General features: G+C 72.1%; 44 protein-coding genes and 1 pseudogene (1 of these 45 running past the window's edge). 31 read left to right on the top strand and 14 right to left on the bottom strand.

Features of this window, described 5'->3' with window-relative positions; translation table 11 throughout:
- The 6 genes from dxr to ABZ576_RS13805 form a co-directional block, all read left to right on the top strand.
- Positions 1 to 258, top strand: partial view of a 1-deoxy-D-xylulose-5-phosphate reductoisomerase gene (dxr, locus tag ABZ576_RS13830; RefSeq protein WP_360739657.1) — the 3' end only. It extends 1,014 nt beyond the left edge of the window; only the last 258 of its 1,272 coding nucleotides appear in the window; its start codon lies beyond the left edge, outside the window; the stop codon is at positions 256 to 258.
- A gap of 8 nt (positions 259 to 266) precedes the next feature.
- A complete protein-coding gene (locus ABZ576_RS13825; RefSeq protein WP_360740054.1) occupies positions 267 to 1,556 on the top strand; it encodes a M50 family metallopeptidase in 1,290 nt (429 codons plus the stop codon).
- A gap of 170 nt (positions 1,557 to 1,726) precedes the next feature.
- Positions 1,727 to 2,884 (top strand): flavodoxin-dependent (E)-4-hydroxy-3-methylbut-2-enyl-diphosphate synthase, encoded by a 1,158-nt coding sequence (ispG, locus tag ABZ576_RS13820; RefSeq protein WP_360739656.1) that lies wholly within the window; start codon positions 1,727 to 1,729, stop codon positions 2,882 to 2,884.
- Positions 2,885 to 3,131: 247 nt separating this feature from the next.
- On the top strand, positions 3,132 to 3,980 hold the full coding sequence (locus ABZ576_RS13815; protein WP_360739655.1) for a GNAT family N-acetyltransferase: 849 nt from the start codon (positions 3,132 to 3,134) through the stop codon (positions 3,978 to 3,980).
- A 23-nt stretch (positions 3,981 to 4,003) separates the two neighbouring features.
- Positions 4,004 to 4,534, top strand: coding sequence for a GNAT family N-acetyltransferase (locus tag ABZ576_RS13810; RefSeq protein WP_360739653.1), 531 nt, complete (start codon positions 4,004 to 4,006; stop codon positions 4,532 to 4,534).
- 107 nt (positions 4,535 to 4,641) lie between these two features.
- Positions 4,642 to 6,345, top strand: coding sequence for a proline--tRNA ligase (locus ABZ576_RS13805; RefSeq protein WP_360739652.1), 1,704 nt, complete (start codon positions 4,642 to 4,644; stop codon positions 6,343 to 6,345).
- Between the two features lie 385 nt (positions 6,346 to 6,730).
- Here ABZ576_RS13805 and ABZ576_RS13800 read toward each other — a convergent pair whose 3' ends face one another.
- The 3 genes from ABZ576_RS13800 to ABZ576_RS13790 all read right to left on the bottom strand — a co-directional run bounded on the left by ABZ576_RS13800 (position 6,731) and on the right by ABZ576_RS13790 (position 8,853).
- Positions 6,731 to 7,630, bottom strand: a complete 900-nt coding sequence (locus ABZ576_RS13800; RefSeq protein ID WP_360739650.1) for an aminoglycoside phosphotransferase family protein — start codon at positions 7,628 to 7,630, stop codon at positions 6,731 to 6,733.
- Positions 7,631 to 7,828: 198 nt separating this feature from the next.
- Entirely contained in the window at positions 7,829 to 8,326 is a 498-nt protein-coding gene (locus tag ABZ576_RS13795; protein WP_360739649.1) for a ferritin-like domain-containing protein, read from the bottom strand.
- Entirely contained in the window at positions 8,323 to 8,853 is a 531-nt protein-coding gene (locus tag ABZ576_RS13790; protein WP_360739648.1) for a hypothetical protein, read from the bottom strand. The genes ABZ576_RS13795 and ABZ576_RS13790 overlap by 4 nt, the downstream gene beginning before the upstream one ends.
- Positions 8,854 to 9,127: 274 nt before the next feature.
- On the opposite strand from ABZ576_RS13790, the gene rimP reads away from it, so the two are divergent.
- From rimP to ABZ576_RS13745, 9 genes are all read left to right on the top strand, one after another.
- A complete protein-coding gene (gene rimP / locus ABZ576_RS13785; RefSeq protein WP_360739646.1) occupies positions 9,128 to 9,640 on the top strand; it encodes a ribosome maturation factor RimP in 513 nt (170 codons plus the stop codon).
- 2 nt (positions 9,641 to 9,642) lie between these two features.
- Positions 9,643 to 10,629, top strand: a complete 987-nt coding sequence (nusA, locus tag ABZ576_RS13780; RefSeq protein WP_360739645.1) for a transcription termination factor NusA — start codon at positions 9,643 to 9,645, stop codon at positions 10,627 to 10,629.
- Between the two features lie 90 nt (positions 10,630 to 10,719).
- The gene (locus ABZ576_RS13775) at positions 10,720 to 11,016 is read left to right on the top strand and encodes a YlxR family protein (protein ID WP_360739643.1); all 297 of its coding nucleotides are present in this window, start codon (positions 10,720 to 10,722) and stop codon (positions 11,014 to 11,016) included.
- 145 nt (positions 11,017 to 11,161) lie between these two features.
- Positions 11,162 to 14,227: a translation initiation factor IF-2 gene (gene infB, locus ABZ576_RS13770; protein ID WP_360739641.1), complete on the top strand. Its 3,066-nt coding sequence runs from the start codon at positions 11,162 to 11,164 to the stop codon at positions 14,225 to 14,227.
- A 356-nt stretch (positions 14,228 to 14,583) separates the two neighbouring features.
- A complete protein-coding gene (locus tag ABZ576_RS13765; protein ID WP_360739639.1) occupies positions 14,584 to 14,877 on the top strand; it encodes a DUF503 domain-containing protein in 294 nt (97 codons plus the stop codon).
- A gap of 41 nt (positions 14,878 to 14,918) precedes the next feature.
- Positions 14,919 to 15,377: a 30S ribosome-binding factor RbfA gene (gene rbfA / locus ABZ576_RS13760; protein ID WP_360739637.1), complete on the top strand. Its 459-nt coding sequence runs from the start codon at positions 14,919 to 14,921 to the stop codon at positions 15,375 to 15,377.
- Positions 15,374 to 16,279 (top strand): tRNA pseudouridine(55) synthase TruB, encoded by a 906-nt coding sequence (gene truB, locus ABZ576_RS13755; RefSeq protein ID WP_360739635.1) that lies wholly within the window; start codon positions 15,374 to 15,376, stop codon positions 16,277 to 16,279. The genes rbfA and truB overlap by 4 nt, the downstream gene beginning before the upstream one ends.
- Positions 16,280 to 16,643: 364 nt before the next feature.
- Positions 16,644 to 20,609, top strand: coding sequence for a trypsin-like peptidase domain-containing protein (locus tag ABZ576_RS13750; protein ID WP_360739634.1), 3,966 nt, complete (start codon positions 16,644 to 16,646; stop codon positions 20,607 to 20,609).
- A 164-nt stretch (positions 20,610 to 20,773) separates the two neighbouring features.
- The gene (locus ABZ576_RS13745) at positions 20,774 to 21,721 is read left to right on the top strand and encodes a bifunctional riboflavin kinase/FAD synthetase (protein ID WP_360739632.1); all 948 of its coding nucleotides are present in this window, start codon (positions 20,774 to 20,776) and stop codon (positions 21,719 to 21,721) included.
- 202 nt (positions 21,722 to 21,923) lie between these two features.
- On the opposite strand, the gene ABZ576_RS13740 is transcribed toward ABZ576_RS13745, so the two are convergent.
- The 4 genes and pseudogenes from ABZ576_RS13740 to eccE form a co-directional block, all read right to left on the bottom strand.
- Positions 21,924 to 24,653 carry an AAA family ATPase gene (locus ABZ576_RS13740; RefSeq protein WP_360740051.1) on the bottom strand — a complete coding sequence of 910 codons (2,730 nt, stop codon included), beginning with the start codon at positions 24,651 to 24,653 and terminating at the stop codon, positions 21,924 to 21,926.
- Between the two features lie 1,347 nt (positions 24,654 to 26,000).
- Positions 26,001 to 26,057, bottom strand: a pseudogene (locus ABZ576_RS13735) (hypothetical protein); the annotation flags it as partial.
- A 379-nt stretch (positions 26,058 to 26,436) separates the two neighbouring features.
- Positions 26,437 to 27,147: a hypothetical protein gene (locus ABZ576_RS13730; protein WP_360740048.1), complete on the bottom strand. Its 711-nt coding sequence runs from the start codon at positions 27,145 to 27,147 to the stop codon at positions 26,437 to 26,439.
- Positions 27,148 to 27,221: 74 nt separating this feature from the next.
- Entirely contained in the window at positions 27,222 to 28,559 is a 1,338-nt protein-coding gene (eccE, locus tag ABZ576_RS13725) for a type VII secretion protein EccE (protein ID WP_360739631.1), read from the bottom strand.
- 197 nt (positions 28,560 to 28,756) lie between these two features.
- Here eccE and eccB point away from each other — a divergent pair, with 197 nt between their 5' ends.
- Both eccB and mycP read left to right on the top strand, forming a co-directional pair.
- On the top strand, positions 28,757 to 30,286 hold the full coding sequence (gene eccB / locus ABZ576_RS13720) for a type VII secretion protein EccB (RefSeq protein ID WP_360739630.1): 1,530 nt from the start codon (positions 28,757 to 28,759) through the stop codon (positions 30,284 to 30,286).
- A 143-nt stretch (positions 30,287 to 30,429) separates the two neighbouring features.
- Positions 30,430 to 31,650 carry a type VII secretion-associated serine protease mycosin gene (mycP, locus tag ABZ576_RS13715; RefSeq protein WP_360740045.1) on the top strand — a complete coding sequence of 407 codons (1,221 nt, stop codon included), beginning with the start codon at positions 30,430 to 30,432 and terminating at the stop codon, positions 31,648 to 31,650.
- A gap of 129 nt (positions 31,651 to 31,779) precedes the next feature.
- Here mycP and ABZ576_RS13710 read toward each other — a convergent pair whose 3' ends face one another.
- From ABZ576_RS13710 to ABZ576_RS13700, 3 genes are all read right to left on the bottom strand, one after another.
- The gene (locus ABZ576_RS13710; RefSeq protein ID WP_360739628.1) at positions 31,780 to 32,073 is read right to left on the bottom strand and encodes a hypothetical protein; all 294 of its coding nucleotides are present in this window, start codon (positions 32,071 to 32,073) and stop codon (positions 31,780 to 31,782) included.
- A 266-nt stretch (positions 32,074 to 32,339) separates the two neighbouring features.
- Positions 32,340 to 34,613, bottom strand: coding sequence for a hypothetical protein (locus ABZ576_RS13705; protein ID WP_360739627.1), 2,274 nt, complete (start codon positions 34,611 to 34,613; stop codon positions 32,340 to 32,342).
- 67 nt (positions 34,614 to 34,680) lie between these two features.
- Positions 34,681 to 35,208: a hypothetical protein gene (locus tag ABZ576_RS13700; protein ID WP_360739626.1), complete on the bottom strand. Its 528-nt coding sequence runs from the start codon at positions 35,206 to 35,208 to the stop codon at positions 34,681 to 34,683.
- Between the two features lie 532 nt (positions 35,209 to 35,740).
- Between ABZ576_RS13700 and ABZ576_RS13695 the strand changes: the two genes are divergently transcribed.
- From ABZ576_RS13695 to ABZ576_RS13675, 5 genes are all read left to right on the top strand, one after another.
- Positions 35,741 to 36,169 carry a hypothetical protein gene (locus ABZ576_RS13695; RefSeq protein WP_360739625.1) on the top strand — a complete coding sequence of 143 codons (429 nt, stop codon included), beginning with the start codon at positions 35,741 to 35,743 and terminating at the stop codon, positions 36,167 to 36,169.
- On the top strand, positions 36,166 to 38,013 hold the full coding sequence (locus ABZ576_RS13690; RefSeq protein ID WP_360739624.1) for a hypothetical protein: 1,848 nt from the start codon (positions 36,166 to 36,168) through the stop codon (positions 38,011 to 38,013). The genes ABZ576_RS13695 and ABZ576_RS13690 overlap by 4 nt, the downstream gene beginning before the upstream one ends.
- 198 nt (positions 38,014 to 38,211) lie before the next feature.
- Entirely contained in the window at positions 38,212 to 39,321 is a 1,110-nt protein-coding gene (locus ABZ576_RS13685) for a S8 family serine peptidase (protein ID WP_360740043.1), read from the top strand.
- 112 nt (positions 39,322 to 39,433) lie between these two features.
- Positions 39,434 to 39,775, top strand: coding sequence for a WXG100 family type VII secretion target (locus tag ABZ576_RS13680; protein ID WP_360739623.1), 342 nt, complete (start codon positions 39,434 to 39,436; stop codon positions 39,773 to 39,775).
- Positions 39,776 to 39,813: 38 nt separating this feature from the next.
- Positions 39,814 to 40,116 carry a WXG100 family type VII secretion target gene (locus ABZ576_RS13675; protein ID WP_360739622.1) on the top strand — a complete coding sequence of 101 codons (303 nt, stop codon included), beginning with the start codon at positions 39,814 to 39,816 and terminating at the stop codon, positions 40,114 to 40,116.
- A gap of 318 nt (positions 40,117 to 40,434) precedes the next feature.
- Here the strand turns inward: ABZ576_RS13675 and eccCa are convergent, their stop codons facing one another.
- Positions 40,435 to 44,400 (bottom strand): type VII secretion protein EccCa, encoded by a 3,966-nt coding sequence (gene eccCa / locus ABZ576_RS13670; RefSeq protein ID WP_360739620.1) that lies wholly within the window; start codon positions 44,398 to 44,400, stop codon positions 40,435 to 40,437.
- 300 nt (positions 44,401 to 44,700) lie between these two features.
- Between eccCa and eccD the strand changes: the two genes are divergently transcribed.
- Positions 44,701 to 46,200 carry a type VII secretion integral membrane protein EccD gene (gene eccD / locus ABZ576_RS13665; RefSeq protein WP_360740039.1) on the top strand — a complete coding sequence of 500 codons (1,500 nt, stop codon included), beginning with the start codon at positions 44,701 to 44,703 and terminating at the stop codon, positions 46,198 to 46,200.
- Between the two features lie 82 nt (positions 46,201 to 46,282).
- Here eccD and ABZ576_RS13660 read toward each other — a convergent pair whose 3' ends face one another.
- A complete protein-coding gene (locus ABZ576_RS13660) occupies positions 46,283 to 46,576 on the bottom strand; it encodes a DUF397 domain-containing protein (protein WP_360739619.1) in 294 nt (97 codons plus the stop codon).
- 266 nt (positions 46,577 to 46,842) lie between these two features.
- On the opposite strand from ABZ576_RS13660, the gene rpsO reads away from it, so the two are divergent.
- The 5 genes from rpsO (at position 46,843) to ABZ576_RS13635 (ending at position 52,362) form a co-directional block, all read left to right on the top strand.
- Entirely contained in the window at positions 46,843 to 47,130 is a 288-nt protein-coding gene (rpsO, locus tag ABZ576_RS13655) for a 30S ribosomal protein S15 (protein WP_030177470.1), read from the top strand.
- Positions 47,131 to 47,527: 397 nt separating this feature from the next.
- Positions 47,528 to 49,747, top strand: coding sequence for a polyribonucleotide nucleotidyltransferase (locus ABZ576_RS13650; protein ID WP_360739618.1), 2,220 nt, complete (start codon positions 47,528 to 47,530; stop codon positions 49,745 to 49,747).
- Entirely contained in the window at positions 49,744 to 51,123 is a 1,380-nt protein-coding gene (locus ABZ576_RS13645) for a pitrilysin family protein (protein WP_360739617.1), read from the top strand. The genes ABZ576_RS13650 and ABZ576_RS13645 overlap by 4 nt, the downstream gene beginning before the upstream one ends.
- A 26-nt stretch (positions 51,124 to 51,149) precedes the next feature.
- The gene (gene dapB, locus ABZ576_RS13640; RefSeq protein WP_360739615.1) at positions 51,150 to 51,902 is read left to right on the top strand and encodes a 4-hydroxy-tetrahydrodipicolinate reductase; all 753 of its coding nucleotides are present in this window, start codon (positions 51,150 to 51,152) and stop codon (positions 51,900 to 51,902) included.
- A gap of 7 nt (positions 51,903 to 51,909) precedes the next feature.
- Positions 51,910 to 52,362 (top strand): tetratricopeptide repeat protein, encoded by a 453-nt coding sequence (locus tag ABZ576_RS13635; protein ID WP_360739614.1) that lies wholly within the window; start codon positions 51,910 to 51,912, stop codon positions 52,360 to 52,362.
- A 187-nt stretch (positions 52,363 to 52,549) separates the two neighbouring features.
- On the opposite strand, the gene ABZ576_RS13630 is transcribed toward ABZ576_RS13635, so the two are convergent.
- Positions 52,550 to 53,140: a hypothetical protein gene (locus ABZ576_RS13630; protein ID WP_360739613.1), complete on the bottom strand. Its 591-nt coding sequence runs from the start codon at positions 53,138 to 53,140 to the stop codon at positions 52,550 to 52,552.
- A gap of 104 nt (positions 53,141 to 53,244) precedes the next feature.
- Positions 53,245 to 53,481 (bottom strand): hypothetical protein, encoded by a 237-nt coding sequence (locus ABZ576_RS13625; protein ID WP_360739612.1) that lies wholly within the window; start codon positions 53,479 to 53,481, stop codon positions 53,245 to 53,247.
- 176 nt (positions 53,482 to 53,657) lie between these two features.
- On the opposite strand from ABZ576_RS13625, the gene thyX reads away from it, so the two are divergent.
- The 3 genes from thyX to ABZ576_RS13610 all read left to right on the top strand — a co-directional run bounded on the left by thyX (position 53,658) and on the right by ABZ576_RS13610 (position 57,368).
- Complete coding sequence (gene thyX, locus ABZ576_RS13620) at positions 53,658 to 54,407, top strand: FAD-dependent thymidylate synthase (RefSeq protein ID WP_360739610.1); 750 nt, start codon at positions 53,658 to 53,660, stop codon at positions 54,405 to 54,407.
- A gap of 211 nt (positions 54,408 to 54,618) precedes the next feature.
- Positions 54,619 to 55,518 carry a 4-hydroxy-tetrahydrodipicolinate synthase gene (dapA, locus tag ABZ576_RS13615; RefSeq protein WP_360739609.1) on the top strand — a complete coding sequence of 300 codons (900 nt, stop codon included), beginning with the start codon at positions 54,619 to 54,621 and terminating at the stop codon, positions 55,516 to 55,518.
- A gap of 164 nt (positions 55,519 to 55,682) precedes the next feature.
- Positions 55,683 to 57,368: a ribonuclease J gene (locus ABZ576_RS13610; RefSeq protein WP_360739607.1), complete on the top strand. Its 1,686-nt coding sequence runs from the start codon at positions 55,683 to 55,685 to the stop codon at positions 57,366 to 57,368.
- The last annotated feature ends 303 nt before the right edge of the window (positions 57,369 to 57,671 follow it).

The following is a 57,671-nucleotide window of genomic DNA, read 5'->3' as shown; positions in this document are numbered from 1 at the left end:
CGGCACGTGGGGCGGCTCGCGGGCACGGCCCCGGCGGTGTTCAATGCCGCCAACGAGGAGTGCGTCGCGGCCTTCCTGAGCGGCGCGCTGCCCTTCAACGGGATCATGGAGACCGTCACCCGGGTGGTCGAGGAGCACGGCACCCCGGTCACGGGAACCTCGCTCACGGTGTCGGACGTCCTCGAAGCGGAGACCTGGGCCAGGGCCCGGGCCCGCGAACTCACAGCCACGACGGCGACCGCGGAGGCGCGTGCATGACGACCTTGATGTTCATCCTCGGCATAGTGGTCTTCGCGGTGGGCCTGCTCGTCTCGATCGCGTGGCACGAGCTGGGGCACCTGTCCACGGCCAAGCTCTTCGGCATCCGCGTCCCGCAGTACATGGTCGGCTTCGGCCCGACCATCTGGTCGCGGACGAAGGGCGAGACCGAGTACGGCATCAAGGCCATTCCGCTGGGCGGCTACATCCGCATGATCGGCATGTTCCCGCCCGACGACGCCGGCCGGGTCACCGCCCGCTCGACGTCACCGTGGCGCGGCATGATCGAGGACGCCCGCTCGGCCGCCTTCGAGGAGCTCAGGCCGGGCGACGAGACGCGCATGTTCTACACGCGCAGGCCGTGGAAGCGCGTCATCGTCATGTTCGCGGGCCCCTTCATGAACCTGGTGCTCGCGATCGGCCTGTTCCTCGTCTACCTGATGGGCTTCGGCGTCCAGCAGCAGACCACGTCCGTCGAGTCCGTCTCGCCCTGCGTCATCGCCCAGAGCGAGAAGCGCGACACGTGCGCGAAGTCCGACCCGGCGTCCCCGGCCGCGGAGGCCGGCATGAAGGCGGGCGACCGGATCGTCTCCTTCGACGGCAGGCCGACCGAGGACTGGAACACGCTCTCGGACCTCATCCGCGACAGCGCCGGCCGGAACGTGACGATCGTGGTCGACCGCGAGGGCCGGGAACTGACCCTGCACGCGCACATCGCGGAGAACCTGGTCGCCAAGAAGGACGCCAACGGCAACTACGAGAAGGGCTACGTCAAGGCCGGCTTCCTCGGCTTCAGCGCCGCCCACGGCGTCGAGCGGCTGGACCTCGACGACTCGGTCACCTGGATGGGCGACCGGGTCACCGACGCCGTCGACTCCCTCGTCGCGCTGCCCGGCAAGATCCCGGCCCTGTGGGACGCGGCCTTCGGCGACGGCCCGCGCGAGCCGGACTCCCCGGTGGGCATCGTCGGCGCCGCCCGGGTCACCGGCGAGATCGCCACCCTGGACATCCCCGCCTCGCAGCAGGTGGCCATGTTCGTGTTCGTCCTCGCCGGCTTCAACCTCTCCCTCTTCCTGTTCAACATGCTCCCGCTGCTCCCGCTCGACGGCGGGCACATCGCGGGCGCCCTGTGGGAGTCGCTGCGGCGGAACGTGGCCCGGGTGCTGCGCCGGCCCGACCCCGGCCCGTTCGACGTCGCCAAGCTGATGCCGGTGGCGTACGTGGTGGCCGGGATCTTCGTCTGCTTCACCCTCCTGGTGCTGATCGCGGACGTGGTCAACCCGGTGCGGATCTCCTAGCCGCCCGACCTCCCCGAGCGGCCCGGAACCCCGCGGTTCCGGGCCGCCTTCCATCGGGTGGGTTTCCGGGTGGGATGTGCTGAGGCCCGCGCCGGTGCCGTAATCTCGAAGCCTGGAGCCCGCCGCTGAACGGGACCGGCCTTGATCCACGACTTGGGGTTGCACAGCAGATGACTGCGATTTCTCTCGGCATGCCGTCCGTTCCGACCAAGCTCGCCGAGCGCCGCAAGAGCCGGCAGATCCAGGTCGGAACCGTGGCGGTCGGCGGAGACGCGCCCGTCTCGGTCCAGTCGATGACCACGACCCGCACCTCGGACATCGGCGCCACCCTGCAGCAGATCGCCGAGCTGACCGCGTCCGGCTGCCAGATCGTCCGCGTCGCCTGCCCCACCCAGGACGACGCCGACGCCCTCGCCACCATCGCGCGCAAGTCCCAGATCCCGGTGATCGCGGACATCCACTTCCAGCCCAAGTACGTCTTCGCCGCCATCGAGGCCGGCTGCGCCGCCGTCCGCGTCAACCCCGGCAACATCAAGCAGTTCGACGACAAGGTCAAGGAGATCGCGCGGGCCGCCAAGGACCACGGCACCCCGATCCGCATCGGCGTCAACGCCGGCTCCCTCGACCGGCGCCTGCTCCAGAAGTACGGCAAGGCCACCCCGGAGGCCCTGGTCGAGTCCGCCCTGTGGGAGGCCTCCCTCTTCGAGGAGCACGACTTCCGCGACATCAAGATCTCCGTCAAGCACAACGACCCGGTCGTGATGATCGAGGCCTACCGCCAGCTCGCCGAGCAGTGCGACTACCCCCTCCACCTCGGCGTCACCGAGGCCGGCCCGGCCTTCCAGGGCACGATCAAGTCGGCCGTCGCCTTCGGCGCCCTGCTCTCCCAGGGCATCGGCGACACCATCCGCGTCTCCCTGTCGGCCCCGCCCGCCGAGGAGGTCAAGGTCGGCATCCAGATCCTGGAGTCGCTGAACCTGCGCCAGCGCGGCCTGGAGATCGTCTCCTGCCCCTCCTGCGGCCGCGCCCAGGTCGACGTCTACAAGCTCGCCGAAGAGGTCACCGCCGGCCTGACCGGCATGGAGGTCCCGCTGCGCGTCGCCGTCATGGGCTGCGTCGTCAACGGCCCCGGCGAGGCCCGCGAGGCCGACCTCGGCGTCGCCTCCGGCAACGGCAAGGGCCAGATCTTCGTCAAGGGCGAGGTCATCAAGACCGTCCCCGAGTCCAAGATCGTGGAGACCCTCATCGAGGAGGCCATGAAGCTGGCCGAGCAGATGGAGAAGGACGGCGTGACCTCCGGCGAGCCGTCGGTGTCGGTGGCGGGCTGAGCCTTCCGGCCCCGGCGGGGCCGCACCCCGGCCCCGCGCCGGCCCGCGGCCGGGCCGCCGGCGGCCTCGCCCGACCGGCGGCCTCGCCCGACCGGCGGCCACGCACGACCGGCGGCCACGCACGACCGGCGGCCACGCACGACCGGCGGCCGCCCGAGGACCGGAGCCCCCGAACTGGAGGGCGCACGGCACAGGCGGCGCGGCTATAGTGCGGGGACCAGCAGAACCCCAGGGTGAGGCCCCGCACGTGTTGACCCAGACCACCTCACGGGTGCTCGAACCGAGTGACCTGGACGCGGCACTCGCCGTCCTCGACCGCGAGCCGGTCGCGAACGCCTTCGTGACCTCCCGCGTCCGGATCGCCGGCCTCGACCCCTGGCGGCTCGGCGGCGAGATGTGGGGCTGGTACGAGGACGGCATGCTCACGTCCCTGTGCTACGCGGGCGCCAACCTCGTCCCCATCTGCGCCACCCCGCGCGCCGTCCGGGCCTTCGCCGACCGCGCCCGCCGGGCCGGCCGCCGCTGCTCCTCCATCGTCGGCCCCGCCGGACCCACCGCCGAGCTGTGGCGGCTGCTGGAGCCGCACTGGGGCCCGGCCCGCGAGGTCCGCGCCCGTCAGCCGCTGATGGTCACCGACCGCATGCCCGCGGACATCGCGCCCGACCCGTACGTCCGCCGCGTCCGCAAGGACGAGATGGAGACGATCATGCCGGCGTGCGTGGCGATGTTCACCGAGGAGGTCGGCGTCTCCCCGATGGCCGGCGACGGCGGCCTGCTCTACCAGGCCCGGGTCGCCGAACTCGTCGGCTCCGGCCGCTCCTTCGCCCGCGTCGACGACCAGGGCAGGGTCGTGTTCAAGGCGGAGATCGGCGCGGCCACCTCCCATGCCTGCCAGATCCAGGGCGTCTGGGTGGCCCCCGAGTACCGCGGCCGCGGCCTGGCGGCCCCCGGTATGGCGGCGGTCCTGCGCTACGCCCTGGCCGATGTGGCCCCCGTGGTCAGCCTGTACGTCAACGACTTCAACACGGCGGCGCGCAGGACGTACCGCAGGGTGGGGTTCCAGGAGGTCGGAGCCTTCATGAGCGTTCTCTTCTGAGGGGGGCCCTGTACGCTCCCCGCATGGACCTCGTGATCGGCACCTTGGACCTCTCAGCCCACGTCGACGAGGCCCTCGCGGTCCAGGCCCTGGCGTTCGGCCTGGGCCAGGAGGAGGTCTCAGTACGCCGCCAGATCGTCCTGCGCCACATGCAGTACACCGGCGCCAGGGCCTTCGGGGCGACTGCGGGCGGACGCCTCGTCGGATTCGTCTACGGCATGCCCAACAGCCGCACCCACTGGTGGTCCACCGTCGTCGAGCCCTACCTGCGGGCGGGCGGCAACGACTTCTGGCTGGACGACTCCTTCGTCATCACCGAGCTGCACGTCCACCCCAACCACCAGAACCGCGGCATCGGCCGGCGCCTGATCACCACCATCACCGACACCGCCGACGAACCCCGCTCGATCCTCTCCGCGATCGACACCGACAGCCCCGCCCGCGGCCTCTACCACTCCCTCGGCTACGTCGACCTCGCCCGCCGGGTCCACTTCCCGAGCGCCCCGCGGCCGTACGCCGTGATGGGCGCCCCGCTGCCCCTGCGCAGGCGCTAACCGATTTCCACCGGCCCAGCCCGCCCGGCTAACCTCCTGCCAGCACCTCCCCCACTCCCGGCCTCGCCCGAGCGGGGGGACCACCACCCGGCAGGAGTACGAGAACGATGGTGAACGCACCGGTCCAGCGCATGTCCCAGTTGATGGCGAAGACGCTGCGCGACGACCCGGCGGACGCCGAGGTCCTCAGCCACAAGCTCCTCGTCCGCGCCGGCTACGTCCGCCGCACGGCCGCCGGCATCTGGAGCTGGCTGCCCCTCGGCAAGAAGGTCCTCGCCAACGTGGAGCGGATCGTCCGCGAGGAGATGGACGCCATCGGCGCCCAGGAGGTCTCGCTCCCCGCCCTGCTGCCGCGCGAGCCCTACGAGGCCACCGGCCGCTGGGAGGAGTACGGCCAGGAGCTGTTCCGGCTCAACGACCGCAAGGGCGGCGACTACCTCCTCGGCCCCACGCACGAGGAGATCTTCACCCTCCTCGTCAAGGACCAGTGCACGTCCTACAAGGACATGCCGGTGATCCTGTACCAGATCCAGACCAAGTTCCGCGACGAGGCCCGCCCCCGCGCCGGCATCCTGCGCGGCCGCGAGTTCCTGATGAAGGACTCGTACTCCTTCGACCTGGACGACGACGGTCTCGCCCGCTCCTACGCCCTGCACCGCGAGGCGTACCAGCGCGTCTTCGCGCGCCTCGGCCTGGACTACCGCATCTGCGCGGCCACCGCCGGCGCCATGGGCGGCTCCAAGTCCGAGGAGTTCCTGGCCCCCGCCGAGGCCGGCGAGGACACCTTCGCGGACTGCCCGAACTGCGACTTCGCCGCCAACACGGAGGCGATCACCTACGAGCTGAAGCCGGTCGACGGCTCGGCGGTGCCGGCGCTGGAGGAGATCCCCACCCCGGACACCCCGACCATCGAGACGCTGGCCGCCTCGCTCGGCGTCCCCGCCTCCGCCACGCTGAAGAACCTGCTGGTCAAGGTGGACGGCGAGATCGTCGCCGTCGGCGTGCCCGGCGACCGTGAGGTGGACCTGGACAAGGTCGAGGCGCACTTCGCCCCGGCCGCCGTCGAACTGGTCACCGAGGCGGACTTCGCCGGCCGCCCGGACCTGGTCCGCGGCTACGTCGGCCCGCAGGGCCTGGGCGAGAAGGTCAGGTACATCGCCGACCCGCGGGTGGCCCCCGGCACCGCCTGGATCACCGGCGCCAACAAGGAGCACACGCACGCCAGGAACGTCGTCGCCGGCCGGGACTTCGAGGTCGACGCGTACGTGGACGTCGTGGTCGTCCAGGACGGCGACCCCTGCCCCAAGTGCGGCACCGGCCTGAAGCTGGACCGCGCCATCGAGATCGGCCACATCTTCCAGCTGGGCCGCAAGTACACCGACGCCCTCAAGCTCGACGTCCTCGGCCAGAACGGCAAGCCGGTCCGCGTCACCATGGGCTCCTACGGCATCGGCGTCTCCCGCGCCGTCGCCGCGCTCGCCGAGCAGAGCGCCGACGACAAGGGACTGGTGTGGCCCAAGGAGGTCGCCCCGGCGGACGTGCACGTCGTGGCCGCCGGCAAGGCGCTCCAGACCGAGCTGGCCCTCGACGTCGCCGGGAAGCTGGCCGCCGCGGGCGTCCGCGTCCTGGTGGACGACCGGGCCGGGGTCTCCCCGGGCGTGAAGTTCACCGACTCCGAACTGATCGGCGTCCCGCAGATCCTGGTCGCCGGCCGGCGGGCCGGCGAGGGCGTGCTGGAGCTGAAGGACCGCCGGACCGGCGAGCGCGAGGAGCTGACGGTCGAGGACGCGATCGCCCGCCTCACCGCCTGACGCCCTGACCGCCCCGGGTGGACGGCGGCCACGCCCCGGCGTACCACCGCCCACCCGGGAACGCAGTCCCCGGGCGAGCCGCTCCGCCGTCCGGGTGGGCCGGTCCGCCGTCGGGGCGAGCCGGTCCGCCGTCGGGGTGGGTCGCTCCGCCGTCGGGGCGAGCCGGTCCGCCGTCCGGGTGGGTCGCTCCGCCGTCGGGGTGGGTCGCTCCGCCGTCGGGGCGAGCCGCTCCGCCGTCGGGGTGGGTCGCTCCGCCGTCGGGGCGAGCCGGTCCGCCGTCGGGGTGGGTCGCTCCGCCGTCGGGGCGAGCCGCTCCGCCGTCCGGGTGGGTCGCTCCGCCGTCCATGTGGGCCGGTCCGACGCCCGGTTGGGCCGACTCAGGTGTTCAGAGCCAGCTCGCGAACTCCAGGAGCAGCTCGGCGTCCCTCTCGCGGCCGACCCGCCGGGCCCGGATGCCCGACTCCACCGCCCGGAACAGCGTCCAGCCGCGCAGCCGTTCCTGGTCCACCTCCAGGGACTCCGCGAGCCGCTTGATCCGGCGCCGGGTGATGGCCGGCCCGGACGGCGCCGCGATCAGGTCCTCCACCCGGTCCCGCACCAGCCGCGCCAGGTCGAAGGCGCTCTCGCCGACCACCGGGTCCGGGCCCACCGCGAGCCAGGGCGTCCGCTCCCCGGCGAGCACCTTGCTCTGCCGGAACGTGCCGTGCAGCAGCAGCCGCGCGGGCGGCGCGGCCAGCAGCTCCTCGCGGGCCGCGAGCGCCGCGTCGACCAGCGGCGCAGCCTCCGGGTCGGTCCCGGCACCGGCCCGCATCGCCACCGCCTGCCGCCCGGTGCGCTCCTCGACGGTCTCGAACACGCTCCCGGCCGGCGGCTCGACCCACAGCCTGCGCAGCGTCCCCGCCGCCTCCAGCAGCGCCTTCGCCTCCGGCAGCGAGCGCACCGACACATCCGGGTGCAGCCGCTCCAGCAGCAGCACCCCGTCGTCGGGCTCCGTCTCCAGCAGCTGTACGGCGCCCAGCCCGCCCCAGTGCGCCAGCGCCGCCCGCTCGCTCTCCGGGCGGGCCCGCGGCGGGGCCAGCTTCAGCACGGCCGGGGTGCCGTCCGCCCGCCGCACCAGCACCACCAGGCTGCTGCGCCCGCCCGGCACCTGTACCCGCTCGACGGTCAACTCGCGCCGAGCGACGGCCCGTCCGGCCGTCTCGGGCAGCCGCGCCAGCCAGTCGTCCCCGGCCGGTGCCGTCTCACCGAGCGCCCGCACCAGGCGCTGCGGCGGTTCGAAAGCCATGCGCGAGTCGTTCCCTTCCTGTCCTGTCCTGTCCTGTCCTGTGCGACCCGGTCGTGTCCTGTCCGGTCCGGCCGGTCCTGACGGGTCCTGTCCGGGGTACCGCCCGCCGGCCCGGGCCCGTCCTCGGGTGGTGCCGTCCGGCCGGTCCGCCGTACGGCACGGTCGTGCGTGCCCCCGGTGGCGGGTCCCCGCCGCCGGCTACCGCGCCGGCGCGGTAGCCGACGGGGCCGGACCGGCCTCGCCCGCCTGCTCGCCGGACCGCTCGCCGAGCCCAGGGAAGGCTACGCTCTCCCCGCTCCAGCGCACCGCCCGGACCGCGGCCTCCCGCAGCGCCCCGGCCGCGTCGGCCCGGCGCGCGCCGGTCGCCGCCCGCACCAGGTCCGAGTAGACCCCGGCCACCCGTTCCTCCAGCCGCGCGGCCAGCCGCGCCGCAGTCGGCCCGTCCTGGACCGGGAACGGCAGCGCGTACGCGGCGCTCGCCGCGACCGGCGTGCCGCCCAGGTCGCGCACCGCGCGCACCAGCGCGTCCCGGCGCGCCCGGTGGGCGTCGTACGCCGCCCGGGCCTCGGCCCGGCGCCGCTCGCCGACCCGCCCGCCGACGACCCCGTACGCGTACACCGCCGCGTGCTCGGCCGCCAGGGCCGCTTGCAGCGCGCTCATCTCGGCCGGCTCGTCCCGCCCGGTCGCGTCGCTCATCCGGCCCCCTCCGTCAGCAGGCACGCGTGCGCGGCCCCGGCCGCCGCCACCGACGCCAGCACCCGCGCCAGCTCGCCCGGCACCTTCAGCAGGTCCGCGCCGCGCCGGTCGGCGAGGGCGCGCTCTGCGGCCGCCAGCGCGGCGACGGCGTCCTTCTCGGTGGCCGGCACCGCGGCCGGTGCCGCCGAGGACCGCTCGGGCGTGGGCGTGGGCGTGGGTGCGGGTGCGGACGCCGTACCGTCCTCGAAGGCCGCCGCGTGCGCGGCGACCTGTGTCCGCAGCGGCCGCAGCCGCTCCGCCAGCCCGGGATGCGCGGCCAGCACGGCGTCGTAGCGCTCCAGCAGCCCCCGGCTGTCCCGCGCCGCACGCGCGCGTGCCCGTTCCGTGGCCGACGGACCGTCGTCGCCGGCGTCCGCGCCGTCCGAGCAGCCCGCGAGGCCCGCCGTCAGGGCGGCACCGGCGGCCGTGGCCAGCAGGGTTCTTCTGCGCGGCCCCGGAGGGATGCGCGGCGATGGGGGGTACGGCACGGCTGACGTCCTCGGGGGCTCGTACGAACACACGGGCGGGAACGCCGGCCCGCCGTGATCACGGTACCCGCGCTTCCCCGCGACGCATGTCACCGGCTCAGCGGACCCGCCTGGGGTACGCGGAACGGTGCCGGCCGCGGCCGGCACCGCGCGGACGCGACCGGCGACCGGCGCCCCGCCGGAGGCAGGACGCATCACTCCCCGCGACCGGATACCCTTTGACCAGACACGCGACCCATCCCACAACAGCACACGCGGCCGAGGAGTCACCCGGATGAGCACCACCCAGAGCGAGAGGCTGCGAGAGCTGCTGGAACCGCTCGTCACCTCCCAGGGGCTGGATCTCGAAGAGATCGCCGTGGACTCCGTCGGACGCAAGCGTGTGCTGCGCGTAGTCGTGGACTCCGACACCGGAGCGGACCTGGACGCGATCGCCGATGTGAGCCGTGCGCTCTCGGCGGCGCTGGACGAGACGAACGCGATGGGCGACACGGCGTACGACCTGGAGGTCGGCACCCCGGGCGCGGAGCGCCTCCTCAGCGAGCACCGGCACTTCGTGCGCGCCACCGACCGGCTGGTGAAGTTCCAGCTGGCGGAGGGCGGCGAGCTGCTCGCCCGGATCCTGACCGTGGACGAGGAGGGCCTCGACGTCGAGGTGCCCGGGGTGAAGGGCCGCAAGGCGACCACCCGCAGACTCGGCTTCCCCGAGATCGCCAAGGCGCGCGTGCAGGTCGAGTTCAACCGCAAGGACAGCACGAAGGACATGAAGGAAGAGGAGGAGGCGTAGCCGTGGACATCGACATGAGCGCCCTGCGGGGCTTGGTCAGGGAGAAGGAGATCTCCTTCTCCCTGCTGGTCGAGGCGATCGAGTCGGCCCTCCTCATCGCCTACCACCGCACCGAGGGAAGCCGCCGACACGCGCGCGTGGAGCTCAACCGGGAGACCGGGCATGTGACCGTGTGGGCGAAGGAGGACCCCGAGGACCTCGCGGAGGGGCAGGACGCCCGCGAGTTCGACGACACCCCGTCCGGCTTCGGACGGATCGCCGCCACCACCGCCAAGCAGGTGATTCTCCAGCGGCTGCGCGACGCCGAGGACGACGCGACGCTCGGCGAGTACGCCGGCCGTGAGGGCGACATCGTCACCGGAGTGGTCCAGCAGGGCCGCGACCCGAAGAACGTGCTCGTGGACATCGGCAAGCTGGAGGCCATCCTGCCGGTCCAGGAGCAGGTGCCCGGCGAGACGTACCAGCACGGCATGCGCCTGCGGTCGTACGTCGTCCGGGTGGCCAAGGGCGTCCGCGGTCCGTCCGTGACCCTCTCCCGCACCCACCCCAACCTGGTGAAGAAGCTCTTCGCCCTGGAGGTGCCGGAGATCGCCGACGGCTCGGTGGAGATCGCCGCGATCGCCCGTGAGGCCGGTCACCGCACCAAGATCGCCGTACGGTCCACCCGTTCGGGCCTGAACGCCAAGGGCGCCTGCATCGGCCCCATGGGCGGCCGGGTGCGCAACGTGATGGGCGAGCTGAACGGCGAGAAGATCGACATCGTCGACTGGTCGGACGACCCGGCGGAGATGGTCGCCAACGCGCTGTCACCCGCTCGGGTGAGCAAGGTGGAGGTCGTGGACATGGCCGCCCGCTCCGCCCGGGTGACCGTGCCGGACTACCAGCTGTCGCTGGCGATCGGCAAGGAGGGCCAGAACGCCCGCCTCGCCGCCCGGCTCACCGGCTGGCGGATCGACATCCGGCCCGACACCGAGCAGCCCGGGGAATAGATCCAGGCCGCAGGGCGCTGAGATCACGACAACAGCCGTTCGATTTTTGCCCCAAAGGGGTGAGGTCGGTGCGGGGAGGTAGACTTAACTGTGTCTGGCCGGACGCACACCCGAGCATGCCCTGAACGCACCTGTGTGGGGTGCCGGGAGCGGGCGGCCAAAGACGATCTCCTGCGGATCGTGAAGAGCGAGGACGCCTGCGTCCCCGATCCTCGCGGTACGCTGCCCGGCCGGGGTGCTTACGTGCACCCCGCCCTGGTCTGTCTCGACCAGGCGGTACGCCGCCGGGCGTTCCCGCGGGCACTGCGCGTCCCGGGAGCGCTCGACACAAAGGCGTTGCGCCGATACGTCGAGCAGACGACAGTTGCCGAGCAGGCAACGCCGTAAGACGTGTCGCACGGAACACCGTGCGGCCTGGTACCTCGCGAGTCGAAAGCAGGTCGAGATTGCGATGAGCACTCGATGAGTACGCGATGAGTACGCCCATGAACTAGCGACGGTCCGGCTTCAACCCGGACCTCAAAGGAGCGAAGTGGCTAAGGTCCGGGTCTACGAACTCGCCAAGGAGTTCGGTGTCGAGAGCAAGGTCGTCATGGCCAAGCTCCAGGAACTCGGTGAATTCGTCCGTTCGGCGTCTTCGACCATCGAAGCGCCGGTTGTACGCAAGCTGACCGACGCCTTCCAGGGTGGCTCCGGCAAGTCCGCCGGCAAGCCCGCCCCGCGCAAGGCTTCCCCCAAGCCCGCCGCGCCCTCTCCGGCGCAGGCGGCCCGTCCGGCTGCCCCGAGGCCGGCGGCCCCCAAGCCCCCGACGGCGCCCGCCGCCCAGCAGCCGGCCGCCCCGTCGGCTCCCGCGGCGTCCACCCCGGCCCCGGGTCCGCGCCCGGTTCCGGGTCCGAAGCCCGCGCCGCGCCCGGCCCCGGCCGCCCCGGAGTTCACCGCTCCGCCGGCCGCCCCGGCCGCCCCGGCCGCGCAGACCCCGCAGGCTCCGGCCGCCCAGGGTCCGCGTCCCGGCGGTGCCCGTCCGGGTGCCCCGAAGCCCGGTGGCTCCCGTCCGGCGCCCGGCCAGGGCCAGGGTTCCCGTCCCGAGCGGGCCCCGCGCCCCGGTGGCCAGGCCCCGCGTCCGGGTGCCCGTCCGGCCGGTCCCCGTCCGGGCAACAACCCCTTCACCTCCGGCGGCAACGCCGGCATGGCCCGTCCGCAGGCCCCGCGCCCGCAGGGCGGTCCGCGTCCCGGCCCCGGCGGTCCCGGCGGCGCCCCCCGTCCGCAGGCGCCCGGCGCCCAGGGCGGCGGTCCGCGTCCGCAGGCTCCCGGCGGTCCCCGGCCGACCCCGGCCGGCATGCCCCGTCCGCAGGGCGGTCCGCGTCCCGGCCCGGCCGGTCCGCGTCCGAACCCCGGCATGATGCCGCAGCGTCCCGCTGCCGGCCCGCGTCCCGGCCCCGGCGGCGGTCGCGGCCCGGCCGGTGCCGGTCGTCCCGGCGGCGGCGGCGGTCGTCCCGGTGGCGGCGGCTTCGCCGGTCGTCCCGGTGGCGGCGGCGGTGCCCGTCCGGGCGGTGGCGGCGGCTTCGCCGGCCGTCCCGGCGGTGGCGGCGGCTTCGGCGGCGGCCCCGCTGGTGGCGGCGGTGGCCGTCCCGGCTTCGGCGGCCGTCCCGGCGGCCCCGGTGGCCGTGGTGGCACGCAGGGCGCCTTCGGCCGTCCCGGTGGCCCCGCGCGTCGTGGCCGCAAGTCGAAGCGGCAGCGTCGCCAGGAGTACGAGGCCATGCAGGCCCCGAGCGTCGGCGGCGTGATGCTGCCGCGCGGCAACGGCGAGACCATCCGTCTCTCCCGCGGCGCGTCGCTCACCGACTTCGCGGAGAAGATCAACGCCAACCCGGCGTCGCTCGTCGCGGTCATGATGAACCTCGGCGAGATGGTCACCGCGACCCAGTCCGTCTCCGACGAGACCCTCCAGCTCCTCGCCGACGAGATGAACTACACGGTTCAGATCGTCAGCCCGGAGGAGGAGGACCGCGAGCTGCTCGAGTCCTTCGACATCGAGTTCGGCGAGGACGAGGGCTCCGACGAGGACCTGGTCGTCCGTCCGCCGGTCGTGACCGTCATGGGTCACGTCGACCACGGTAAGACCCGACTGCTCGACGCGATCCGCAAGACGAACGTCATCGCGGGCGAGGCCGGCGGCATCACCCAGCACATCGGTGCCTACCAGGTGGCGACCGAGGTCAACGACGAAGAGCGCAAGATCACCTTCATCGACACCCCGGGTCACGAGGCGTTCACCGCCATGCGTGCCCGCGGTGCGAAGTCGACCGACATCGCGATCCTGGTCGTCGCGGCCAACGACGGCGTCATGCCGCAGACGGTCGAGGCGCTCAACCACGCCAAGGCGGCCGACGTGCCGATCGTGGTCGCGGTCAACAAGATCGACGTCGAGGGTGCCGACCCGACCAAGGTGCGCGGTCAGCTGACCGAGTACGGCCTGGTGGCCGAGGAGTACGGCGGCGACACGATGTTCGTCGACATCTCCGCCAAGCAGGGTCTGCACATCGACTCGCTGCTGGAGGCCGTGATCCTCACGGCCGACGCCTCGCTCGACCTGCGGGCCAACCCGAACCAGGATGCGCAGGGCATCTCGATCGAGTCCCGTCTCGACCGCGGCCGCGGTGCCGTGGCGACGGTCCTCGTCCAGCGAGGCACGCTGCGGGTCGGCGACACGATGGTCGTGGGCGACGCCTACGGCCGAGTGCGCGCCATGCTCGACGACAACGGCAACAACGTCGCCGAGGCCGGTCCGTCGACGCCGGTCCAGGTCCTGGGTCTGACCAACGTCCCGGGCGCCGGCGACAACTTCCTCGTGGTCGAGGAGGACCGTACGGCCCGCCAGATCGCGGAGAAGCGCGCCGCCCGTGAGCGCAACGCGGCCTTCGCCAAGCGCACGCGCCGCGTCTCGCTCGAGGACCTGGACAAGGTGCTCAAGGCCGGCGAGGTCCAGCAGCTGAACCTGATCATCAAGGGTGACGCTTCCGGTTCGGTCGAGGCCCTCGAGTCCTCGCTGCTCCAGCTGGACGTCGGCGAAGAGGTCGACATCCGCGTCCTGCACCGCGGTGTCGGTGCGGTCACGGAGTCCGACATCGACCTGGCCATGGGCTCCGACGCCATCGTCATCGGCTTCAACGTCCGCGCGGCCGGCCGCGCGGCGCAGATGGCCGAGCGCGAGGGCGTGGACGTCCGGTACTACTCGGTCATCTACCAGGCGATCGAGGAGATCGAGGCGGCCCTCAAGGGCATGCTCAAGCCGGAGTACGAGGAGGTCGAGCTCGGTACGGCGGAGATCCGCGAGGTCTTCAAGTCGTCCAAGCTGGGCAACATCGCCGGTGTGCTCATCCGGTCGGGCGAGGTCAAGCGCAACACCAAGGCGCGCCTCATCCGCGACGGCAAGGTGGTCGCGGAGAACCTCAACATCGAGGGCCTGCGTCGCTTCAAGGACGATGTCACCGAGATCCGCGAAGGCTACGAGGGTGGTATCAACCTCGGAAACTTCAACGACATCAAGGTCGACGACGTCATCGCGACGTACGAGATGCGGGAGAAGCCGCGGGCCTGATCGGCCGACGGTTTCGTGCTGGCCGGCGGGACAGGGTTCCGTCGGCCAGCGCGCCGTTTCCGCCCACTTGCCCGTCCCGGCCGGCTGCTCAGCCGGCCGAGACGGGTGGTTCCCGCCCACTCGCCCGCCCTGGTGCGGCTTTCCGGCCGACCGGGTCGGGGTGGGTGGGCGAGGCCGGGGCGCGGGGGCGAAGGCCCCCTGACGGGGTCCGGGGCGCCGCCCCGGGCCGCGGCCGCGGCCCACGGCGCCGAAACCCTGTCGAGCCACCGGCAGGTACGCGGTACGGTTCTTGATGTCCCCGGCCATACGGATTCGGGGCCATCGATCCCGTACCGGCGGGTGAACCGGTCACACACATGTACGTGGGGACTCTGTCCTTCGACCTCCTCCTCGGCGACGTCCACTCGCTGAAGGAGAAGCGCTCCGTCGTCCGCCCGATCGTCGCCGAACTCCAGCGGAAGTACGCGGTGAGCGCGGCCGAGGTGGACCACATGGACCTCCATCGGCGAGCGATCATCGGCCTCGCCATGGTCTCCGGCGACGCGGCGCACCTCACCGACGTGCTGGACCGGTGCGAACGGCTGGTCGCCGCCCGCCCCGAGGTGGAGCTGCTGTCCGTACGACGGCGCTTCCACGGCGACGACGACTGACCACAGAACGCAAGCAAGAAGAAAGAACGGGAGACGGACCAGTGGCCGACAACGCGCGGGCGAAAAGGCTGGCGGACCTCATCCGGGAGGTGGTGGCCCAGAAGCTGCAACGCGGGATCAAGGACCCGCGGCTCGGCTCGCACGTCACCATCACGGACACCCGGGTCACGGGTGACCTGCGGGAGGCGACCGTCTTCTACACGGTCTACGGCGACGAGGAGGAGCGGAAGGCCGCCGCCGCGGGCCTGGAGAGCGCCAAGGGCATCCTGCGCTCCGAGGTGGGCCGGGCGGCCGGGGTGAAGTTCACGCCGACGCTGACCTTCGTGGCGGACGCCCTGCCGGACACCGCCCGGACCATCGAGGACCTCCTCGACAAGGCCCGGCAGTCCGACGAGAAGGTGCGCGAGGCGGCCACGGGCGCCTCGTACGCCGGCGGTGCGGACCCCTACAGGAAGCCGGCCGACGAGGACACCGACACGGACGGCGACGCCGCGGAATGACCCAGAAGCACACCACGCCCGACGGCCTCGTCATCGTCGACAAGCCGTCGGGCTTCACTTCGCACGACGTGGTCGCCAAGATGCGCGGGATCGCGAGAACCCGCCGCGTCGGCCACGCCGGCACCCTCGACCCGATGGCGACCGGCGTCCTGGTCCTGGGCGTCGAGCGCGCCACCAAGCTCCTCGGGCACCTCGCGCTCACCGAGAAGGAGTACCTGGGCACCATCCGCCTGGGCCAGAACACCGTCACCGACGACGCCGAGGGCGAGGTCACCTCGTCCACGGACGCCTCCAAGGTGACCCGGGACGCCATCGACGCCGGCATCGCCAAGCTCACCGGCGACATCATGCAGGTGCCGTCCAAGGTCAGCGCCATCAAGATCGACGGCGTGCGGTCGTACAAGCGGGCCCGCGAGGGCGAGGACTTCGAGATCCCCGCCCGGCCGGTGACCATCTCGTCTTTCACGGTGTACGACGTCCGGGACGCCGTCGCCGAGGACGGCACCCCGGTCCTGGACGTGATCGTGTCCGTCGTCTGCTCCTCCGGCACCTACATCCGCGCCCTCGCCCGTGACCTGGGCGCCGGCCTGGGCGTGGGCGGTCACCTCACCGCGCTGCGCCGGACCCGCGTCGGGCCGTACAAGCTGGACGCGGCGAAGACGCTGGACCAGCTCCAGAAGGAGCTGACCGTGATGCCGATCGCCGACGCCGCCACCGCGGCGTTCCCGCGGTGGCAGGTCGACGCCAGGCGGTCCCGGCTGCTGCTGAACGGCGTCCGCCTGGAGATGCCCGACGAGTACGCGGGCGCCGGCCCGGTGGCCGTGTTCGACTCCGAGGGCCGCTTCCTCGCCCTCGTCGAGGAGCACCGGGGCAAGGCGAAGAGCCTGGCCGTCTTCGGCTGAGCCCGCGCGGTCAGCGTTCGCGGCTGCCATCGGCCGTCTGCCGTCTGTTTTTTGCTGCTTGCCATTGGCCGTCCGCCGCTTGCCTCTGCCGTGGGCGCTCCGGTGGGGCGGTGGCCGGACAGTCCTCTGCCGTGGAGCGGCGGCCGGCCACGTTGCCGGGCCGCTGCCGCCGCTCCACGATCCCCCCTCGGTTCCCCCACCCCTAGGGTTATCCAGCAGCCCCCCGCTATTCACCCGACCGGGCAGGCGCTCGGAGTGAACCGGGGGAGCGGAAGGGGGCGCTTTCCCCGCGCGATCTGTCCAGCCGATCATCACGCGCCTACCGTCGGAGACAGGGCACGGGGACGGGCGGGGAGGTACGGCCATGGTGGGACGGGGCCCGCGCGCCGGAGGCGGGCGCCGGGAGTACGGGGGCGAGCCGCGTGCGCACGGCGAGCGTACGTACGGCGCACCGGGACCTGAGGAGGGTGCGCGTGAGGCCACCGGTCCGGGCGCCGGCTCGGCCGCGGGTGTCGGCCGTGCCGAAGCCGCCCTCGTCCGCATCCGGGACCTGGCCGGCCGCCCCCGCGGTCTCGGCTTCCTCGCCGATCACCAGGGCACGCTGCTGACCAGCCACGAGACCGTCGACGGCCTGCCCCGGCTGGTGCTGCACGCCGCCGGGGACCGCACGTGCGTGGTGGACGCGCACGACGTCACCCCGCTGCCCGCCCTGGACCTCGCCCTGGTGCGCACCGACGGCCTGGGGGTGGAGCCGCTGCCGCTGACCGTGCGGGAGCGGATCGACGCCGGCACCTACGTCCAGGTCGTCGCCGGCTGCTGGCGGGAGGCGCGGGTACTGGCCGCCACCCAGGTGACGTACACCGCCACGGACCGCTTCCACCTGCTGGACGACGCCCTGGAGCTGGCCATCGGCACGGCCGGCCGGGACGCGCTCCGGCTCGGGGGCGGCGCGGCCGGCGGACCGGTGCTGGACGCCGGCACCGGCGCCGTCGTCGGCGTCCTGGGCACCGCCCTGCACACCGCCCAGCGCGACGCCGGCTTCGCGGTGCCGGTGCGGGCCGCCGACGGCGCGCTCGCGGACCTGCTCGCCCGCAACGCGGCCACGGTGCCGTCCTACGGCGCCGATCTCAACCCGGCCGGGCTCCTCCAGCTGACCACCACCTCGGTGGGCCAGGACGGCCCCCCGGGCGTCCTGACCGGCCACCCGGACGTGGTCGAACCGGTGGCGCGCGGCGAGGTGGCCCGGGAGCTGGCCGCCTTCACGGACGGCGACCGGTCCGTGCTCGGACTCGTCGGCGCCCCGGGCAGCGGCCGTACGACGGAACTCGCGGCGCTCGCCGCCCGGCGGGCCCGGGACGAGCGGCCCGCCCCCACGCTGTGGCTGCGCGGCGCCGATCTGTCGGACGCCGACGGCTCGGTGGCCGACGCCGCCCGCCGCACCCTCGCCCGTGCCGCCCGCATCGTCGCCGCCGCCCGCTCCGCCGACCCCGCCGACCTCGGTGACGTCACCCCGGAACACCTGGCCCGCGTCGCCGCCCGGGCCGGACGCCCGCTGCTGCTCCTCCTCGACGGCCCCGAGGAGATGCCCCCCGTCCTCGCCCACCGCCTTCCCCGCTGGACCCGGGGCACGGCGGACTGGCTGCGCGAGACCGGCGCCCGCCTGGTGGTGGCCTGCCGCGAGGAACACTGGGAGAGGGCGGGGTCCGCCTTCCCGGCGGAGTCGCTCCACGTCCCGGACAGCGCTCAGCCCCAAGGAGCCTCGGCCGGTGCCGGTGCCGGCGCCGTAGCCGAGGGAGCCCCTGCCCTGCGCTGTTCGGCCGCCCCCGCCGCCCCCGCGGCCCTGGCCGGCAGTGCCGAGCCGCCGCGCCTCCCGGTCACCCAGGCAGCACCGCCCCAGCCCCCGCTCGCTGCCGGCACATCGGCGACTGGCGTGTCACTGTCCGGCGAGTCGGTCGACGGGGCCGCCCGGACGTACCCCCCGCTCGCTGCCGGCACATCGGCGACTGGCGTGTCACTGTCCGGCGAGTCGGTCGACGGGGCCGCCCGGACGCAGTCCCCGCTCGCCGCCGGCACACCGGGCACCGGCGCGGCGCGCTCCGGCGGGCCCGTCGACGACTCCGCCCGGCCCGGCGAGGCGCTCTGGAGCCCCGCCGAGCCCCTGCCCCCCTGTGTGAGGATCGGGGACCTCACCGACGACGAGGGACGGCGGGCCCGGGCCCGGTACGGGATCGCGGACGGTGCCGTGGCCGAGCGGGACGCCCGGCATCCGCTCACCCTCCGGCTGCTGTCCGAGGTCCGGGCGGCCGTCCCCGACGCCCCGGCCGCCGGGCCGGTGGACCGGCACGACGTGTTCGCCGCCTACCTGGACCTGATGTGCCTGCGCGTCGCGGTCCGCCTCGCAGCCGCCGGCGGCCTGCGCGGTACGGCCGTACGCCGGCTCGCGGCACGCGTGGCGGGGCAGGTGCACGCCGCCGCCCGGCGCAGCCTGGGACCGGGACAGGGCGAGCTGGACCGGGAGTCGTTCGAGGCACTGTTTCCCTGGGGCCCCGCACCGGCCCGGCTCGGCGGCGGTACCGGCTGGGCCTCCGCCGTACTCACCGAGGGCCTCCTCGTGCCGGCCGGCGGCGGCTACCGCTTCGCCCACGAGGAACTGGCCGACTGGATCCAGGGCATGCACCTGGACCTGGACGAGGCCCTGCGCGCCCTGGTCCACCGCACCGGCGTGCCGCGCGGGCCGCGCCCCGTCCCGGTGCCGCACCACCGCGTCGGTCCCGTCGTACAGTCCCTGCTGCTCCTCGCCCGCCAGCACGGCCCCCGCCGACTCGCGGGCAGGCTCGCCGAGTTGCTCGACGCCCTGGAGGACGACCCCGGCTCCTGGTGGGCCGCCCGGCTGCTCGCCCGGACCCTGTCCCAGGTCCCGGACGCGGCGCCGTACACCGAGGTGCTGCGCCTGCTCGCCGACCGCATCGTGGCCTGGCGCCGCGCCCGGCGCCCCGTACCGGCAGAGTTCGGCCCCGCCTTCTGGACCGCGCTGCCGATCTCCGACGCCGAGCGCCTGGACCTGCTGCGCCGGCTCGTGCTGGCGGACCCGGCGCCGCCCGCGGCCGGGGACCGTTACCTGGACGCCGTCGCCGCCCTGCTCGCCGCCGCCCCCGGCGTCGTACAGCCCCTGCTCGCGCACTGGTTCGCCGACGAGCGGCCGCTGCCCGCGACCCCGCACGCCACCGTGGCCACCGCCGCGCAGGCGCTGCTGCACACGCACCGGCACGGCGCCCTGGACGACCTCGCCGAGATGCTGGTCGCCTGCGCGCACCGGCGCGCCGACGAACTGCTCGGCGTCCTCGCGGAGGAGGAGCCGTCCGCCGTCTGCCGGGCCGTCGACCGCTGGGCGCACGACGAGCGCCCCGCCCGCCGGGTCGCCGCCGTGGCCTTCGGGCTGCGCGCGGTACCGCACGTCCGTGCCGAAGCCGACCGCGCACTGCTGCGCCACGCCGCGCTCACCCTGCTCGCCCGCCCCGCCGACTGCACGCTGCACGGCGGCGCCCTGGCCCTGCTGGTCCGCGACCCGGACACCCGCGACCGGCACCTGCCCGCGGCCCTGCGCCGGTTCGTCGACGGCGACCCCGGGTTCCCGCCGGACGCCCTGGTCCCGGCCCTGGCCACGCACCCGGATCCGGTGCTGGAGGCGTTCCGGGACCGACTGCGGGGCCCCGAAGCGGGCGGCCCGGGGACCGGCGCGGCCCTGCGCAGCCTCGCCGACGTCACCACCCCGGCCCTCGCCGGCCGGGTCGCCGCCCTCGTCCAGGAGGCGGTACGGCTGCGCCCGGAGACCGCCGGGCACGTCGCCGGGTACGTCGACCGCCGCCTGGAACAGGGCCCCACCGCCCGTTCGGTTCTGCTGCCCCTGGTCACCGGCCTGCTCGACGGCGGCCCCGAGCAGGTCCGGGCCGCCCTCGCCACCGTCCTCGCCGCCGCCGGCACCCCCGCCTCCCGCCCGCTCCGCCGCGAGCTGCTGGAGTTCCTGCTCACCCGGGAGCGGGAACCGTCCGTCCTGGACGCCGTCCTGCACGCGGCGGCCGGAGGCGGCGGTGGCCGGGAGGAGGACGAGGTCCGCGGTCTCGTCCACCGCACCGGCATGCTCCTCGTCCGCACGCCCGAGGGCGCCACCCGCTTCGACCGCGGCCTGGTCGACCTCGGCCGGCACGTGCCCGGATTCGCCGCCCGCATGGCCCGCTGGCTCGCCGACACCCCGGACGACTGGGCCGCCGTGGTCGGCCCCAGCACCCGGCGCATGATCGAGAACCTGGCGGGTGTCCGCGTACCGGCCTGAGCGGGCGCCGGGTGTGCGCGCACGCGGCCCGGCCCGGTACGGGGAACGTGCGCCCCGTCACAGGCCCCATGCCGATGCCGGCCCGGAGCACCCGGCATGGCACCCTTAGACCTGCACCACGAGGTCAAGGCAGGACACGGACAAGGGTTCGAGGAGCGGTCACAGTGCAGCGCTGGCGTGGCTTGGAGGACATTCCCGAGGACTGGGGGCGCAGCGTCGTCACCATCGGTTCCTACGACGGCGTCCACCGCGGCCACCAGCTGATCATCGCGCACGCCGTCGACCGCGCCCGTGAACTGGGCGTACCGGCCGTCGTCGTCACCTTCGACCCGCACCCCAGCGAGGTCGTCCGTCCCGGCAGCCACCCGCCGCTGCTGGCCCCGCACCACCGCCGTGCCGAACTGATGGCCGAGCTGGGCGTGGACGCGGTCCTGATCCTGCCGTTCACCACCGAGTTCTCTCGGCTCTCGCCCGCCGACTTCGTGGTGAAGGTCCTGGTGGACAAGCTGCACGCCAAGGCGGTCGTGGAGGGCCCCAACTTCCGCTTCGGCCACAAGGCGGCCGGGGATGTCGAGTTCCTCGGGGAGCAGGGCAAGATCTACGACTTCGAGGTCGAGGTCGTCGACCTGTACGTCACCGGCGAGGCGGGTGGCGGCGAGCCGTTCTCCTCCACCCTGACCCGCCGCCTGGTCGCCGAGGGCGACCTCGCGGGCGCCCGCGAGATCCTCGGCCGCCCCCACCGCGTGGAGGGTGTGGTCGTGCGCGGCGCCCAGCGCGGCCGGGAACTGGGCTTCCCGACGGCGAACGTCGAGACGCTCCCGCACACCGCCATTCCGGCCGACGGCGTCTACGCCGGCTACCTGCACGCCCAGGGCGAGGCCATGCCGGCCGCCATCTCCGTGGGCACCAACCCGCAGTTCGACGGCACCGAGCGCACGGTGGAGGCGTACGCCATCGACCGCGTCGGCCTCGACCTGTACGGCCTGCACGTCGCCGTCGACTTCCTCGCGTTCGTGCGCGGTCAGGCGAAGTTCGAGTCGCTGGAAGGTCTGCTGGAGCAGATGGCCGCGGATGTGAAGCGCTGCCGGGAGATCGTGGCGGCGGAGCAGTAGTCGTTCGAGCGGTAGTCGTTCGAGCGGTAGACGTCGAGCGGTAGTCGTTCGAGCGGTAGACGTCGAGCGGTAGACGTCGAGCAGTAGTCGTTCGAGCAGTAGTGCGGTCCCGGCGGTCCCAGCTATTCCGACTGCTTCTCCGGGTCAGCGTAAAGGGCGGCCGGTGCGGTGAGCACCGGCCGCCCTTTCGCGTCTCGCGGCCCTACTGCTGGGGCGGAGCCTGCGGCGGCTGCTGGCCGTGCGGGGGCTGCTGGCCGTGTGGCGGCTGGGGTTGCGGCTGCGGCTGCGGCTGGCCGGGCTGCCCCGGCTGCTGCGGGTAGCCGGGCGGCGCCTGGTACGGCTGCTGGCCCTGCTGGCCCTGCTGCGGCGGGTAGGGCTGCTGGCCCGGGGCGTACGGCTGCCCCGGTGCCTGCGGGTACCCCTGGCCCTGCGGCTGCGGGTACCCCTGACCCGGGGCCTGGGGATACTCCTGACCCGGGGCCTGCGGATACGGCTGACCGGTGCCGTACAGCTGGCCCGGCATGGCCTGGCCAGGCATGGGCGGGGCGGCGACCGGGGGCGGGTTGCCGTCGCTCGTCCACAGGCCGTGCGCCTGCTGGTGGCGGGTGAAGTCCTCCGCGACCATCGCCGCGAGGTTGAAGTACGCCTCGCGCGTCTTCGGCCGCATCATGTCCAGGTCGACCTCCGCACCGGCGGCCAGGTGCTCGTCGAAGGGCACGACGATGACCCCGCGGGTGCGGGTCTCGAAGTGCGCCACGATGTCCTCGACCTTGATCATCTTTCCGGTCTCGCGGACCCCGGAGATCACGGTGAGGGACCGGGAGACCAGGTCCGCGTAGCCGTGCGCGGACAGCCAGTCCAGCGTCGTACTGGCGCTGCTCGCCCCGTCCACGGACGGCGTGGAGATGATGATGAGCTGGTCGGCGAGGTCCAGCACCCCGCGCATGGCGCTGTACAGCAGACCGGTGCCCGAGTCGGTCAGGATGACCGGGTACTGCCGGCCGAGCACGTCGATCGCCCGCCGGTAGTCCTCGTCGTTGAACGTGGTCGAGACGGCCGGGTCCACGTCGTTGGCGATGATCTCCAGGCCGGAGGGGGCCTGCGAGGTGAACCGCCGGATGTCCATGTAGGAGTTCAGGTACGGGATGGCCTGGACGAGGTCACGGATGGTGGCCCCGGTCTCCCGGCGCACGCGCCGCCCGAGCGTACCGGCGTCCGGGTTGGCGTCGATGGCGAGGATCTTGTCCTGCCGCTCGGTGGCGAGGGTGGAGCCCAGCGCGGTGGTCGTGGTCGTCTTGCCGACACCGCCCTTGAGGCTGATGACCGCGATGCGGTAGCAGGAGAGCACCGGCGTGCGGATCAGCTCCAGCTTGCGCTGCCGCTCGGCCTCCTCCTTCTTGCCACCGATCTTGAACCGGCCGCCGGCCGCCGCGGGCCGCCCGCTCTTCGCCTTCTGCCGCTTGTTGTTGAGCAGCCGGTCCGAGGACAGCTCCACGGCGGCGGTGTAACCGAGCGGCGCGGCACCGGGGTTGGTCGGCTGCCGCTGGTCGTGCTGCACGGCCTGCGGCCACGCGGCGCCCGAGCGGGGGTCGACGGGGGCGTGCGGGGCCTGCGCCGTGCCGGGGGCGGGAGCAGGGGCCGGGTCGGGGTTCTGCGGTGACTGGGGGAAGCCGTAACCACCCGGCTGCGGTTGGGGCTGGGGCTGTGGCTGGGAGTTGGGGGCGCCGGGCTGGGGGAAGCCGTAGCCGCCGGGCTGGGCCGGCGGGTTGGGCGCGCCCGGCTGCGGGAAGCCGTACCCGTCAGGCGGCGTCGGGCCGTTGGGGGCCGGCTGCGGTGTGCCGGGCTGCGGGAAGCCGTAACCGCTCGGCGGTGTCGGGCCGTTGGGCGCCGACTGCGGACCACCGGACTGGGGGAAGCCGTAACCACCCGGCTGTGCCGAGGGGTTCGGCGTGCCGGGCTGCGGGAATCCGTAGCCGTTCGGGGGCGTGGGAGGCGTGGGGCTGTGGGGGGCCGGCTGCGGACCCGCCGCCGGTGCGGGGCCGGGCACGACAGGGGCGCCCGGCTGACCAGGCTGATACGGCTGGCCCGACGGCCCTGGCCGGCCAGGCTGATGGGGCTGACCCGGCTGGTTCCACGCGGCGGGCGTCGGCTGCGGGGCCTGCGGCTGGAACGGCTGCTGCTGACCGGGCACGCCGACCGGTCCCTGAGCTCCCTGCGGCTGCGGCTGATGCTGCGGCTGCGGCTGCTGACCGGGCATCGGGCCGGGCTGCGCCGGCTGCTGCGGCGCGGGCTGTGCGGGCCACTGGGCGCCGGCCGCCGGGTGGGCGGGCTGGTACGCGGGCGGCAGCGGAGGCACCCCGCTCTGCGGCCCGGGCGGCGGGGTCCAGCCGGGCTGGGCGCCGTGCGGAGCCTGGGGGACCGGGGGAGCGGTCGGTGCGGCGGGCTGGGGAACACCGGCGGGCGGGAAAGCACCGGCGGGCTGGGGAACGCTGCTCTGCTGCGCACCGGGGCCCGAGCCGCCGTCCTGCGACGCGCCCGGCTGGGGCACGCCGTCCTGCGGCGTACCGGCGTCCGTGCCGCCGCCCTGCGGCCCACCGGTGGCCGTGCTGCTGCCCTGTGCCCCGCCCGGCTGGGGCACACCGTCCCGCGCCAAGGCGTCGGCTGCCACCGCACCGGCTTCCACGGCGCCCACGGCCGCGGCGTTCAACGCTGCGACGTCCGCGCCCCCGGAACTCCCGGCCCCAGAGCCTGCGGCCCCGGAACTCCCGGCCCCGGAACTCCCGGCCCCGGAGCCCTCCGCCTGCTCGGTGTCCGCCGCCCCGGGCTGCTCGGTGCCCACGGAAGCCGCCTGCGCGTCGGACCGGCCGCCGTCGGCGTCGGCGGAGCCGTCCCCCGCGGTGGCGTGGGCGGCGTCGGCCGGCCCCTCCTCCACGGTGGCCGCGCCCCCGCCCGCAGACGCAGCCTCGTTCCGGGACCCGGCCAGGCCCTCGGATCCGGCCAGGCCCTCGGATCCGGCCAGGCCCTCGGCCCCGGCCAGGCCCTCGGACCCGGCCGCGACCCGGCCCCTTTCGCTCGATCCGTCGGCGCTCGGCTCCTCGGTACCGTCGGACGCGGAGCCCCCCGAGCCGGCCGCGTCCGCCACCGCACTCTCCTGCCCGGCAGCGGCCGGACCGGACTCCTCGGTGCGCTCGGCGGCGTCGCCCGGCGCGGAGGCGGCGGGCGTACCACCCTGGACACCGCCGGCGGACACGCCTTCGGCGGACACGCCTTCGGCGGACACGCCTTCGGCGGGCACCTCGGCCGAACCACCCCCGGCGGCCACGGCCCCCGCGGAACCGGCGGAGCCCTCCGCGCCCGAGGCGGATCCGACTCCGGCGGCCCCCGCGCCGTCCTCGCCCACAGCAGCCGTGCCTGCCGCGAAACCCTCCCCGGCGGACTCGGAGCCCTCCCCGGCGGCCACGGAGCCCTTCTCACCGGACTCCGAGCCCTCCCCGGCGGCCGCAAAGCCCTCCCCGGCCGCCCCGGAGCCGCCCCCGGCCGCCCCGGAGCCGCCCCCGGCCGCCCCGGAGCCGCCGTCGGCGGACCCGGAGCCCGCACCCGCGGTCTCGGCCGACTGCGTCGCGGCGGCCGCGCGCTCGGCGATCTCGGCCATCTCGCGCTTCAGGGCGACGGCGGAGAACCGCATCGTCGCCCCGCTCTCCAGGTCCCCGTTCGCCGTCTCCGGCTCGACCACGGCGGAAGCGGCCGGCGTCTCCTGCGCGGCGGGCCGCTGCGGCTGCTGGAGCTCGAACCCCTCGGGCAGCCTCGGCATCGGCACCGGGTCGCCGACCGGCGGAGCGGGCTGCGCGGCCGGAGGGAACGGCGTGCCCTCCGCGGGCGCCGGCGGTGCGTACGGAGCGCCCTGCGGCGCGGGCGGCGCGGGCGGTGCGTACGGAGCGCCCTGCGGCGCGGGCGGTGCGTACGGAGCCCCCTGCTGCGGAGCGAACGAAGGCGTGAACGGCGTGCCCTGCGCGGGCGTACCCGCCGGCTGGGCGCCCGCCGGGGGCGGCGTCGGGCCCGGCACCGGCGACCCCGTGGGGAACGGCGTCGGACCGGAGGCGGCCTGAGCGCCCGCGTCACCGGCGGCACCGGAGCCACCCGACCCGGCGGTGCCGCCCGCTCCGGTGGAGCCGCCCGACCCGCCGAAACCGCCCACTCCGTCGGAGCCGCCCGCCGTACCGGAGGCGTTCTGCGTGTACCAGGCGGGGGGAGCGTAGTCGATGGTGAACTCGCCGGTGGTCTCGACGGCCTCCGCGTCGGGCTGGTCATCGCCGGGTGTGTCCCAGCCCCCGCGCATCCCGTCCCGATCGCTGCTCACAGTTCCTCCTGGTGTGGTCGAGCACCCTCATGCCGTGCCGGGGCGACCATGTCGTGTCGTACGAGTCGTCCGTAGTCGTTCGGGGCAGTCCGATTCACCGGCCCTCCCCCCGGGACACCGACGCCCGGTCCACGGGTCCTGCCATCGCGCCCGCTCCCAGCCTAATCACCGCGAGCCACACCTCGGCAGGCCCGCCCACCTCTCGGTGGCCGTCCGCCGGCTCTCGTCACGCCCGGAACAGCCGCGCCCGCCTCGCCCCTTGCCGGAGGAACCGGGGAACGAACGGCGGACCCGCGGCGTACGAGGAAGGCACGCGCTGCTCCGCACCACCTGAACAAAAGGGACAGGTGAGGGCAGTTCAGTCCATCCGGCGCGGGGTACCCAACAATCCGATCTCGGCATCGGTGGGTTGCGTCAGCACGTACTGCCGGTCACGGTCCGTGCACCAGAGGGTGACGCCGTCGGGCAGCGCCGGCAGCGATTCCACCTCGGTCCGCGACAGCCCCATCGTGCGCCCCAGTTCGGCCGCCTCGTCCGGCGAGACCCGCTGGATGCCGGTGAGCCGCGCCTGCCGCAGCAGCCTGGGTGCGACCGGGCTGAGGTACGGCAGCAGCGTCAGCACCGACTGCCAGGGACCGGACACCACCCGGCCGCGCGGAGGGCGCATACCGCAGTCCCGCACCACCAGTACGGGCGTACCGGCGGAGGCACCCTGCGGCGGCACCCGCCCGACGTCGTACACGGACAGCCCGTTCTGTCCGCCGCCCATGGCGTGCACCATCTGCATCCAGGCCTGCGGCCGGCCCGTCTCCACCGCCACCCGGGCGCCGGTGGCCGCCGAACGCAACGCCAGCACCTGCGCCGTCCACAGGCCGCCGATCAGGACGACGTCGTAGGGCGTGGGCCGGTTGATGCCCAGCACGGCCGGCTGCCCCTCGGCGTCGACCCCGGCCACCACCCCGTCGTCCCCGATGGGCAGGGCGAGCGCGTCCAGCTGCTGCGCGGACAGCGCGTGCCGGCCGTGCCGGGGGCCGATCAGGCCGAGCCCGTGCCGCAGCCGCTCGGCCATCCGCCGCGGCGCGGACGGCTCCGGCGTCCCCCGCGCGGTCGTACCCGGCGCCGGGGAAGTCGTCGGAATGGTCGTCACCGCGCACCTCCGAGCGGCAGAGTGGCCAGCATGCCGGGCAGCTGCTCGCGGTCGAGACGGGCCAGGCCCGCCCCGGACTGCCGGGCCGCACCCTCCAGCGCGCGCCGCGCCGCCACCAGTTCGTCGTCGCTGCGCCCGGTCACCCGCAGGTGACCGCACAGCGACACCTCCTGCCGCTCCGCGCGCGCGAGCGTCAGACTGAAGGTCGTCGCCAGCGCCGGTATCGCCGTCACCCGGGCCACGAACTGCGGCAGGGACTCGCCCCGGCCGCCGCCCAGTTGGGGCCAGCGGCGCACCCAGTACGTCGTGTGCCGCCGGTTGTCGCAGCGCCAGCTGCGCCCGGACTCCTCCGTGCGCCGCTCCCGGGTCTCGCTGCGCCCCGCCTCGGCGGTGACCAGCGGATTGGCGCAGGCGGAGGTGGCGAGGGCGGCGACCAGCTCCTCCTCGTCCAGCACCCGTGCCCGGAACCCGGCGCCGGCCAGCCGGCTCGCCAGATGGTCCGCGGCCCGCACGACGCACTTCTGCGCGCCGGGCAGCCCGCCGCCGCGCGCGGCCACGGCCTCCGCGCACAGTTCGGGGTCGAGTTTGAGGGCGATCCAGGTGATGCGCACGGCCGGGGCGCCGGTCTGCTCCTGGAGCGGCAGGTAGTTCGAGACGGCCACGGACTGCTGGGGCAGGTGCAGTGCGGGGGCCGGCTGGGTGTGCAGCACGATCTGGGCCGACTCCAGGCGTATGTCGTCCACCTCCAGCGTGTCCCGCACCAGGCCCAGCGGCAGCGGCTGCCGGCTGCGCTCGGCGCGCAGCGCGGTCGCGTCGGCCTCCACCTGGAGCACGGCGGTCACGAAGGTGCCGTCTCCGACGATGCCGACCGGGCGCCGGTCCCGCGCGCCGTACGAGTACGTCCGCAGGGCCGGCTCGCACTCGACCGCCGGGACCAGTCCGGGCTCCGTGCCCGGCGGTATCGGGGTGTCCGCGGCCCGCTTCTGCCGCGCCCGCAGCTCCCGCGCGGTGCCGAGCCACTCCGGCACGGACCGGCCCCGCCGCCGTACGAAGGCCAGCAGGACCAGCGCGAGCGCGACCACCGCGCCCGGTACGAGGGCCGCCATCCCGACGGCCCAGCCGACGAGCAGCACGGCCAGCGCCAGCTCCACCAGCACGAGCCGTTGCAAACGGAACGAGCCGGGCTGGCCCGGCCGTTGCCGCAGAGCGAGCGTGACCTGCTGCCGCTCCGCGTCCCGCCGGGCGGACGCCCCACGCGGCGGCCTCCCGGACCCGGCCGCACGGCCTCGTGCCGCCGACCGGCCGCGCGCTCGCGTCCGCGTTCCGGAAGCCATCACTCCATCCCCCCGTTTTGCTCACAACTCGCTGGAACCAGGCCACTGAACAAGGCCCTTGAGGGCCCAGGTACCCTACCCGCTCCACGAGACCCGCTCCGTACCAGGCATAGTAGGGGCCGGGTCCGACAGCGGAGGGCGGGGGAGCGTGGTCCCCGGGCGCGCTCCGCGTGAGACACGGGGAGAAACGGGCACAGATGGCATCTCGGCGGGACCAACTCAACGCCTACACCTTCGCGAAGCGGCGCACGCTCGCGTCGTTCGTGCAGTCGTCACCGGATGCCTCCGACGAGGGAGCGCCCCGGCCGCTGCGTGCCATCGTGCCCGGCGCGATCGTGGGCGCGGTCGTCCTGGCCGCCTTCGGTGCCTGGGGCATGTTCAAGCCCACGGCTCCGCAGGGCTGGGACGACCCCGGACAGAAGGTGATCATCGCCAGCAAGTCCACCACCCGGTACGTCGTCCTGAAGACCAAGGGCAAGGTGCAGCTCCACCCGGTCCTCAACATGGCCTCCGCCAAACTCGTCCTGGACACCCAGAGCGACGTCGACGTCGTCACCGTCGACGAGTCGATCCTCGACAACGGCAAGATCCCGCACGGCGTCACCATCGGCATCCCCTACGCCCCCGACCGGCTGCCCTCCGGCAAGGAGGCCGGCGCGGCCAAGCAGTGGGCCGTCTGCGAACGCCCGAGCGGCAGCGGCAGCTCCATCCAGAAGGCCGCCTTCGTCCTGGCCGAGCGCGACCAGGGCAAGCTCCACGGCACCAAGCAGAAGCTGCACGGCGGCGAACTCCTCTACGTCGCCACCCCGGACAAGAAGCAGTACGTCGTGGACGCGTACGGCCGGGCGTACCCGGTGGACGCCTCCGACACCCTGCTGCTCCAGACCCTCGTGGGCGCGGACCGCACCCCGCAGCAGGTGACCAAGGAGTGGATGGAGACGCTGCACGAGGGCGACGAGATCACCTTCCCGGCGATCACCGGCGCCGCGGGCGCCGCCGCAGGCGCCCCCGGCCAGCTGGACGAGCGGGCCAACCGCGTCGGCATGGTGCTCAGGGCACCGGTCAACGGCCACGAGCAGTACTTCGTCGTCCTGCCCGGCCGCGTCGCCCCCGTCTCCGACTTCGTCGCCCAGCTCCTCCTGGCCAGCAAGGACCTCGTGAAGCTCGGGCAGGCCGGACACCCCCAGGAGGTCAGCGCGGGCGCCATCACCCGGGGCGAGCCGTTCGCCGCCGACCACACCTGGCCCACCGAGAAGCCCAGCGCGGTCAACAGCCCCTCCACCGCCGACGGCAGCCGCAACACCATCTGCAACGTCCTCAACCGCGTCGACCCCGACAACGGTGAGACCACGCTGACCACCTGGGCCGGCTCCGACTTCCCGGCGGTGCTGCCCACCGGTTCCTCCAGCGCGTACGTCACCGCCGGCTCCGGCCAGCTCTACCGCCAGTTCCAGGGCAGGGAGACCAAGGTCGGCGGCGTCTTCCTGGTCACCGACACCGGCCTGCGCTACGCCCTCCAGTCCAACGACGACAGCGCCACCGACGACAAGGGCATCGGCATGTCGGCCAAGCAGCGCAAGCAGCTCCAGCAGGAGGCCAAGCTGGCGCAGACCCGCCTCGGCTACGCCGACCTCGACCCCGCCCCCATCCCGGCCCCCTGGTCGAAGTTCCTGCCCACCGGCCCCCGCCTGTCGACCGCGGCGGCCCGCCAGCCGCAGGGCTCCTGAGGGGTACGACGATGCTCTCGAGGGACACGACGACGCTCGCCAGGGACACGACGACGCTCGCCAGGGGTACGACGACGCTCGCCAGGGGTACGACGATGCTCTCCAGGCGCAGGACGACGCCCCCGCCCCACCTCCGCACGACCATGGCGACGACCGCACTGGCCCTGGCCATCGCCACCACCCTGCTGACGGCACCGGTGGCCCAGGCGGACCCGGGCACCGACGAGTGCACGTTCTCCAAGACCAACCACAAGTACGCGGGCACCCCCTGGTCGCTCCAGCGCGTCAACCTCGACGAACTGTGGAGCCAGTCGAAGGGCAAGGGCGTCCGGGTCGCCGTCATCGACACGGGCGTCGACACGGCCAACCCGCAGCTCACCAAAGCCGTCGACGCCTCCCTGGGCGCCAACTTCCTGCCCACCAAGGACAAGAAGGGCGAGCCCATCGACCGCGGCAACGCCAAGGGCACGACCGACACGGTCGGCCACGGCACCCGCGTGGCGGGCATCATCGCGGCCCGCCCCATGAAGGGCACGGGCTTCGTCGGCCTCGCGCCCGAGGCCACGATCATCCCGGTCAAACAGAACGACGCCGACGGCAACGGCACGGCCCTCACTCTCGCCCGCGCCATCCGGCACGCGATCGGCAAGAAGGCCGGGGTCATCAACATCTCCCAGGACACGGCCAACGCCGCGGCCCCGGACCCGGACCTGCAGCGGGCGGTCGACGAGGCGCTGGACGCCGGCATCGTCGTGGTCGCCTCGGCGGGCAACGACGGTCTGGGCGGCAACTCGAAGAAGACGTATCCCGCGTCCTACCCCGGCGTCCTCGCCGTTGGCGCCTCCGACCGCAACAACGAACGCGCGGCCTTCTCCCAGTCGGGCGACTTCGTCGGCGTGGCGGCCCCGGGCGTCGACATGATCTCCACGGTTCCCAAGGGCGGCCACTGCCCGGACAACGGCACCAGCTTCTCCGCCCCCTACGTGGCCGGCGTCGCCGCACTGATCAAGGCCAAGCACCCCGACTGGACACCGCAGGAAGTGGTGGCCCAGATCGAACAGACCGCGGAACGCTCCATCCCGGGCCACGACCGCCTCGTCGGCTGGGGCGTGGTCGACCCGGTCCGCGCCCTCACGGAGGACGATCACCCGATCGAGTCCCCCCGCCCCGACGCGGGCCTCACCCATGCGGAGGCCCCCACCCCCGCCGAACTCACCCTCGGCGAAACCCCCCGGGAACGCCGCGCCCGCTTCGCGACGTACGTCGCCGTGGCGGTGGCGGTACTGGTGGCAGCGATGAGCGGCGGAGCAGTAGCCCTACGAGACGCCCGCCGCAGGCGCCGCAGGCTGATGCCAGGCGGGTGATGAACGGACGGCTGCACGTCGCCGGCATACCGGGGGCAGGGGGCCTGACCCCGCCGGTATGCCGACTGACGGTGTTACGGGCAGGGAGTGCTGACCTGTGCCCCTGAGCCTGCTGCGGACGCGATTCACTCAGCGACAGACGCTGGATTGTTGCACCGCGTCCGTGTACTTGGTGATCAGTTTCTTCATGGCCTCGGTGTCTCGGTGTTTCGAGCCCGTGGCCAGTACGGCTGTGTACATGACCTGATCGTGATCGTTGTGGCACTGGCCGGTCTTACCGAATGCCTCGTTCCCTGAGTAGGCGAACCGTCCGTCGTCCGTCTGATGACCCACCTTCTCAAGGGTCAGCCCCCGGGCGAATTGCAGGACGGACATATCGTTCCACCACTCTTGTGTCGTGCGGACGATCGGCTTCCCGTCCACGGAAAGAGTGCATCGGGTGGCCCCGGACGAAGTGGCCGTGGCCTTCGTCGAGACAACCTTGCCAGAGGGGAGGAACGCGGTGAGCGCGTCACTGTCGACAGGGGTCCCGCACAGCGACCGAGGTATGGAGTAGTCGCGTTTCTGCTTCTCTTCAGAGCAACTCGCGAGTGCGATGAGTAGGGTGGAAACCGCGATGACCGCCCCTGCACGGTGGCCTCGGTGAAGACTGTGGGTCGCATTCATGGCATTCTCGTCACTGCTGGATGTCAGGAGGTCGTTCTGCTGCCAGGGGCCTGGCCCCGCAGGATGCTCTCAGCGTTGATGTATCCCTGGCGAGCTCCTTCTCGTGACCAAGTACCAATGTCGTCCGAGTTCGCGAGATGGTGTCTTTCAGCTGCCTTCTGTGCGCCTAGAGCAACGTACTCGTTGTTCTTCTCCAGGCCGGCCTGCCATCGGCTTCCCATTTCGTCGGCGGCGTTCTCCAGTGCATGTCCCTCGGCGTCCTTGAAAACGCGCTCCAGAACCACGCTGGTGACCGTACCGGCTCCGCCGCCGGCCGCCGCACCCACCCAGGGAGTCGCAATGAACGACGTCCCTACGCCAACGACCGTCCCCACACCGCCCGAGATCCAGTTCTTACGCTGTGAGACGCTGTAGTCGTAGTCGTGATCCTTCTCGCCGGCCGGCTTCGCGATCTCTTCCTGCCGTCCGAGACCGAGGACACCGGAGACTTCGCCGGATCGCTGGGCGATGTACTTGACCGTCGTCTCCGGGTCCTGAGAGAAGCGCTGGTCCGCTGGTAGGTCCGGGTCGAGGTGGTATTCCATGAGCTTGGACATGTACGTCTGCTGTCCTACTTCCACGGCCGCGTAGCCCCTTGGGTCCTGGGCGACGGCGAAGAGGAACTGACTCACATCCCGATGGTGCACCTCGCTGTCGGTGCCAGCGATCGGATAAAGCTTCTCGATCTGCTTCCAGTCCTCCGAATCCCGGCTCACGTCGGTCGTCGCACGGTTGATGTCCGGTAGGTACTCGGAAGCAATCTGTCCAATGCTGTCGGCCATGAAGGCATGATCTGTGAGCCGTTCGGGATCGTCCCCAATTGACGAGACGATGGCGTTGAAGAGCTTGGCCTGTTCCTTGTTGTGAGGCGCAGTGTCCGGTGTGGGGAGTTCCCCTGCAGGGTGCCCCGTCGTGGCTGCTTCCAAGGCGGATGCCAGGTTGTTGCGCCCGTCGTCGCTTCCATCGCCGCTGAAGTCGCTCTTGAGCGCCTGCGGCCAGTCTCGCTCTTCGAACAGGTAGGTGAAGTTGGAGACGGCGTGTTTGTGGTCGCCGCCCTTCGGGATGAAATCGTCGTTGAAGAACTCGGTGGCGGCGTCAGGACTGTTGGAGAGGCCCTTCAGGTATCCGCTCAGCGGATCCCAGCCCGTGTCGCCGCCCATCCGGTTCAGGTACGGGTCGGAGGCCATCTGCTGCCAGGCGCCATAGGTGCCGTCGTGCGTGCGCTTCCGCTCCGTCGCCATCAACCGCTCGCCGTACTCGGTCATAAACGCGTCGTCGTAATCACCCACGCGCATGAGGTTGCTCATGACCTGGAAGCCGATGACGTTCCCTCGGTGCCCGACCTGTTGGTCGCCCAGCTCGATGACCTCGTGCTTCCACCGGGCCATCGCCGGTGTGTCGCTCCGAGTGGCCGTGGCGAGTGTCAGACCCAGACTCTTCTGCAGTTGGTCGAACTCTTCCCGCCGCTCGCGGGTGAGATCAGGTGCCACCATGGGATCCGCGACTCCGGCCCAGAACTCCAGGGTCTTCTTCGCCCCGAGGCCGGTCGTGAAGCGCTCCGCGAACAGCGGGTCGTCGTGGTACTGCCTCAGGCCGGCGTTCAGTCGGTCGAACTCCTCGACCGTGAGGTCGTCCGGATCCTTCTTCGCCAGCTTCGCCAACTCGTCGGCCTTCTTGACGGCCGCCGCCGCGGTGTCCCGGTTCTCGTAGGCGGCGTCCGAGAAACCCATCCGGGTCTGGTCCACGACCGCCATGAGAACCGTCTTGGCCGTGTTGTCGCTCTCGGTGGCCTTGCCGAGGATGCCCTGGATCTCGTCGCGGAGGTCGTCGACGTCCTTCTGGTCGGTCGTACTGGTCCTGCCGCTCGGGTCGGAGCTCCAGTCGGGCCGCGTGCTGCCCATGACCGTGAACGCGCCGTCGCCCGCTCCGACGACGGTCAGATTCTTGTTCCGCCCGCGCGCGACGGCGTCGGTCAGCTGCTGGTGGTACGTCTTCAGCTCGTTCCGGGTGTCACGCAGGATGTTGCGGATGGTCGTGGCCTGGGTGTGGGCGTCACCGAACTCACCGGCCGTCTTGCCGATGAACTCCTTGGAGACCTGGGCGTTCACACCGGCCCAGTTGGCTTTGTTGGCGGCCTTGTGCATCCCGTCCTCGGCGTCCTTCTTCAGGCCTTCGAGGTGCCGCACGAGCGTGGACCAGTCGGTCACGGCGTCGTCGAGCAGCTTGAAGTTGGCGTGGTAGAGGGCGTTGAAATCCATCGGTGGCCTTCCAGGCGTAGCGGTGCCGAGCGGTGTGATCGTTTGCGTCGTCAGCAACCGGACGCCGCTACTCCTTCTTCTGGCCCTTGCCCTTGCCCTTGCCGTCGTCCCCGTAGTCGTTCTTCTCGCCCGGCGCCCCGACCCTTTCGTCGAACCCGGCGTCCAGCGCGTCGATGCTGCTCATCTGGCGCTGGATGTAGGTGTCGTCGCTCGTGTGCACGGCCTTGGTGACCTGCATGTGGTTGGAGATCTGGGCACAGGCGTCCATCAGGGACTTCAGCTGCTCCTCCCAGCGGTTCGAGACGTGCTGGAGACCGGCGCCGAGGGCGAAGCCCTGCTTCGAGAGGTCGCCGGCCGCGGAATCGCTGCTCGGGATCGCCACGCGGGCCTTGTCCCAGAGCTGGTCGTAGAGATGGTGGGCGGCGCTGCCGATCTTCACCAGGTCGCCGTGACCCACCCTGAGGTCACCGGTCTTGCCGGGGAGTGCATCGGGCCCCTGGGTGCCGTCGCCCCCGTCGACGTGGTTGAGCCGCATGTGCGCCGATGTCCCCCCGGCGGCCTGCGTCTTCAGCTGCTCCCACTCGTCCCATGCCATGGGAAACCCCTTCCCCCGTGGTTGCTCCGGTGCCGAGCCAAGCTAGCAACCGGTGCTGAGGAGAATTTGCACCTTGTCCACTATGGGTGATGTGTCTGATGTGAAGGTTCGGCGGAGGTGAGCCCGTGGCCCGGCCGATCAGCCCCTCTTGACGGACTGGCGCCCGAACTCCGGTCCGAACTGTTCGGCAACGCGAGGTCAATCCCTTGAGGGTGAGCTTTGTGGTTGCAAAGTTCACCCCCGGATCGCCTCCAGCCTCCGCCCACCCCCGCACGTGTGAAGCTTCTGCGCAGATGTCCGACACCGTCTGCCGCTATTGACCACATTGTCGGTCCCGGGTCGCCGTGAGTCGGTCACTTCGGGACAGCATCGCAACTGAACTGTCGAAGAGTTCAGTTGGCCGCCATGTGCACAGTGACTACAGTGGTCAGCGATAGATCGGATGATGCGGCCATGTGTCGCCTGGTCTGTCCAGCTACACAAACGGGGAAACGGGGAAGGGGTCGCGGTGAGCGGTGGTGGCGGCTCGGGCATGAGGCGCGGCATCGACGCGCTGTCGAAGTTCAAGAAGAAAGTGGACGACGCGCTGACAGCCTTCGAGGGTGCCCCAGGCAGCCCGTCCAGGCTCGCGGAGCACAAGCTCAGCGCCGGTTCCTTCAGTGGCTCGAACATCCCCTTCGCGGAGGCGACCGAGCTGCACGGCAAGTACGAGCAGGTGCATGAGCGCCTCACCTCTCTGTCGAAGAACCTGGCCTTGCAGATAGAGGCGCTGACGCTCGCGGCTCACGCGGCCGATGTCACGTACGACGGTACGGAGGACGAGGTGCGCCGCCGGTTCTGGGAGATCCGGGCCCACCTCGACGAGGAGCACCGCAAGGCGACGGAGGGCAAGGCGAAGCCGGACAAGGCTCCCGAGCGCGCCGGCGGGGACAAGTCCGTGGGGGAGGACAAGCTCAAGTGAGCGACGACTGGAAGCAGAAGGCCCCGTACAAGGCCGATGTGGAGCAGGCGAACGCCCAGGTCGGCGTGGTCAACGCGGTCAGCGCCCTGCAGCGGATGTTCCGGGGCACGCCGATGGGATCGGCCATGTCCCTCGGTCGGACGGACTTCGAGAACCACGACCTCAACGACATGATCGACTTGGTCCGCGACGCCAACCCCGAGCACCTGGAGGCGGCCAGCAAGGCCCTCTGGGACGCCCGTACGGCGATCCACGACGCGGCCAAGGACCTGGAGACCCACCTCGCGGACGTCGACTGGGAAGGCGAGGGCGCAACCGCCTTCCAGAGTTGGACCAAGGGTCTCATCGGGTGGAGCCAGGGCCTCGCGACCTTCGCCGACGTCGCCGCGACCGAGATCTCCGCCGCCGCCACGGGTCTGGCCTCCGTGCGCAGCGCCATGCCGCCCCGGGACACCCGGCCGGCGGACGAGCAGAAGCGCCCCGAGAAGCTGCCGAAGGCCAAGCAGGTCGACGGCGACCCGGACTACGCGGCCGCGCTGGCGGTCGAGAAGAACCGGCAGGAGGCGATCAACCAGATGAACCGGTTGGCGTCCTTCTACTCGGTGTCCGCCAGCACCTTGGGCACGCAGCTCGAAGCGGAGCCGAAGCCGTTCGAGCCCATTCCGGATGTGGGCGTGCCCCGGCCGTCGGGGCGGGAGAAGAACTGGGTGCAGGGCGGCTCGGGAGCGGCCGCCGCAGCAGCGCTTCGCGACGGTGTGGCGGTGGACCACTCAGGTGTGACGGAAGGCCACCACGGGACGGCCTCCGTGCCGGGATCGGGGAACGGCGGAGCCGTCCCGCCTCTCAGGGAAGTGCACGAGCCAAGTGCTCCTCCCGGCGGTGGCAGTGTCGGTACGGAAATCAACACGACGACCACGCTGCCCCCTCAGGCGCCCACCACGCCGCCCAGTTCCCCGGCGCCCACCCTTCCGACCACCGGAGGCAGCGGGCAGGTGCCGCCGTTCGTGCCCGGACCGGTGACGCCTCCGGTCACGCCTGCCACCGGCCGTACCCCCGGCTATGGGCCGGCCGGCCGGTCTCCCTACTCCCCGCAGGGACGCACCGGGCCTTCGGGCACCGGAGGCGGCCGCGTGCCGCAGGGCCCCGTAGGCCAGCCGGGACGTGCGGTCGCCGGTGGCCGTGTGCCGCAGGGACCCGTGGGGCAGCCCGGGCGTGCCATCGCCGGTGGTCGTGTGCCGCAGGGCCCGCTGGGTCAGGGCCCGATGGGACAGGCCGCCCGTGCCACGGGGCGTTCGGCTCCGGCGGGCCAGCCGGGTGTGCGCGGGACCGGTCAGCCCGGGCCCGCACCGATCGGACGCAGTGTCACCGGCGGAACGCCGAGGCCCACCAACGCGCCCGGCGGGCAGCGTGGAACCACCGGCCCGACCGGTCCGGTCGGTGCGGCGCGCAACGGTGTCGTCGGTGGCAAGCCCATCACGGGACGTCCCTCCCCAGAGGCGGCCGGTCCGCGTGTTCCGCGCGGTATGGTCGTCGGCGCCGACGAGCCGGTCTCCTCGACGCCGTCGAAGGGCGCCGTCGGGCAGCGGGGAGTCGTGGGAGCGCCCACGGCCAAGGTGGAGCCCGGCGCGGGCCAGGGAATGCTGCGCTCGGCCGGCAACCCCGAAGGTGTGATCGGTGCGCCCCGCAACACCGCCGGTTCCTCGCTCAAGGGCTCCGATGGCACGGGGCTCGGTCGCGGCGCGGTGGGCGGCCGCCAGGGCCCGGCCGGCACTGGTGGGCCCGCTGGTAACGAACAGCACCGCTCGCCGCAGCAGCGGCGTGATGTGCCACAGAAGAGCGACTGAACACGAGCGAGGACAGACACAGGCATGAAGCCAGAACCCGGCCGACGCGGCATGAGGAGTTCCCTCCTGACGAAGCGCCACGCGAGACGGCTGTCCGCCGTGTGCTCGGCACTGGGCACGCTGGTCATCGCGTCGGCGGGACTGGCCCCGGCAGCCGCAGCCGCGGACGCCCAGTCCAAGCAGTGGTATCTGGACGCGATGGGCGCCGAGGAGATATGGAAGCACAGCACCGGCAAGGGCGTGAAGGTCGCCGTCATTGACACCGGAGTCAATCCGCAGACGCCTTCACTCAAGGGGCAAGTGCTTGTCGACGAGGTACCGAAAGCCGCGAAGTACCACGTCACCCAGGACTACGACGGCCACGGCACAACCATGGCCGAAATCATCGCCGGTACAGGTGCTGGTGGTGGCATAAAGGGCCTGGCACCCGGAGCGAAAATCATCCCGATCCGGGTGGGCATGGATCAGTTGAAGGACGAGGACGAGCGGGCGAGGTCACTGACCTCCGAGAAGGCGATCAGAGCCGCTGCTGACAGTGACGCCAAGATCATCAACATGTCCTACGGGAGCCAGTACTACACCTCCGAAGAGGAGGATGCCCTCAAGTACGCGGCTTCCAAGGGCAAGTTGCTCTTCACCTCGATGGGTAATGACGGAGACAAGGGGAACAAGAAGAACTACCCGGCGATGGATCCGTACGCCATCGGCGTAGCCGCCATTGACGAGAGCGGAACCGTCGGGAAGTTCTCCACCTACGGCAACTATGTCGATCTCTCGGCGCCAGGTCTCAACGTGCCCGGTTGGTGCGACAACACGTTCACCAAGTACTGCCCGCAGCAGGGCACCAGTCACGCCTCCGCCATCGCCTCCGCCTCCGCGGCACTCGTGTGGTCCGCCCACCCCGACTGGACCGCGAACCAGGTTCTCCGCGCACTGATCGACACCGCCGGTCGTGACTGGGCCAAGGACAAGCCGAGCAAGTACCTCGGTTACGGCGTCATCCGTCCGCGCCGCGTGCTGATCGACAAGGACATCGATCCCGGCCCGGCCGACAGGGACCCCCTGGCCGCCGAGAACGGGACGGACCCGGACGAGGACATCACGGCCCCGAAGAGTCCGTCGGCCGAGCCTTCGCCGGGGACGCCGACCCAGAAGGACGCCGGCTCCTCCGGCGGCCCCACCGCCGCCGCCAAAGAAACCGACTCCGGCGGCAACACCCAGACCTGGGTGATCATCGGCGCCGTAGCCGCCGTACTGGTCATCGGAGGCGCCGGGTTCGCCGTGCTGCGCGCACGCCGTAACGCCTGAGCGGTCTCCCGCATACCTGTTCATTCGCCGAGTGGGCAGAAACCCGCTTGCCAGCAGCGCGGGCGCTCGAGTCAGCGCATGGCAAGGTCAGTTCCCAAAGAAAGGCATCGCAATGGCGACAGGGCGTCAGAAGGTAAGTGACAAGGACATCATCGTCCTTGAAAAGGAGCTTCTGCACCGCTTCGAGGGCATCAAGGGCCAGCTCAAGGAGCTGCAGAGCATCATCGACAGCCTTGAGGGCCACTGGAAGGGCATCGGTGCCGGCGCGTTCAACGCCAAGCAGACCGAGATCAACGAGCGCATGGTCCGCATCGGCAACATCCTCGCCAAGTTCATCGAGGCCATGAGCAGCACCCGGAAGATCAAGGACGGCACCGAGGACGAGATCCGCGCGCAGGTGCAGGGCATCGACGTGAACTACGGCGGCTCGCACTCCGCGCTGTCCAGCTACTGATCCCGGCCAGGCCACCACTTCTCAACAACGGAGTCATCATGAGCGCCCAGAACATCGGCGACCTCGAAGTCTCGTACCACAACCTCGACCACACCGCCACGCAGCTGGCCAACCACGCCAAGCGTCTCGAGGAGAGCCTCGAGGCCATCAAGCAGAAGGTCGCCGGCGTCGCCAGCATGTGGGAGGGCGAGGCCCACACCGCGTACACCGAGCAGCAGGCCGCCTGGGACCGCGAGGCCACGGGCATCCACGAGGCACTGGTCGCGATCGGCCGCGTCGTGCACGCTGCCGGCGGTGACTACCAGGGCGGCGACAAGAAGGCCGCCAGCTACTTCCTGTAGGGCTCGCACCAGAGCCGACGGGCAGGAAGCGACACCGGGGTGGGCACGCACGGGAGGTGCCCACCCCCTGTCATGCCCGGAAGAGAAAAACGAGAGCGCGGTTGAACACGGCGTCGCGCTACCGGTGTGATCGCCCGGATCCCGCGACCGTCGGAACGGCGGGTCCCGCAACCTGCGAGCGTTCACCCCACCCGCGCCGCCCGAACGCCGGATCCCTGCGGTCTCCGTCAGGCCGACCCCGAACGCCGGATCCGGCGGCCACATGGCCGCCGGATCCGTGACGGACACCGTCAGGCTGCCGCCGCGCCGGAACGCGGCTCAGTACTCCACCTCCACCAGACCCGTCTGGACCAACGGCTTGCCCCGCTTCCGGGAGACGAAGACGCCCCGTCCCGCCGGCATCGGCCGGGGGCGTACGCCGTTGAGGATGTCGCCCTCGGCCGGGTCGCCGGCCAGGACGATGCCCTGGGCGCCGAGTTCCTTCATGCGCTGCATGAACGGCTCGTAGGAGGCGCGGCCCGCGCCTGCGGAGGAGCGGGCGATGATGAAGCGGACGCCGACGTCGCGGGCGAAGGGCAGCATCTCCGTGAGGCCGCTGAGCGGGTTGCCGCTGGACGTGGAGACCAGGTCGTAGTCGTCGATGACGACGAACACCTGCGGCCCCCGCCACCAGCTCCGCTCCCGCAGCTGCTGCGGCGTGACGTCGGCCGTCGGGGTGCGGCGCTGCATGAGGTCGGCCAGGGCCGCCATGTGGTGGTCCATCTGGCTGGACATCGGGATGTACTCCGCCAGGTGGGAGGCGGGCGTGACGTCCAGCAGCGAGCGGCGGTTGTCCACCACGAAGAACTTCGCCTCGTCACCGCCGTACCGCAGTGACAGCTGGCTGATCAGCAGCCGCAGCAGGTTGGACTTGCCCGACTCGCTCTCGCCGAAGATCAGGAAGAACGGGTCCTGGTCGAAGTCGACGAACACCGGCTCCAGGTTGTCCTCGTCCAGGGCGAAGGCGACGCCCCGCTGCGGGAAGCGGTCCCCCGGGGGCAGCTTGGCCGCCTCCAGCCGGCGCGGCAGCAGCCGTACCCGGGGGGCACCCGGTGCCTGCCAGTGGCGGCCGACCTCGGTGGTCAGCGCGGCCGTGGCCTCGGCCAGGTCGGTGTCGGAGGTGAGGCCGTCGATGCGCGGGACAGCCGCCATGAAGTGCAGTTTCTGCGGGGACAGACCGCGGCCGGGGACGCCGGCGGGGACGTTGGCCGCCACCTTGCGGTCGATCTCCGAGTCCATGACGTCGCCCAGGCGCAGCTCCAGGCGGTTCATCAGGTGGTCCTTGAGGTTCGCCCGGACCTCCATCGAGCGGGACGCCGTGACGACGACGTGGATGCCGTAGCCGAGGCCGCGGGCGGCGATGTCCAGGACCGCCGTCTCCAGCGCCTCGTAGTCGGTACGGAAGTTGCCCCAGCCGTCGATGATCAGGAAGACGTCACCCCAGGGCTGGTCGGTGACCGAGATCTCGCCGCGGGCGCGCCGCGCGCGGTAGTCGGCGATCGAGGCGATGCCCGCCGTGCGGAAGTACTCCTCGCGGCGGGTCAGGACGCCGTACACCTCGGAGACCGTACGGCGGACCCGTTCGGGGTCCAGGCGCGAGGCGATGCCGCCGACGTGCGGCAGGCCGTCCACCGCGGCCATACCGCCACCACCGAAGTCCAGGCCGTAGAACTGCACCTCGTACGGCGTGTGGGTGAGCGCGAAGGAGCAGATGAGGGAGCGCAGGAGCGTGGACTTGCCGGACTGCGGGCCGCCGATGATCTGCATGTGGCCCGCCGCGCCCGAGAAGTCCAGCATCAGCCGGTCGCGGCGCTGCTCGTACGGCTTGTCGACCAGGCCGACCGGGACGACCAGCCGCCCCGCGCCCTCGTAGCCGGGCTGGGTCAGACCGCGGCCCTGCACCGCCGCCAGCCCCGGCAGCAGTGCGTCCAGCGAGGGCGGGCTCTCCAGCGGCGGCAGCCACACCTGGTGGGCCGCCGGGCCCTGGGCCTCCAGCCGGCGCACGATCACGTCGAGGACGGTGTCGGCCAGCGCCTCGTCCACCTCGGGCTCGGACGCGGTGCGCTGCTGCGGGACGGCGGTGTACCGCACCGGCACCTCGGTGGCCGTGAACAGCACCGGCCGCCGGTCCACCGGCAGCTGCCCGCCGGGCAGGGCCGTACGCTGCGCCCCGGAGCGGTAGACGCCGGAGACGTAGGCCGCCTTGAAGCGGACCATCTCGTCCGTGCCGTACTTCAGGAAGCCGGAACCGGGCACGTTGGGCAGCTCGTAGGCGTCGGGGACGCCGAGCGCGGCGCGGGACTCTGCCGCGGAGAAGGTGCGCAGACCGATCCGGTAGGAGAGGTACGTCTCCAGGCCGCGCAGCCGGCCCTCCTCCAGGCGCTGCGAGGCGAGCAGCAGGTGCACTCCCAGCGACCGGCCGATACGGCCGATCTGCACGAACATCTCGATGAAGTCCGGCTTGGCGGTCAGCAGCTCGCTGAACTCGTCGATCACCAGGACCAGGGAGGGGATCGGCTGCAGCGGGGCACCCGCCGCGCGCGCCTTCTCGTAGTCGTGGATGTTGGCGTAGTTGCCCGCGTCGCGCAGCAGCTCCTGGCGGCGGTTGAGCTCGCCGCGGATCGAGTCGCCCATGCGGTCGACCAGGGTCAGGTCGTCGGCGAGGTTGGTGATGACGGCCGCCACGTGCGGCATCTGCGCCATGCCGGCGAAGGTGGCGCCGCCCTTGAAGTCCGCGAGGACGAAGTTCAGGGTTTCCGAGGAGTGGGTGACCGCGAGGCCCAGCACCAGGGTGCGCAGCAGCTCCGACTTGCCGGAGCCGGTGGCGCCGACGCACAGGCCGTGCGGGCCCATGCCCTCCTGCGCGGCCTCCTTCAGGTCCAGCATCACCGGCCGGCCGTCCTCGCCGACACCGATCGGCACCCGCAGGCGCTCCGCGAGCGCGCGCGGACGCCAGGTCCGCTTGGTGTCCACGGACGCCGCGTCGCCGAGGCCCAGCAGGTCGGTGAACTCCAGGTTGGCGAGCAGCGGTTCGTCGTCGTCGCCGCCGGAGGCCATGCGCAGCGGCGCAAGCTGCCGGGCCAGCGCCTCGGCGGACTCGTAGGAGAGGGCGTCCGGGCTGCCCTCGTACACCTCGCCGTGCCCGGACTCCAGGCGCAGCAGGCCGGGCTGTACGACGATGGAGAGGTCGCCGCCGGCCGTCGTGAGCTCGCCCGGCACCACCTCGACCACCGTGACGCCCTGGAGGCCCTCCGGGTTGGCGAGCACCGAGTCGGGCAGCAGGGACAGGTCGTCCAGGACCAGCACGATGTGCGGTTCGTCGAGCAGCGGTGCCCCGGCGGGGTGGAAGCGCGGCCGGCCGGTCAGCCGGGCGGCCAGCAGGTCCTCCAGCTCGCCCGGGTCGGTGCCGATCAGCCGGCGGGAACCGGCGCCGTCCACCGCACCGGGCGCCTGCGCGTGCGGCAGCCACTTCGCCCAGTCCCAGTGCGGCAGCGCCTCCCGGCCCGCGGCCACGGCGATGATCAGGTCCTGCGGGGAGTGCAGCGAGGCCAGCGAGCCGACCAGGGCGCGGGCCGAGGCCCGTACGGACTGCGGCTCGCCGCTGACGGTGACGTGGTAGAAGGCGCGCAGCGACACGGCCATCGGCAGCTCGCCGACGGTGCTGTGGGCGGCGAGGAAGCGCTGCATGGCGCCGGCGGTCAGCGGCTCCAGCTGTTCGACGGGACCGGTCTCCGGGGCGACCAGCGAGGTCGCCAGCGGCTGCGGGCCCAGCCCGATGCGCACGTGCGCGAAGTCCTCGTCACCGGGCCGCCGTTCCCACACCCGGCTGCCCTCGGCGACGAGCGCCCACAGCTGCTCGGGCGAAGGGTGCAGGTAGTACTGCGCGTCCCGCTGCGCCTTCGCCGTCAGTACGGCGGACCGGCGCGCCTGGGACAGGTAGCTGAGGTAGTCGCGGCGCATGTCGGCCAGCTGGCCCTGGGAGCCGCGACGGAAACGGACCACCATCGCGATGGACATCGCCACCGTCGACGCGATCATGATCATGCCCATGATCTTCATGAACGGCTGGCCGTTCGTGAAGAAGAAGACCACCGAGCCGCCCATGCCCAGCGTGGGCAGGAGCTGCATCAGCACGCTCTCCTGGTGCCCCCGGGGCAATTCGGGAGGTGGCTGGACAACGACCTCTTCCGTGGGCACTTCGGACGGCAGCGCCCTAGGGGGGCGCTTGACGACAATCTGGCTCACTGCTCACCAATTCCCTTGCCCGACCCAGGCGTTCCGCCCGCCGCCCCGTGTCCGGCGAGCGCAGGCCGCCGCGTGATCCTACTGAGTTCACGCGAGGCGGGTGAGCGGTAGGGTGCCGGGTGTTCGCGTGAGCACACGCCGAACAGGGTGGAGATACCGGGACAAACCCCTTGAACAAGGGGCGGGAAGACCCCGCGATCCCGCCGGACCGCACCCGTGCCACCGAGCACCGGGCAAACCGGCACGGGACCTTCACGACAAAGACGCACCACCACCACTGAGGGGGAGCAGCAGGTGAGCATGACGGCCGCCGCCACCGGCGGACCCGGGACGGGAGCCCCTTCCGGGTCCGGCACCGGACTCGGCTTCTGCCGGGTCACCATCGTCGCGCCGGACAGCCGTATCGACGTGGCACTGCCCGACGACGTCCCGGTCGCCGACCTCAGTCCGGAGATCCTCCGGCTCTCCCGGCAGAGCCCCGAAGCGGGCGCCCCGGTCGGTTACCACCTCGTCCGCACCGACGGCACCGTGCTGGACAGCGCCCGCTCCTTCGCCGCCCAGCGCATCCTCGACGGCGAACTGCTCACCCTGCGCCCCTTCGCCGAGTCCCTGCCGCCGGCCGTCTTCGACGACGTCGCCGAGGCCGTCGCCTCCGCCGTCACCAAGCAGCACAGGCTGTGGAGCGGCGACCTGACCCGGGCCGCGGGCCTCGTCGGCGGCGGCGTGCTGCCCGCCCTGCTCGCCTTCGTCGCCTGGACCTCCGACCCGCGCCACGACATGAACGGGCTGGCCGGCATCCTCGCCGCCGTCACCGGCATCCTCCTGGTGGTGCTCTCCGCGGTCCGCGCCCGCGTCTACGACGACCGCGGCTCGGCCGTCGCCCTGGGCCTCGGCGCCCTGCCCAACATCGGCGTCGCGGGCAGCGGGCTGCTGCCGCTCAGCGGCGGCGAGGGCATCGGCAGACTCCAGTTCCTGCTGGCGTGCGCGGCCGTCCTGCTCGCCGGCCTGATCCTCACCCTGAGCTCACCGCACGGCGACGGCCCCTTCGTCGCCTTCGTGTTCGCCTCCGCGATCGCGCTCGTCGTCGTCTTCGTCGCGACCCTCACCGACTGGGCCCCGACCGAGACGGCCGCCCTGTGCGCCCCCGTCGCCGTCGGCGCCCTGGCCTTCCTGCCCGGCATGTCCATGCGTTTCGCCCGGCTGCCGATCGGCTTCGAGAACCCGAGCGGCAACGCCCCCCGCTCCGCCTACGGCGCCGAGTCCGCCGCCCAGGAACCGGTGGACGCCGAGCGCATCGAGGCGCAGGCGCGGCGCGGCCACGAGGTCCTCGTCGGCCTGGTCGGCGGCTGCGCGCTGCTCGCCGTCGGCGCGACGGCCGTCCTCGGCTTCTCCGACGACGTCTGGGCCCAGCTGCTCGCGTTCGCCACCGGCGTCGCCATGCTCATGCGCGCGGGCCTCTTCCGCTACACCGCCCAGGTCGCCTCCGTGCTGGCCGCCGGCCTCGCCTCCCTGGTCCTGCTCGGCCTCGGCCTGGCCCTCAACCCGCCGCAGCACATCATGCGCGCGGCACTGGCCGGCGACCGCACCGACCTCGACATCCGCACCATCTGGCTGATCGCGGTCATCGCCCTGGCCACGGCCCTGGTGACGGCCCTCGGGCTGATCCTGCCGCGCGGCGGGCTGACGCCGTTCTGGGGCCGTTTCCTGGAGATCTGCGAGGGCTTCGTCCTGCTGACCCTCATCCCGCTCACCCTGGCGGTCTTCGACGTGTACGCCAAGGCGCGCGCGATGACCAGCTAGCTGCGGCGCCACGGGGAAGAGGAAGCGGGAGGGGGCGGCACGCGCGCGTACCGCCCCCTCCCGCTTCCGCGTCGCACCCGGCTCACTGCACGTCGAGTCCCCCGTTGTGCGCCATGGGCTTCAGATCGAACTCCCCGTCCCGGGCCCCCAGCACGAACGCCCGCCACTCGGCCTCGGTGTAGCGCAGCACGGTCCCCGGGTCGAGGGAGGACCGCATCGCCACCGCCCCGCCGGGCAGCTGCGCGATCTCCACCCGCTCCTCGTGCTCCTCCGTGCCCGGAGCGCACCGCCACTCGACGCCCGAGATGTCGAGCGCGTACAGCTCGTCGCGCTCGCGCTCCTTGCGCGCCTTGATCTCCGCTTCCGTCTCCGCCATCGTGCAGCGACCCCTTCCCGAGGTAGGTACGGTCCGGCGCTCACCCTAGTGGCCGGTGCCACCCCACCAGCACGGTTCGCCGACCGGGGGCAGGACGCCCGCCGCTGCCTGGTACCCTGAGTGACGGCCGTTTGTGTACGCACCCCCGGAACCGTCGGTGTTCTGGAGGCCGCGCCCAGCGGATCCCGCCTCCCGAGTAACGGAAGCTCCCCCGAGATGCAGACCGGGGGCACTCGGTGGCCACTCACAGACTATGAGGAGTACGCGTGTCGCTCGACGCCGCTACGAAGAAGCAGATCATCGGCGAGTTCGGTACCAAGGAGGGTGACACCGGCTCCCCCGAGGTCCAGGTCGCTCTGCTCTCCCGTCGGATCTCCGACCTGACGGAGCACCTCAAGACCCACAAGCACGACCACCACTCCCGTCGTGGCCTGCTGATCCTGGTCGGTCAGCGCCGTCGCCTTCTCCAGTACCTGGCGAAGAAGGACATCCAGCGCTTCCGTGCGCTGGTCGACCGCCTCGGCATCCGCCGCGGTGCGGCGGGCGCCAAGTAAGACGCCATGAGGGGAGCGGTTTCCCGGACGGATTCGGGGAACCGCTCCCTTTGCCGTATGCGGGGCACCGCCCCGCGCACGGCACCTTCCGCGTGCGGGGCACCGCCGCGCACGAGGAATAGTCCGCGCCGTCGCGGAAACGTGCGGAGTGTCACTCACGCTTTGTAGTGTGGTAGCACAACGCAATACGTACGACACGCAACGGCGTACGACAACAGCACGAGGAGGAGCGCACCAAGCCGCCGCCGGTCCTCGGTAGTGGCCCCCGGGGGGAAGCGAGCCCCGGGTGCTTCGATCGAAGACCGGCCCGCACCGCACGGAGCGCTTCTCCGCCACAGTCCCCCTGCCACACGGGCAGCCAAGGGACGAAAGACGATACGTAACGGAGAAAACGCTAGTGGAGAACGAGACCCACTACGCCGAGGCCGTCATTGACAACGGCACCTTCGGCACCCGCACCATCCGCTTCGAGACGGGCCGCCTGGCCAAGCAGGCCGCCGGCTCCGCCGTGGCGTACCTGGACGACGACACCATGGTGCTGTCGGCCACCACCGCCTCCAAGCAGCCCAAGGATCAGCTCGACTTCTTCCCGCTCACGGTGGACGTCGAGGAGCGGATGTACTCCGCCGGCAAGATCCCCGGCAGCTTCTTCCGCCGTGAGGGCCGTCCCTCCGAGGACGCCATCCTCACCTGCCGTCTGATCGACCGCCCGCTGCGCCCGTCCTTCAAGAAGGGCCTGCGCAACGAGATCCAGGTCGTCGCCACGATCATGGCCCTCAACCCCGACCACCTGTACGACGTCGTGGCCATCAACGCCGCGTCCGCGTCCACGCAGCTGGCCGGTCTGCCCTTCTCCGGCCCGATCGGCGGCGTCCGCGTCGCGCTGATCCGCGGCCAGTGGGTCGCCTTCCCGACCCACACCGAGCTCGAGGACGCCGTCTTCGACATGGTCGTCGCCGGCCGTGTCCTGGAGGACGGCGACGTCGCGATCATGATGGTCGAGGCCGAGGCCACCGAGAAGACCGTCAAGCTGGTCGAGGGCGGCGCCGAGGCGCCGACCGAGGAGGTCGTCGCCGCCGGTCTCGAGGCCGCGAAGCCCTTCATCAAGGTCCTCTGCCGCGCCCAGTCGGACCTCGCCGCCAAGGCCGCCAAGCCGACCGGCGAGTTCCCGATCTTCCTTGACTACAAGGACGACGTCTTCGAGGCCCTGTCCGCCGCGGTCAAGGCCGAGCTCGCCCAGGCGCTCACCATCGCCGGCAAGCAGGAGCGCGAGGCCGAGCTGGACCGCGTCAAGGCCCTGGCCGCCGACAAGCTCCTGCCGGACTTCGAGGGCCGCGAGAAGGAGATCTCCGCCGCGTACCGCTCGCTCACCAAGCAGCTGGTCCGCGAGCGCGTGATCAAGGAGAAGAAGCGCATCGACGGCCGCGGTGTCACCGACATCCGCACCCTGGCCGCCGAGGTCGAGGCCATCCCGCGGGTGCACGGCTCCGCGGTGTTCGAGCGTGGCGAGACCCAGATCCTGGGCGTCACCACCCTCAACATGCTCCGCATGGAGCAGCAGCTGGACACCCTCTCCCCGGTGACCCGCAAGCGCTACATGCACAACTACAACTTCCCGCCGTACTCCACCGGCGAGACCGGCCGCGTCGGCTCCCCCAAGCGCCGCGAGATCGGCCACGGCGCCCTCGCCGAGCGCGCCCTCGTGCCGGTCCTGCCGACGCGCGAGGAGTTCCCCTACGCGATCCGCCAGGTCTCCGAGGCGCTGAGCTCCAACGGCTCGACGTCCATGGGCTCGGTCTGCGCCTCCACCATGTCGCTGCTGAACGCCGGTGTGCCGCTGAAGGCCCCGGTCGCCGGTATCGCCATGGGCCTGATCTCCCAGGAGATCGACGGCGAGACGCACTACGTCACCCTCACCGACATCCTCGGTGCGGAGGACGCCTTCGGCGACATGGACTTCAAGGTCGCCGGCACCAAGGAGTTCGTGACCGCCCTCCAGCTCGACACCAAGCTGGACGGCATCCCGGCCTCCGTCCTGGCCGCGGCCCTCAAGCAGGCCCGCGACGCCCGCCTGCACATCCTCGACGTGATGATGGAGGCCATCGACCGGCCCGACGAGATGAGCCCGCACGCCCCGCGGATCATCACCGTCAAGATCCCGGTCGACAAGATCGGTGAGGTCATCGGCCCCAAGGGCAAGATGATCAACCAGATCCAGGAGGACACCGGCGCCGAGATCACCATCGAGGACGACGGCACGATCTACATCGGTGCCGCCGACGGCCCCTCCGCCGAGGCCGCCCGCGCCACGATCAACGGCATCGCCAACCCGACGATGCCCGAGGTCGGCGAGCGCTACCTGGGTACGGTCGTCAAGACGACCACCTTCGGTGCGTTCGTCTCCCTGCTGCCCGGCAAGGACGGTCTGCTGCACATCTCGCAGATCCGCAAGCTCGCCGGCGGCAAGCGCGTGGAGAACGTCGAGGACGTCCTCGGCGTGGGCCAGAAGGTCCAGGTCGAGATCGCCGAGATCGACTCCCGCGGCAAGCTCTCCCTCGTTCCGGTGATCGAGGGCGAAGAGGGCGACGACGAGGCGAAGGACGACGCCGAGCAGTGACGTCCCGTAGCTCCAAGGTGACGGCCCGCTCCTCCTCGGAGGCGCGGGCCGTCGCCCGTACCCAAACCCTCATCAAGGGCCAGAACGGCATCGGCACGGTCCGCAAGACCACCCTCCCCGGTGGCCTGCGCATCGTCACCGAGACCCTGCCCTCGGTCCGCTCCGCGACCTTCGGCATCTGGGCCCACGTGGGCTCGCGCGACGAGACCCCGTCCCTGAACGGCGCCACCCACTACCTGGAGCACCTGCTCTTCAAGGGCACCGCCCGCCGCAGCGCGCTCGACATCTCCGCCGCGCTCGACGCGGTCGGCGGTGAGATGAACGCGTTCACGGCGAAGGAGTACACGTGCTACTACGCGCGCGTGCTCGACACCGACCTGCCCCTCGCCATCGACGTCGTCTGCGACATGCTGACCGGCTCGCTGATCCTCGAGGACGACGTCGACGTCGAGCGCGGCGCGATCCTCGAAGAGATCGCCATGACCGAGGACGACCCGGGCGACTGCGTGCACGACCTGTTCGCGCACACCATGTTCGGCGACAACGCCCTCGGCCGACCGGTGCTCGGCACGGTCGACACGGTCAACGCGCTCACCGCCGACCGCATCCGCCGCTTCTACAAGAAGCACTACGACCCGACCCACCTCGTGGTCGCCTGCGCCGGCAACATCGACCACAACAAGGTCGTACGCCAGGTCCGCGCGGCCTTCGAGAAGGCCGGGGCCCTGAAGAACCCGGACGCGCGGCCCATCGCCCCGCGCGACGGCCGCCGCAGGATCCGCACCGCCGGCAAGGTCGAGCTGCTGGCCCGCAAGACCGAGCAGGCGCACATCGTCCTCGGCATGCCGGGCCTCGCCCGCACCGACGACCGCCGCTGGGCCATGGGCGTGCTCAACACCGCCCTCGGCGGCGGCATGTCCTCCCGCCTCTTCCAGGAGGTCCGGGAGAAGCGCGGCCTCGCCTACAGCGTGTACTCGTACACCTCGGGCTTCGCCGACTGCGGCCTGTTCGGCGTGTACGCCGGCTGCCGGCCGAGCCAGGTGCACGACGTGCTGCGCATCTGCCGCGACGAACTCGACGAGGTGGCGCAGAACGGCCTCTCGGACGACGAGATCGCCCGCGCCATCGGCCAGCTGAGGGGCTCCACGGTCCTGGGCCTGGAGGACACCGGCGCGCTGATGAACCGCATCGGCAAGAGCGAACTGTGCTGGGGCGAGCAGATGTCCGTGGACGACATGCTGGCGAAGATAGCGGCGGTCACCCCGGACCAGGTCCGCTCGGTCGCCCGCGACATCCTGGGGCAGCGTCCCTCGCTGTCGGTGATCGGCCCGCTCAAGGACAAGCAGGCGTCCCGGCTGCACGACGTGGTCGCCTGAAACACCACCGGTTAGGAAGCAGGAACATGAGCAAGCTGCGCGTGGCGGTCCTCGGTGCCAAGGGCCGGATCGGGTCCGAGGCGGTCAAGGCGGTCGAGGCCGCCGAGGACATGGAACTGGTCGCCGCCCTCGGCCGGGGCGACAAGCTGGAGACGCTGGCGGAGACCGGCGCGCAGGTCGCCGTCGAGCTGACCACCCCGGCCTCGGTCATGGGCAACCTGGACTTCTGCGTGCGCCACGGCATCCACGCGGTGGTCGGCACGACGGGCTGGGACGACGACCGCCTCGCACAGCTGACGGGCTGGCTCGCCCAGTCCCCGGAGACCGGCGTGCTCATCGCTCCGAACTTCTCCATCGGCGCCGTCCTGACCATGAAGTTCGCGCAGATCGCCGCGCCGTACTTCGAATCGGTCGAGGTCGTCGAGCTGCACCACCCGAACAAGGTGGACGCCCCCTCCGGCACCGCCGCGCGCACGGCCCAGCTGATCGCCGAGGCCCGCCGGGCGGCCGGCACGGCCCCGGCGCCGGACGCCACGGTCACGGCCCTGGACGGCGCCCGCGGGGCGAACGTGGACGGCGTCCCGGTCCACTCCGTCCGTCTGCGCGGCCTCCTGGCCCACCAGGAGGTGCTGCTCGGCGGCGAGGGCGAGACCCTCACCGTCCGGCACGACTCGCTGCACCACAGCAGCTTCATGCCGGGCATCCTGCTCGGCGCCCGCCGCGTGGTGACGACTCCGGGCCTGACCTTCGGCCTGGAACACTTCCTGGACCTGAGCTGACACCGTCATGCGAGCCAAGCTGTCCTACGCCGTCACGGCCGCCGTCCTGGTCTTCTACTTCGCCCTGGTCGGCAGCCGCGGTGTCATGCTCATCCAGTCCGGCACGGTCCTGACCGTCACCTTCGGCGTGGCGGTGCTGATCCTGCCGGTCATCGGCCTGTGGTTCCTGTGGAAGAACACCCAGTTCGTCCGCAGGGCCAACGCCCTCGCCGCGGAGCTGGAGGCCGAGGGCGGCCTCCCGGTCGACGAGCTCACCCGTCTGCCCAGCGGCCGCATCGACCGCGACTCGGCCGACGAGGTCTTCGCCAAGCGCAAGGCCGAGACGGAGGCGTCCCCCGACGACTGGCGCTGCTGGTTCCGGCTCGCCGTCGCCTACCACGACGCCCGCGACACCCCACGCGCCCGCAAGGCGATGCAACGGGCCATCGCCCTGCACGACGGCAGGCCGACCCCGGTCTGACCCGCCCGGCACACGGCACACGGAAAGGGGCCGGCCCGCAGCTGACGCGGGCCGGCCCCTTCCGCTTCGCTCGTCGGTATTCGGTGTCGGTACCGGACTTCCGCTTCGCTCGCCGGTATCCCGTTTCGCTCGCCGGTATTCCGTTTCGCTCGCGGGGACCGGAAGCCCGTCGGCACGGGCCGCGCGGTCAGCCGCGCCGGTTCTCCGTCCGGTTCTCCGTCCGGTGGTCCGCCCGGTTCTCCGCCGCCCACGCCTCCACCGTGTCGGCGGCCCGGTCGAACGCGGCCGGGCGGCCCAGGAAGTCCAGGCCGTGCGTGGTCAGCAGCGGCGGGGTGTCCTCGGGCCGCCGGTCCTTGCGTACGAGGGCCAGCGCCTGTCCCTGCACCGTGCGCGGCAGCCCCAGCCAGCGCACCGGCTGCTGCACCGTCCGCACCGAGACAACCCGCGCCCAGGGCACCGTCCGCGTCCCCAGGAGACCGACCCGGCGCAGCCCGCGCCCGCTCACCCACACACCCATGCGCAACAGCCGCAGCGCGCCGGCGACGAGCGCCAGGCCCGCGCCCAGCACGATCCCGGCGGCGGACACCGAGCCGGTCAGCGCGATGAGGACCGCGCCGAACAGGACGAACGAGGCGAGCAGCAGTCCGAGCGCCGCCACCGCGACCCGCCAGGGGCCGGGCCGGTAGGGCCGGCGCCAGTGGTCCGGATCGTCGTACGGCAGCGCACTCTCGGCCGCTGCCTCGAAGGTACGGTCGGCCGTCAGGAAGGGCAGTGGCACGGCTGGTCCTCACTCGCTCCTCGCGCGGGCTGTGCCGTGAGGCTATCCGGCCGTGTTCCCGCCCACCAGCCTTGGGCGTCCGGAAGGGTCAGCCCCCCCCGCGCTCAGCGTCCCTGGGACGCCTGGGACTGCTGAGCCGGCGTACCGGACGGCGTGGAGAGCGCCGGCGTACCGACGATCAGGGCGCCCACCAGCCCGGCCACCAGGGTCAGGCCCAGCAGCCAGCGCCCGGCCATCTCGCCGAAGGACGCCCGCCGCCGGGGCGGGGGAGTGACATTGCTGCGGAACCTTTCCGCCTCGGCCAGGAAGGCGAAGGGTACGGGCTCGCGCCTACGGAACATCGCGGTGCCGCTCCTCTCAGGGGTCGAAGATCGAATGTGCGGGCCTCACCGGTACAGACGAGCGAGTGACACAAAAGGTGCCCATGTCCGAAAAAGTCGCCGGTGCGTCCTCCGGGGCGAGGTCCTGCCCGGGCCCCGGCGGGTGCCCCGTAAGGTGGGCGCGAACCACAGAAGTGATGGGAAGGACCCCAACCCCCGTGACCAGCCCCGAGTCGCTCACGTTCCGTAGTGACGTCACCGTCGAACTGGTGAAGTCCAGCGCTTCGGACGCCGACGTGCTCTTCGCCGCCCGCGTCTCCACCGCCGGCGAGCAGTCCCTGGACGAGCTGAAGAAGGACCCCGAGCGCTCGAAGGGCCTGATCAACTACCTGATGCGCGACCGGCACGGCAGCCCGTTCGAGCACAACTCGATGACGTTCTTCATCAGCGCCCCGATCTTCGTGTTCCGGGAGTTCATGCGGCACCGCGTCGGCTGGTCGTACAACGAGGAGTCCGGCCGCTACCGCGAGCTCCAGCCGGTCTTCTACGTCCCCGACGCCTCCCGCAAGCTCGTCCAGGAGGGCCGTCCCGGCAAGTACGTCTTCGTCGAGGGCACCCCGGCCCAGCACCAGGCCGTGAGCGACACCCTCCGCGAGTCGTACGAGCAGGCGTACGCGGCCTACCAGAAGCTCCTCGCCGAGGGCGTCGCCCGGGAGGTCGCCCGCGCGGCCCTGCCCGTCGGCCTGTACTCCTCCATGTACGCCACCTGCAACGCCCGCTCCCTGATGCACTTCCTCGGCCTGCGCACCCAGCACGAGCTGGCGAAGGTGCCGTCCTTCCCGCAGCGGGAGATCGAGATGGTGGGCGAGAAGATGGAGGCGGAGTGGGCGAAGCTCATGCCGCTGACGTACGCCGCCTTCAATGCGAACGGCCGTGTGGCCCCGTAACGAAGGCTTGTTCCCCTCCCGGGAACGCATGTGCGGATCAGTCTGGCGAAGTGTCCGTATTGCGGCATTTAGAGAAGTTCATCTAGCCTGATCAGACGGACCCGGCACTGCTTGAACCCCCGAGCAGGCAGTGCCGGGTTCCATCTTTGTCCGGACTTTCCCGATACCCCGAGGGCACACCCCGCATCGAGCACCGAGTAGCGTGTTACCCATGGCTCCGACCTCGACTCCGCAGACCCCCTTCGGGCGGGTCCTCACCGCCATGGTCACGCCCTTGACGGCGGACGGCGCACTCGACCTCGACGGCGCGCAGCGGCTCGCCGCCCACCTGGTGGACGCAGGCAACGACGGCCTGATCGTCAACGGCACCACCGGCGAGTCCCCCACCACCAGCGACGCGGAGAAAACGGACCTCGTACGAGCCGTACTGGAGGCGGTCGGCGACCGCGCCCACGTCGTCGCCGGGGTCGGCACCAACGACACCCACCACAGCGTCGAGCTGGCCCGCGAGGCCGAGCGCATCGGCGCACACGGCCTCCTGGTCGTCACGCCGTACTACAACAAGCCCCCGCAGGAGGGCCTGTACCGGCACTTCACGGCCGTCGCCGACGCCACCGGCCTGCCGGTCATGCTCTACGACATCCCCGGGCGCAGCGGTGTCCCGATCAACACCGAGACCCTCGTCCGGCTCGCCGAGCACCCCCGGATCGTCGCCAACAAGGACGCCAAGGGCGACCTCGGCCGCGCGAGCTGGGCCATCGCGCAGTCCGGCCTCGCCTGGTACTCCGGCGACGACATGCTCAACCTCCCGCTGCTCTCCGTGGGCGCGGTCGGCTTCGTCTCGGTCGTCGGCCACCTGGTCACCCCCGACCTGCGCGCCCTGGTGGACGCGTACGTCTCCGGTGACGTCGTCAAGGCCACGGAGATCCACCAGAAGCTGCTCCCGGTGTACACCGGCATGTTCCGCACCCAGGGCGTCATGACCACGAAGGCCGCCCTCGCCCTGCGGGGCCTGCCCGCCGGACCGCTGCGCTCGCCCATGGTCGAGTGCTCGCCGGAGGAGATTGCCCAGCTCAAGATCGATCTTGCCGCCGGCGGGGTACAGCTCTGACAACGGACTTGGCACCACATGAGCTTCACAACTGAAGAACAACAGAGAACAACAGAAGAGACGGGCCACCGGTGCCCGTCGGCACAACGACAACTGCTTCCGCACGAACGTCATGCGCGCCACGTGCCCTACCGGTACGTGGCGCGCGTGGTGAGGAGAGTCTTTTGAGTCATCCGCATCCCGAACTCGGCCCGCCCCCGCCGCTCCCCGAGGGCGGCCTGCGGGTCACCCCGCTCGGCGGCCTCGGCGAGATCGGCCGGAACATGACGGTCTTCGAGTACGGCGGCCGCCTGCTGATCGTCGACTGCGGAGTGCTCTTCCCCGAGGAGGAGCAGCCCGGAATCGACCTGATCCTGCCGGACTTCTCGTCCGTCCGGGACCGCCTCGACGACATCGAGGGCATCGTCCTCACACACGGCCACGAGGACCACATCGGCGGCGTCCCCTTCCTGCTCCGCGAGAAGCCGGACATCCCGCTGATCGGCTCCAAGCTGACCCTCGCCCTCATCGAGGCCAAGCTCCAGGAGCACCGGATCCGCCCGTACACGCTTGAGGTCGCCGAAGGCCACCGCGAGCGCGTCGGCCCCTTCGACTGCGAGTTCATCGCCGTCAACCACTCCATCCCGGACGCCCTGGCCGTGGCCATCCGCACCCCCGCCGGCCTGGTGGTGCACACCGGCGACTTCAAGATGGACCAGCTGCCGCTGGACAATCGCCTCACCGACCTGCACGCCTTCGCGCGGCTGAGCGAGGAGGGCATCGACCTCCTCCTCAGCGACTCCACGAACGCGGAGGTCCCGGGCTTCACCCCGCACGAGCGCGACATCTCCAACGTCCTGCGGCAGGTCTTCGCCGGCGCCCGCAAGCGGATCATCGTGGCGAGCTTCGCCAGCCATGTCCACCGCATCCAGCAGATCCTGGACGCGGCCCACGAGTACGGCCGCCGGGTCGCCTTCGTCGGCCGCTCCATGGTGCGCAACATGGGCATCGCCCGGGATCTGGGCTACCTGAGGGTCCCGCCGGGCCTGGTCGTCGACGTCAGGGCTCTCGACGACCTCCCCGACCACGAGGTGGTCCTGGTCTGCACGGGTTCCCAGGGCGAGCCGATGGCGGCCCTGTCCCGGATGGCCAACCGCGACCACCAGATCCGCATCGTCGACGGCGACACGGTCATCCTCGCGTCCTCGCTGATCCCCGGGAACGAGAACGCGGTGTACCGCGTGATCAACGGCCTGACCCGCTGGGGCGCCAACGTCGTCCACAAGGGCAACGCCAAGGTGCACGTTTCCGGCCACGCGTCCGCGGGCGAGCTGCTGTACTTCTACAACATCTGCCGCCCGCGGAACCTCATGCCGGTCCACGGTGAATGGCGCCACCTGCGGGCCAACGCCGAGCTGGGCGCGCTCACGGGCGTGCCGCACGACCGGATCGTCATCGCCGAGGACGGCGTGGCGGTGGACCTGGTCGAGGGCAAGGCCAAGATCTCCGGCAAGGTCCAGGCCGGTTATGTCTACGTCGACGGCCTGTCCGTCGGCGACGTCGGCGAGCCGGCCCTGAAGGACCGCAAGATCCTCGGCGACGAGGGCATCATCTCGGTCTTCGTGGTGGTGGACGCCTCCACCGGCAAGATCACCGGTGGTCCGCACGTCCAGGCCCGCGGCTCCGGTATCGAGGACGCGGCCTTCGCGGACGTCCTCCCGAAGATCACCGAGGTGCTCGAACGGTCCGCCCAGGACGGCGTCGTGGAGCCCCACCAGCTCCAGCAGCTCATCCGCCGGACCCTCGGCAAGTGGGTCTCCGACACCTACCGCCGCAGGCCGATGATCCTCCCGGTGGTCGTGGAGGTCTGACGGCCCGTCGGTGCCGAACTGGAGCGGGGCGCCTCGATTTGCATCGGGGCGCCCCGCTCCAGTACGTTTACGGCTCCGCCCACCCGGGAACCCCAGTACTTCACGTGCTGGACACGGTCGCCCGGAGCGGGTGGAAATCCGGCTCAGAACTTCTGATAAAGTCGGAACCGCCGGAAAGGGAAACGCGGAAGCGGGAACCTGGAAAGCACCGAGGAAATCGGATCGAGAAAAGATCTGATAGAGTCGGAAACGCAAGACCGAAGGGAAGCGCCCGGAGGAAAGCCCGAGAGGGTGAGTACAAAG

Source organism: Streptomyces sp. NPDC013455 (assembly GCF_040632975.1).
In the GTDB taxonomy this organism is placed as follows: Bacteria; Actinomycetota; Actinomycetes; order Streptomycetales; family Streptomycetaceae; genus Streptomyces.
The sequence above is the reverse complement of the archived record's forward strand: the minus strand, read 5'-3'. Positions and strand labels throughout refer to the sequence as shown.

Bases quoted from the DNA above. Each gene is read 5' to 3' on its own strand.
- ABZ576_RS13825 (WP_360740054.1), top strand. From the start codon at position 267: ATGTTCATCCTCGGCATAGTGGTCTTCGCGGTGGGCCTGCTCGTCTCG.
- ispG (WP_360739656.1), top strand. From the start codon at position 1,727: ATGACTGCGATTTCTCTCGGCATGCCGTCCGTTCCGACCAAGCTCGCC.
- ABZ576_RS13810 (WP_360739653.1), top strand. From the start codon at position 4,004: ATGGACCTCGTGATCGGCACCTTGGACCTCTCAGCCCACGTCGACGAG.
- ABZ576_RS13805 (WP_360739652.1), top strand. From the start codon at position 4,642: ATGGTGAACGCACCGGTCCAGCGCATGTCCCAGTTGATGGCGAAGACG.
- ABZ576_RS13800 (WP_360739650.1), bottom strand. From the start codon at position 7,630: ATGGCTTTCGAACCGCCGCAGCGCCTGGTGCGGGCGCTCGGTGAGACG.
- ABZ576_RS13795 (WP_360739649.1), bottom strand. From the start codon at position 8,326: ATGAGCGACGCGACCGGGCGGGACGAGCCGGCCGAGATGAGCGCGCTG.
- rimP (WP_360739646.1), top strand. From the start codon at position 9,128: ATGAGCACCACCCAGAGCGAGAGGCTGCGAGAGCTGCTGGAACCGCTC.
- ABZ576_RS13765 (WP_360739639.1), top strand. From the start codon at position 14,584: ATGTACGTGGGGACTCTGTCCTTCGACCTCCTCCTCGGCGACGTCCAC.
- truB (WP_360739635.1), top strand. From the start codon at position 15,374: ATGACCCAGAAGCACACCACGCCCGACGGCCTCGTCATCGTCGACAAG.
- ABZ576_RS13750 (WP_360739634.1), top strand. From the start codon at position 16,644: ATGGTGGGACGGGGCCCGCGCGCCGGAGGCGGGCGCCGGGAGTACGGG.
- ABZ576_RS13730 (WP_360740048.1), bottom strand. From the start codon at position 27,147: ATGGCCGAGCGGCTGCGGCACGGGCTCGGCCTGATCGGCCCCCGGCAC.
- eccE (WP_360739631.1), bottom strand. From the start codon at position 28,559: ATGGCTTCCGGAACGCGGACGCGAGCGCGCGGCCGGTCGGCGGCACGA.
- eccB (WP_360739630.1), top strand. From the start codon at position 28,757: ATGGCATCTCGGCGGGACCAACTCAACGCCTACACCTTCGCGAAGCGG.
- mycP (WP_360740045.1), top strand. From the start codon at position 30,430: ATGGCGACGACCGCACTGGCCCTGGCCATCGCCACCACCCTGCTGACG.
- ABZ576_RS13705 (WP_360739627.1), bottom strand. From the start codon at position 34,613: ATGGATTTCAACGCCCTCTACCACGCCAACTTCAAGCTGCTCGACGAC.
- ABZ576_RS13700 (WP_360739626.1), bottom strand. From the start codon at position 35,208: ATGGCATGGGACGAGTGGGAGCAGCTGAAGACGCAGGCCGCCGGGGGG.
- ABZ576_RS13695 (WP_360739625.1), top strand. From the start codon at position 35,741: ATGAGGCGCGGCATCGACGCGCTGTCGAAGTTCAAGAAGAAAGTGGAC.
- ABZ576_RS13685 (WP_360740043.1), top strand. From the start codon at position 38,212: ATGGGCGCCGAGGAGATATGGAAGCACAGCACCGGCAAGGGCGTGAAG.
- ABZ576_RS13680 (WP_360739623.1), top strand. From the start codon at position 39,434: ATGGCGACAGGGCGTCAGAAGGTAAGTGACAAGGACATCATCGTCCTT.
- ABZ576_RS13675 (WP_360739622.1), top strand. From the start codon at position 39,814: ATGAGCGCCCAGAACATCGGCGACCTCGAAGTCTCGTACCACAACCTC.
- eccD (WP_360740039.1), top strand. From the start codon at position 44,701: ATGACGGCCGCCGCCACCGGCGGACCCGGGACGGGAGCCCCTTCCGGG.
- ABZ576_RS13660 (WP_360739619.1), bottom strand. From the start codon at position 46,576: ATGGCGGAGACGGAAGCGGAGATCAAGGCGCGCAAGGAGCGCGAGCGC.
- dapB (WP_360739615.1), top strand. From the start codon at position 51,150: ATGAGCAAGCTGCGCGTGGCGGTCCTCGGTGCCAAGGGCCGGATCGGG.
- ABZ576_RS13635 (WP_360739614.1), top strand. From the start codon at position 51,910: ATGCGAGCCAAGCTGTCCTACGCCGTCACGGCCGCCGTCCTGGTCTTC.
- ABZ576_RS13625 (WP_360739612.1), bottom strand. From the start codon at position 53,481: ATGTTCCGTAGGCGCGAGCCCGTACCCTTCGCCTTCCTGGCCGAGGCG.
- thyX (WP_360739610.1), top strand. From the start codon at position 53,658: ATGGGAAGGACCCCAACCCCCGTGACCAGCCCCGAGTCGCTCACGTTC.
- dapA (WP_360739609.1), top strand. From the start codon at position 54,619: ATGGCTCCGACCTCGACTCCGCAGACCCCCTTCGGGCGGGTCCTCACC.